The sequence below is a fragment of the Parageobacillus sp. G301 genome, assembly GCF_030268025.1.
In the GTDB taxonomy this organism is placed as follows: Bacteria; Bacillota; Bacilli; order Bacillales; family Anoxybacillaceae; genus Parageobacillus_B; species Parageobacillus_B toebii.
This window is the reverse complement of sequence record NZ_BSDB01000001.1, coordinates 747,832-805,502: the sequence shown is the minus strand read 5'-3', so window position 1 is coordinate 805,502 and position 57,671 is coordinate 747,832. Positions and strand designations below refer to the sequence as shown.

General features: G+C 38.7%; 51 protein-coding genes, 7 pseudogenes and 1 riboswitch (2 of these 59 only partly in view). Of the genes and pseudogenes, 43 read left to right on the top strand and 15 right to left on the bottom strand.

The window, feature by feature from the left end:
- Positions 1-45 carry the end of a cupin domain-containing protein gene (locus QSJ37_RS04160; RefSeq protein WP_285753958.1) on the top strand. Its footprint begins 267 nt before the window's first position, so the window shows 45 of its 312 coding nt (coding positions 268-312); the start codon falls outside the window, past its left edge; its stop codon occupies positions 43-45.
- A 293-nt stretch (positions 46-338) separates the two neighbouring features.
- On the opposite strand, the gene QSJ37_RS04155 is transcribed toward QSJ37_RS04160, so the two are convergent.
- Both QSJ37_RS04155 and QSJ37_RS04150 read right to left on the bottom strand, forming a co-directional pair.
- Entirely contained in the window at positions 339-971 is a 633-nt protein-coding gene (locus QSJ37_RS04155; RefSeq protein WP_285753956.1) for an ABC transporter substrate-binding protein, read from the bottom strand.
- A 106-nt stretch (positions 972-1,077) separates the two neighbouring features.
- Positions 1,078-1,395, bottom strand: a pseudogene (locus QSJ37_RS04150) (ABC transporter ATP-binding protein); the annotation flags it as partial.
- On the opposite strand from QSJ37_RS04150, the pseudogene QSJ37_RS04145 reads away from it, so the two are divergent.
- The 12 genes and pseudogenes from QSJ37_RS04145 to QSJ37_RS04085 form a co-directional block, all read left to right on the top strand.
- Positions 1,389-1,538 (top strand): annotated as a pseudogene (locus QSJ37_RS04145) (4a-hydroxytetrahydrobiopterin dehydratase); the annotation flags it as partial. The pseudogenes QSJ37_RS04150 and QSJ37_RS04145 sit on opposite strands and share 7 nt — an antisense overlap.
- Before the next feature lie 26 nt (positions 1,539-1,564).
- Positions 1,565-1,981 carry a YdbC family protein gene (locus QSJ37_RS18035; protein WP_483313577.1) on the top strand — a complete coding sequence of 139 codons (417 nt, stop codon included), beginning with the start codon at positions 1,565-1,567 and terminating at the stop codon, positions 1,979-1,981.
- Between the two features lie 83 nt (positions 1,982-2,064).
- Entirely contained in the window at positions 2,065-3,225 is a 1,161-nt protein-coding gene (gene trpB / locus QSJ37_RS04135; RefSeq protein ID WP_285753954.1) for a tryptophan synthase subunit beta, read from the top strand.
- Positions 3,226-3,458: 233 nt separating this feature from the next.
- Entirely contained in the window at positions 3,459-3,677 is a 219-nt protein-coding gene (locus QSJ37_RS04130; RefSeq protein WP_062755323.1) for a hypothetical protein, read from the top strand.
- Between the two features lie 153 nt (positions 3,678-3,830).
- Positions 3,831-4,706 carry an ABC transporter ATP-binding protein gene (locus QSJ37_RS04125; RefSeq protein ID WP_062755321.1) on the top strand — a complete coding sequence of 292 codons (876 nt, stop codon included), beginning with the start codon at positions 3,831-3,833 and terminating at the stop codon, positions 4,704-4,706.
- A gap of 14 nt (positions 4,707-4,720) precedes the next feature.
- Positions 4,721-5,518 carry an ABC transporter permease subunit gene (locus tag QSJ37_RS04120; protein WP_062755319.1) on the top strand — a complete coding sequence of 266 codons (798 nt, stop codon included), beginning with the start codon at positions 4,721-4,723 and terminating at the stop codon, positions 5,516-5,518.
- Complete coding sequence (locus QSJ37_RS04115) at positions 5,518-6,195, top strand: TetR/AcrR family transcriptional regulator (protein WP_309217973.1); 678 nt, start codon at positions 5,518-5,520, stop codon at positions 6,193-6,195. The genes QSJ37_RS04120 and QSJ37_RS04115 overlap by 1 nt, the downstream gene beginning before the upstream one ends.
- 188 nt (positions 6,196-6,383) lie before the next feature.
- Positions 6,384-6,489: riboswitch (SAM riboswitch) on the top strand.
- A gap of 109 nt (positions 6,490-6,598) precedes the next feature.
- The gene (locus QSJ37_RS04110) at positions 6,599-7,924 is read left to right on the top strand and encodes a Na+/H+ antiporter NhaC family protein (RefSeq protein ID WP_285753949.1); all 1,326 of its coding nucleotides are present in this window, start codon (positions 6,599-6,601) and stop codon (positions 7,922-7,924) included.
- Between the two features lie 337 nt (positions 7,925-8,261).
- Positions 8,262-9,168, top strand: a pseudogene (locus tag QSJ37_RS17925) (transposase).
- 562 nt (positions 9,169-9,730) lie between these two features.
- Positions 9,731-10,759 carry an amidohydrolase family protein gene (locus QSJ37_RS04095; protein WP_245842339.1) on the top strand — a complete coding sequence of 343 codons (1,029 nt, stop codon included), beginning with the start codon at positions 9,731-9,733 and terminating at the stop codon, positions 10,757-10,759.
- A 36-nt stretch (positions 10,760-10,795) separates the two neighbouring features.
- Positions 10,796-11,506, top strand: a complete 711-nt coding sequence (locus QSJ37_RS04090) for an iron-sulfur cluster assembly protein (protein WP_285753941.1) — start codon at positions 10,796-10,798, stop codon at positions 11,504-11,506.
- Positions 11,507-11,568: 62 nt separating this feature from the next.
- Positions 11,569-12,141 carry a DJ-1/PfpI family protein gene (locus QSJ37_RS04085; RefSeq protein WP_089097447.1) on the top strand — a complete coding sequence of 191 codons (573 nt, stop codon included), beginning with the start codon at positions 11,569-11,571 and terminating at the stop codon, positions 12,139-12,141.
- A 368-nt stretch (positions 12,142-12,509) separates the two neighbouring features.
- Here QSJ37_RS04085 and QSJ37_RS18030 read toward each other — a convergent pair.
- Positions 12,510-13,047: pseudogene (locus QSJ37_RS18030) on the bottom strand (transposase); the annotation flags it as partial.
- On the opposite strand from QSJ37_RS18030, the pseudogene QSJ37_RS04075 reads away from it, so the two are divergent.
- Positions 13,015-13,303 (top strand): annotated as a pseudogene (locus QSJ37_RS04075) (ATP-binding protein); the annotation flags it as partial. The pseudogenes QSJ37_RS18030 and QSJ37_RS04075 overlap by 33 nt on opposite strands.
- 76 nt (positions 13,304-13,379) lie before the next feature.
- Here QSJ37_RS04075 and QSJ37_RS04070 read toward each other — a convergent pair.
- Complete coding sequence (locus tag QSJ37_RS04070; RefSeq protein WP_285753935.1) at positions 13,380-14,510, bottom strand: CdaR family transcriptional regulator; 1,131 nt, start codon at positions 14,508-14,510, stop codon at positions 13,380-13,382.
- A 134-nt stretch (positions 14,511-14,644) separates the two neighbouring features.
- Between QSJ37_RS04070 and glcD the strand changes: the two genes are divergently transcribed.
- Together glcD and QSJ37_RS04060 are read left to right on the top strand one after the other, a co-directional pair.
- The gene (glcD, locus tag QSJ37_RS04065) at positions 14,645-16,057 is read left to right on the top strand and encodes a glycolate oxidase subunit GlcD (RefSeq protein WP_285753933.1); all 1,413 of its coding nucleotides are present in this window, start codon (positions 14,645-14,647) and stop codon (positions 16,055-16,057) included.
- Positions 16,057-17,373, top strand: a complete 1,317-nt coding sequence (locus QSJ37_RS04060) for a (Fe-S)-binding protein (RefSeq protein ID WP_089098297.1) — start codon at positions 16,057-16,059, stop codon at positions 17,371-17,373. The genes glcD and QSJ37_RS04060 overlap by 1 nt, the downstream gene beginning before the upstream one ends.
- Before the next feature lie 584 nt (positions 17,374-17,957).
- Here the strand turns inward: QSJ37_RS04060 and QSJ37_RS04055 are convergent.
- Together QSJ37_RS04055 and QSJ37_RS04050 are read right to left on the bottom strand one after the other, a co-directional pair.
- Complete coding sequence (locus QSJ37_RS04055) at positions 17,958-18,287, bottom strand: thioredoxin family protein (RefSeq protein WP_062755459.1); 330 nt, start codon at positions 18,285-18,287, stop codon at positions 17,958-17,960.
- Positions 18,288-18,669: 382 nt separating this feature from the next.
- Entirely contained in the window at positions 18,670-19,044 is a 375-nt protein-coding gene (locus QSJ37_RS04050; protein ID WP_285753931.1) for a YmaF family protein, read from the bottom strand.
- Between the two features lie 329 nt (positions 19,045-19,373).
- Between QSJ37_RS04050 and QSJ37_RS04045 the strand changes: the two genes are divergently transcribed.
- The 11 genes from QSJ37_RS04045 (at position 19,374) to QSJ37_RS03995 (ending at position 28,796) form a co-directional block, all read left to right on the top strand.
- Positions 19,374-21,302 (top strand): sigma-54-dependent Fis family transcriptional regulator, encoded by a 1,929-nt coding sequence (locus QSJ37_RS04045; RefSeq protein ID WP_285753929.1) that lies wholly within the window; start codon positions 19,374-19,376, stop codon positions 21,300-21,302.
- A 239-nt stretch (positions 21,303-21,541) separates the two neighbouring features.
- Positions 21,542-22,549, top strand: coding sequence for a thiamine pyrophosphate-dependent dehydrogenase E1 component subunit alpha (locus QSJ37_RS04040; protein ID WP_081189685.1), 1,008 nt, complete (start codon positions 21,542-21,544; stop codon positions 22,547-22,549).
- A gap of 25 nt (positions 22,550-22,574) precedes the next feature.
- A complete protein-coding gene (locus QSJ37_RS04035; RefSeq protein ID WP_285753927.1) occupies positions 22,575-23,594 on the top strand; it encodes an alpha-ketoacid dehydrogenase subunit beta in 1,020 nt (339 codons plus the stop codon).
- Between the two features lie 28 nt (positions 23,595-23,622).
- A complete protein-coding gene (locus QSJ37_RS04030) occupies positions 23,623-24,957 on the top strand; it encodes a dihydrolipoamide acetyltransferase family protein (RefSeq protein WP_285753925.1) in 1,335 nt (444 codons plus the stop codon).
- A gap of 237 nt (positions 24,958-25,194) precedes the next feature.
- The gene (locus tag QSJ37_RS04025) at positions 25,195-25,545 is read left to right on the top strand and encodes a transposase (protein ID WP_285753923.1); all 351 of its coding nucleotides are present in this window, start codon (positions 25,195-25,197) and stop codon (positions 25,543-25,545) included.
- A 153-nt stretch (positions 25,546-25,698) separates the two neighbouring features.
- A complete protein-coding gene (locus QSJ37_RS04020) occupies positions 25,699-26,040 on the top strand; it encodes a hypothetical protein (protein WP_285753921.1) in 342 nt (113 codons plus the stop codon).
- A 412-nt stretch (positions 26,041-26,452) separates the two neighbouring features.
- Positions 26,453-26,866: a hypothetical protein gene (locus QSJ37_RS04015; RefSeq protein WP_285753919.1), complete on the top strand. Its 414-nt coding sequence runs from the start codon at positions 26,453-26,455 to the stop codon at positions 26,864-26,866.
- A gap of 364 nt (positions 26,867-27,230) precedes the next feature.
- Entirely contained in the window at positions 27,231-27,467 is a 237-nt protein-coding gene (locus QSJ37_RS04010; RefSeq protein WP_285753917.1) for a hypothetical protein, read from the top strand.
- Between the two features lie 139 nt (positions 27,468-27,606).
- Positions 27,607-27,792, top strand: coding sequence for a hypothetical protein (locus QSJ37_RS04005; protein ID WP_285753915.1), 186 nt, complete (start codon positions 27,607-27,609; stop codon positions 27,790-27,792).
- 138 nt (positions 27,793-27,930) lie between these two features.
- Positions 27,931-28,134, top strand: coding sequence for a hypothetical protein (locus QSJ37_RS04000; protein WP_285753913.1), 204 nt, complete (start codon positions 27,931-27,933; stop codon positions 28,132-28,134).
- A gap of 191 nt (positions 28,135-28,325) precedes the next feature.
- Positions 28,326-28,796, top strand: coding sequence for an SMI1/KNR4 family protein (locus QSJ37_RS03995; protein ID WP_285753911.1), 471 nt, complete (start codon positions 28,326-28,328; stop codon positions 28,794-28,796).
- A gap of 624 nt (positions 28,797-29,420) precedes the next feature.
- Here QSJ37_RS03995 and QSJ37_RS03990 read toward each other — a convergent pair.
- The 5 genes from QSJ37_RS03990 to QSJ37_RS03970 all read right to left on the bottom strand — a co-directional run bounded on the left by QSJ37_RS03990 (position 29,421) and on the right by QSJ37_RS03970 (position 33,318).
- A complete protein-coding gene (locus QSJ37_RS03990) occupies positions 29,421-30,065 on the bottom strand; it encodes an IS3 family transposase (protein WP_285753909.1) in 645 nt (214 codons plus the stop codon).
- A gap of 109 nt (positions 30,066-30,174) precedes the next feature.
- Entirely contained in the window at positions 30,175-30,492 is a 318-nt protein-coding gene (locus QSJ37_RS03985; RefSeq protein ID WP_285753907.1) for a helix-turn-helix domain-containing protein, read from the bottom strand.
- Between the two features lie 85 nt (positions 30,493-30,577).
- A complete protein-coding gene (locus QSJ37_RS03980; protein ID WP_285753905.1) occupies positions 30,578-32,065 on the bottom strand; it encodes a PH domain-containing protein in 1,488 nt (495 codons plus the stop codon).
- The gene (locus QSJ37_RS03975; RefSeq protein ID WP_285753903.1) at positions 32,062-32,550 is read right to left on the bottom strand and encodes a PH domain-containing protein; all 489 of its coding nucleotides are present in this window, start codon (positions 32,548-32,550) and stop codon (positions 32,062-32,064) included. Before QSJ37_RS03975 ends, QSJ37_RS03980 begins: the two co-directional genes overlap by 4 nt.
- A 396-nt stretch (positions 32,551-32,946) precedes the next feature.
- Complete coding sequence (locus tag QSJ37_RS03970; RefSeq protein WP_285753901.1) at positions 32,947-33,318, bottom strand: winged helix-turn-helix transcriptional regulator; 372 nt, start codon at positions 33,316-33,318, stop codon at positions 32,947-32,949.
- Between the two features lie 192 nt (positions 33,319-33,510).
- Here QSJ37_RS03970 and QSJ37_RS03965 point away from each other — a divergent pair, with 192 nt between their 5' ends.
- The 4 genes and pseudogenes from QSJ37_RS03965 (at position 33,511) to QSJ37_RS03950 (ending at position 37,101) form a co-directional block, all read left to right on the top strand.
- Positions 33,511-34,716, top strand: a complete 1,206-nt coding sequence (locus tag QSJ37_RS03965; protein WP_285753899.1) for an MFS transporter — start codon at positions 33,511-33,513, stop codon at positions 34,714-34,716.
- A 208-nt stretch (positions 34,717-34,924) separates the two neighbouring features.
- On the top strand, positions 34,925-35,770 hold the full coding sequence (locus QSJ37_RS03960) for an aldo/keto reductase (protein ID WP_285753897.1): 846 nt from the start codon (positions 34,925-34,927) through the stop codon (positions 35,768-35,770).
- Between the two features lie 426 nt (positions 35,771-36,196).
- Positions 36,197-36,876: pseudogene (locus tag QSJ37_RS03955) on the top strand (pre-toxin TG domain-containing protein); the annotation flags it as partial.
- Between the two features lie 39 nt (positions 36,877-36,915).
- The gene (locus tag QSJ37_RS03950) at positions 36,916-37,101 is read left to right on the top strand and encodes an immunity protein YezG family protein (protein ID WP_352177027.1); all 186 of its coding nucleotides are present in this window, start codon (positions 36,916-36,918) and stop codon (positions 37,099-37,101) included.
- A 275-nt stretch (positions 37,102-37,376) separates the two neighbouring features.
- Here QSJ37_RS03950 and QSJ37_RS03945 read toward each other — a convergent pair.
- Positions 37,377-37,565, bottom strand: a pseudogene (locus QSJ37_RS03945) (hypothetical protein); the annotation flags it as partial.
- Between the two features lie 142 nt (positions 37,566-37,707).
- Between QSJ37_RS03945 and QSJ37_RS03940 the strand changes: the two are divergent.
- The gene (locus QSJ37_RS03940) at positions 37,708-38,886 is read left to right on the top strand and encodes a TIGR04053 family radical SAM/SPASM domain-containing protein (protein WP_285753895.1); all 1,179 of its coding nucleotides are present in this window, start codon (positions 37,708-37,710) and stop codon (positions 38,884-38,886) included.
- A 201-nt stretch (positions 38,887-39,087) separates the two neighbouring features.
- On the opposite strand, the gene QSJ37_RS03935 is transcribed toward QSJ37_RS03940, so the two are convergent.
- The gene (locus QSJ37_RS03935) at positions 39,088-41,133 is read right to left on the bottom strand and encodes a molybdopterin oxidoreductase family protein (protein WP_285753893.1); all 2,046 of its coding nucleotides are present in this window, start codon (positions 41,131-41,133) and stop codon (positions 39,088-39,090) included.
- Between the two features lie 265 nt (positions 41,134-41,398).
- The gene (locus tag QSJ37_RS03930; protein ID WP_285753891.1) at positions 41,399-42,784 is read right to left on the bottom strand and encodes an amino acid permease; all 1,386 of its coding nucleotides are present in this window, start codon (positions 42,782-42,784) and stop codon (positions 41,399-41,401) included.
- 563 nt (positions 42,785-43,347) lie between these two features.
- On the opposite strand from QSJ37_RS03930, the gene QSJ37_RS03925 reads away from it, so the two are divergent.
- Together QSJ37_RS03925 and QSJ37_RS03920 are read left to right on the top strand one after the other, a co-directional pair.
- Positions 43,348-43,653, top strand: coding sequence for a hypothetical protein (locus QSJ37_RS03925; protein WP_285753889.1), 306 nt, complete (start codon positions 43,348-43,350; stop codon positions 43,651-43,653).
- Between the two features lie 445 nt (positions 43,654-44,098).
- Complete coding sequence (locus QSJ37_RS03920) at positions 44,099-44,929, top strand: formate/nitrite transporter family protein (RefSeq protein WP_285753886.1); 831 nt, start codon at positions 44,099-44,101, stop codon at positions 44,927-44,929.
- Between the two features lie 432 nt (positions 44,930-45,361).
- On the opposite strand, the gene QSJ37_RS03915 is transcribed toward QSJ37_RS03920, so the two are convergent.
- Positions 45,362-46,027: a hypothetical protein gene (locus QSJ37_RS03915; protein ID WP_285753884.1), complete on the bottom strand. Its 666-nt coding sequence runs from the start codon at positions 46,025-46,027 to the stop codon at positions 45,362-45,364.
- Positions 46,028-46,531: 504 nt separating this feature from the next.
- Between QSJ37_RS03915 and QSJ37_RS03910 the strand changes: the two genes are divergently transcribed.
- The 9 genes from QSJ37_RS03910 to QSJ37_RS03870 form a co-directional block, all read left to right on the top strand.
- Positions 46,532-47,929, top strand: a complete 1,398-nt coding sequence (locus QSJ37_RS03910; protein ID WP_285753882.1) for a UDP-N-acetylmuramoyl-tripeptide--D-alanyl-D-alanine ligase — start codon at positions 46,532-46,534, stop codon at positions 47,927-47,929.
- 21 nt (positions 47,930-47,950) lie between these two features.
- The gene (locus QSJ37_RS03905; protein ID WP_285753879.1) at positions 47,951-49,348 is read left to right on the top strand and encodes a Mur ligase family protein; all 1,398 of its coding nucleotides are present in this window, start codon (positions 47,951-47,953) and stop codon (positions 49,346-49,348) included.
- A 55-nt stretch (positions 49,349-49,403) separates the two neighbouring features.
- The gene (aepX, locus tag QSJ37_RS03900; RefSeq protein WP_285753878.1) at positions 49,404-51,008 is read left to right on the top strand and encodes a phosphoenolpyruvate mutase; all 1,605 of its coding nucleotides are present in this window, start codon (positions 49,404-49,406) and stop codon (positions 51,006-51,008) included.
- Positions 50,998-52,125, top strand: a complete 1,128-nt coding sequence (gene aepY / locus QSJ37_RS03895) for a phosphonopyruvate decarboxylase (RefSeq protein ID WP_285754750.1) — start codon at positions 50,998-51,000, stop codon at positions 52,123-52,125. The genes aepX and aepY overlap by 11 nt, the downstream gene beginning before the upstream one ends.
- On the top strand, positions 52,118-53,995 hold the full coding sequence (locus QSJ37_RS03890; RefSeq protein WP_285753876.1) for a 2-aminoethylphosphonate aminotransferase: 1,878 nt from the start codon (positions 52,118-52,120) through the stop codon (positions 53,993-53,995). Before aepY ends, QSJ37_RS03890 begins: the two co-directional genes overlap by 8 nt.
- Positions 53,976-54,383 carry an NUDIX hydrolase gene (locus QSJ37_RS03885; RefSeq protein ID WP_175244223.1) on the top strand — a complete coding sequence of 136 codons (408 nt, stop codon included), beginning with the start codon at positions 53,976-53,978 and terminating at the stop codon, positions 54,381-54,383. The genes QSJ37_RS03890 and QSJ37_RS03885 overlap by 20 nt, the downstream gene beginning before the upstream one ends.
- Before the next feature lie 53 nt (positions 54,384-54,436).
- Positions 54,437-55,159: an NlpC/P60 family protein gene (locus QSJ37_RS03880; protein ID WP_285753871.1), complete on the top strand. Its 723-nt coding sequence runs from the start codon at positions 54,437-54,439 to the stop codon at positions 55,157-55,159.
- 249 nt (positions 55,160-55,408) lie between these two features.
- Positions 55,409-56,506 (top strand): YheC/YheD family protein, encoded by a 1,098-nt coding sequence (locus tag QSJ37_RS03875; RefSeq protein ID WP_285753869.1) that lies wholly within the window; start codon positions 55,409-55,411, stop codon positions 56,504-56,506.
- Positions 56,463-57,671: the 5' portion of a YheC/YheD family endospore coat-associated protein gene (locus tag QSJ37_RS03870; RefSeq protein WP_285753867.1), read on the top strand. The gene runs 168 nt beyond the window's last position; the window shows 1,209 of its 1,377 coding nt (coding positions 1-1,209); the start codon lies at positions 56,463-56,465; its stop codon lies off the right edge, out of view. The genes QSJ37_RS03875 and QSJ37_RS03870 overlap by 44 nt, the downstream gene beginning before the upstream one ends.

The following is a 57,671-nucleotide window of genomic DNA, read 5'->3' as shown; positions in this document are numbered from 1 at the left end:
GACATCATGATGTTGCCCTCCAGGTCACGATGCATGGGCGGTTGACGACGAGGCATGCGTATTCATTGAGTTCTCGGCTGGCACGAACTACTACACGGACTAACCTTCATGATAAGAATCACAGAATGCTGGCATACACGACTGGTTGCAAACTTCGCTTGATGTGCAGTTTGGTGCTTTATTGAAAAATGAGAGACAGCGATGTTGAAGCAGCCGCATTGTGATCTGAAAAGTAGACAGTATAAAATTGGTTAAGCAGGAGGAATCAGAGCCGTTTAACCCTGATTCCTTTTCTTTTCTCGCCTTTTCCAAATTTCTATGATGGGTGGATAGTCCAATTATCTATTTAATACTTTTTCCAAATGTTTAACCGTAGGTGTTAAATTGGCAAGGAAGTAAGATTCTCTTAATCTGCGGGATGGATCGCTTTGTTGTAAGTAGCCGGCTCCTCCATGATGTAACATTGAACCATGGACCGCTTTTAAAGTGAGATAAGTAACGTTTAAACGGATTCGATAGAGCAATAGATTATGTGTAGAAAACTTATGAGGAATCGCAAAGTTTTTCCCTTTTAAATCTTTTACGCTGTGAATATTATGGGAAGTCACAACGACATTTCCATCTCTGTGTCCTAACGCCACTGCTTTTAAATCAACGCCTTGTTCTTTTGCTTTCATCGCCAATTCCACAAGCACGCTTGCTCCATCAATCCGTCCTGTATTCAGTGCATCCATCAGTTCAGGCCATGAGCCGAATTTAATGAGTTCGAGATTAAAATGCCGGGACTGGCCTTTTTCTAGTTCTTTTTCTATATATAGGGGTAGGGCGTGGGTAATCGGCAAGTATCCTATTTTAATGGTCCGCTTTCCGTTTGTGTTGGAATGAGCACTATTGGAATTACAAGCGGTTAGGCTAAAAGCTACTGTCATGATGAATAAAGAAATCATAAGTTTCCTTAATTTTTTCTTCATGAAAATATGCCTCCTTTATTATTATTGCGCTGTATAACTACACTATCTAAAGATTCGGTCAATTTTGTGTGTATAAGAGTTTATGTACAACCTTGGTTAAGATTAGTTAAATATTATAATCGATGGGAGGGGTCGGACGATGAAAATGAAATTCTTCAAGAATAATCTTTCGGTAATATTGGAAGTCGCTGTGACTTCGATCTCTAGGCCTTGGGGTGTCAATTTTTAATTCTCTATGGATTCGGCCGGGATTTGCGCTCATGATCAACACCCGATCTGATAAATATACTGCTTCGTCAATATCATGGGTCACAAGAATGATGGTTGTCTTTTCTTTATCTTGAAGACGCAAGAGTTCGTCTTGTAAATAATAACGGTTAAAAGTGTCCAGTGCGGCAAACGGTTCGTCCATTAATATTACCTGAAGAAGCAAACCATCATCCGTTCATTTCCATTGATTATAAGTTAATCACGGTAAAGATTTCGTCTTGGCGAGCGAAAGGACTCACGAAGCTCGATTTCGAACTGGCGAAAAAATATGATGAGGTTTACGACAAAATGAAATGATCAACGCAGAGTAAGAGGGGAAAGCAATGCTTTTGAAATGGATTCGATGTGAAGTAGAGGAAGAGAAGAAAGCTTTGTTTTCCGCCGCGCAAGAAAAATGGCGCGATTTGAAAGGATGCCCTGGTTTTCTCGGGCAAATTGGCGGCTGGAATATTGCAAAGCCGCAAGAAGCGTGTATATTGGCGTTTTGGGAAAATCTTGATTTTTATCAATCCTTTATGAGTGATAAACATGACGAAATTTTTGAACGAAGCAGGCAAGAAGGGACGTATTACAAAACTAGTTTAATAGAAGAATTTGTTGAAAAACTTATTTCCCATGAAAAGCTAATGCCAATCGAGATACTCCATTCATCGCAGGATTTTGTATTGACTGGAATCCTAGCTTTTCTTTTCGTGTTCGTCCTGCTGGCTTGGAGGAAACAAAAAACAAATAATAGGTAAGAAAATACAGAAAATTCATTGACTTTTATGGGCAAAGAAAATATCCTAATTATAAAGTTTGAAAAGCAGAGGAGAGATGAGTGATGAGTTTAGTTCAGCAAAGAAGAGGTTATTTCGGAGAATTTGGCGGAAGCTTCGTGCCGCCAGAGTTGCAGGAAGCGCTTGATTATTTGGAGGAGCAATTTCTCAAGTACAAAGACGATCCAGCGTTTAACGATGAATTTAAGTTTTATTTAAAGGAGTATGTCGGCCGTGAAAATCCGCTTACATTTGCGGCTCGGCTCACTGAACGTTTAGGCGGGGCGAAAATCTATCTAAAGCGCGAAGATTTGAACCATACAGGTTCGCATAAAATTAATAACGTCATCGGACAGATTTTGCTTGCAAAACGAATGGGGGCGAAACGCATAATTGCCGAAACCGGGGCGGGACAACATGGTGTCGCCACCGCGACGGCTTGCGCGATGTTTGGCATTGATTGCACCATTTATATGGGCGAGGAAGATACAAGACGCCAGGCATTAAACGTGTTTCGCATGGAGCTTTTAGGCGCAAAAGTCGTTTCGGTATCAAAAGGACAGAGAAGATTAAAGGATGCCGTCGATGAAGCGTTGAATGACTTTGTTCAAAACTATAAGGATACGTTCTATTTGCTTGGTTCAGCGGTTGGACCTCATCCGTATCCAAGTATCGTTAAACATTTTCAGTCTGTTATAAGCGAAGAAAGCAAACGGCAAATTTTAGAAAAAGAAGGACGTTTGCCTGATGTCGTCATCGCTTGCGTTGGCGGTGGAAGCAACGCGATTGGCGCGTTTGCTCATTATATCGATGAACCAAGCGTGCGCCTGATTGGCGTCGAGCCGGAAAAAGCGGCGACACTTACCAAAGGTGTCCCGGCCGTGCTTCATGGGTTTAAATGCTTAGTATTGTTGGATGAAGAAGGAAATCCTCAGCCGACTTATTCGATTGCCGCCGGTCTTGACTATCCGGGAATTGGTCCTGAGCATAGCCATCTGAAAGTATCCGGACGTGCCGAATATTATACGGTGACAAATGAGGAAGTTCTTGAAGCATTCCAGCTTTTGTCGAAAACGGAAGGGATTATTCCAGCGCTTGAGAGCGCCCATGCGGTTGCTTATGCAATAAAATTGGCACCAACATTGGATAAAGATCAAATTATAATCGTTAATCTTTCAGGGCGTGGCGATAAAGACGTTGAGCAAGTGTTTCATATGTTAAAGTAAGAAATACAAACGCCGCCAAAAGCGCGGCGTTTCAACGATTTTGTCAAACGACAGAATCGTTTTTTTTATGATATATGCTGAGAAAATAATTAAGAAGAAGCCGCTTCCGTACTACTGCCAATCTAACCTAGAGATTCAACAAAATCGTTAAACTTATGAATCTGTGATTTCTGTTAACGTGTCTGGCCATCGTTTTTTAGAGACGAGCGTTTGAAGAAAACGAGGTGAGAAGAATGAAATTTTTTCTGCTTTTTGTTCTAGGAGTATTCGCTGCTCTTTTTTTCTTCGGCTTTCTGTCAAATACAACGAAAACACATAGAGAAAATAAAAGAAGAGGCAGCGAAGTGCTTCCGCCGTTTTATCATGATACTTCATCCAGCAATGATCACAACGATTACTGCGATTTCAGCGGCGATGGCGGTGGAGATAGTGGAGGGGGAGGAGGCGATTGAACGTTCATCAAATGGTATTGGTGGACCCTTGCAACACTTCGCAAGCACCATGCAACCCTTTTTTGAAATCAATTGACTTGTGAGTCAATATTTTTTATAATTGGATTGACTGGTAAGTCAATTAACACAAAGCCGCCCGAAGGAGTGGGAAGTATGAAAATTGTAGACGTCAAGAATTTGACCAAGACGTATAAAAAAAACAGGGGAATAAAAAACCTTACATTTTCCATTGAAGAAGGGGAAATTTTTGGTTTTATCGGCCCGAACGGAGCAGGCAAGAGCACAACCATTCGAACACTTTTAAATTTCATATATCCGACTAGCGGAAGTGCGACTATTTTCGGAAAGGATATCATCAAACACTCAAAAGAAATAAGACAAAACGTCGGTTATCTGCCGTCTGAAGTCCATTATTATGATGATATGAAGGTGATCGATTTATTAAAATACTCCGCTGGCTTTTACAAAAAATTTGATTCAAAGAGAATGAAAGAACTGGCAGAAAGACTTGACTTGGATCTTAATAGAAAAATTGAGGATCTTTCATTTGGAAACCGAAAAAAGGTTGGGATTGTCCAGGCGCTTTTGCATGAGCCAAAACTTCTAATTTTAGATGAACCGACAGGTGGACTCGACCCGCTAATGCAAAACACCTTTTTTGAACTTCTTGCGGAGGAAAGAGAGAAGGGGGCAACGATCATTTTCTCCTCCCATATTCTTTCTGAAGTGCAAAAAATGTGTGATCGGGTCGCTATTATTAAGGAAGGGGAGCTTATTAAAGTAGAAACGATTGAAAATCTCACAAAGAACAATTTGAAAAATATCACGATTACTTTTGACCAATCGGGACCAATCGACTTCAATCTGGAAGGAGTAGTTAAGAAAGAGGTAAACGGCAATGAAATGACACTGCTTTACAGCGGGGATATGAAGGCGCTTCTGCATAAATTAAATACTCTGCCGGTTAAGGATCTATTAATCGGAGAACCGACTCTTGAAGAAGTATTTATGCATTACTATGAAAAGTGAGGGAAGGATCGAAAATGATTTTTAAGAGAGAGTTTAAGCGAAATTTAAAATCATTGATCATTTGGAGCATCGTGCTCAGCGGGCTTATTTTATTGACGTTAAGTATTTATCCTCAGTTTGCCGAGCAGCAAAAAGAAATGACCAAACTCCTTGAGGCCTATCCGGAATCGATTAAAAAAGCGTTCGGAATGAATGAGTTAAACATGGGAGATTTGATGGGTTTTTACGGGGTAGAAATTTATATGATGACCACCCTGTTAGGAAGCATATACTCGGCAATCTTTGCATCCAATATTCTGGCCAAAGAAGAAAATGAAAAAACGATTGAATTTTTGTTGTCAAAGCCTGTCACAAGAAGCCGAATCGTAACAGAAAAACTTCTGGCCGTTTTGGTAAATATTTTGATTTTTAACGTAGTTTCAGCCGTAGCAAGCATCATTGGATTTCAATTTGCAAAAGACCCGGATGTTCCGACAGACACATTTAGTTTATTAATCGCCGCAACGATATTGCTTCATTTGACGTTCGGTGCAATTGCGTTTATGTTGTCGTCGATGATGAAAAAAACAAGAAACATCCTTTCGATCTCACTGGGGATTGTCCTAGCTGCCTACTTTATGAATGTGATGGCAGGGATATCGGAAGACTTAGAGTTCCTAAAATATATAAGCCCGTTTAAATATGTGGACGCCGCCTCCATTATTAATGATAACGAGATTGAGCCTTTGTATATCTTTATTATGGCTGCGGTTATTTTGATTAGTATCTTCGCTTCATATATGGTATATAAAAAGAAAGATATTGCAGTCTAATGAAATTAGAGGTGTTAAAATTGTATTCAGCATTTGAAAAGCAGCCTAAAGAGAAAAAAGACTTGATCATCAAAGTGGCCATCGAGGAATTTGTGAAGAATGGTTATGAAAAGACCTCTACAGATGTTATTACGAGACGGGCGGGAATTTCCAAGGGAATACTTTTTCATTATTTTAAGAGCAAGAAAAACTTATACCTTTATTTAGTGAATTATGTGAAGGACTTTCTGACGGAACTAGCAATGGAAGAAATGGAAAAAATCCAATCTGATGATTTCTTTGAAAGGATCAAAGAAATCGTCCTGTTGAAACAAAAACTAACGGTTCAGTATCTCCAAGAAACTCAGTTTATTACGGATGCCTTTACTAATCCTCCAGTGGCAGTAAAGAAGGAAATGGAAGAAATTATTAAGAAACATTACGAAGCTTATCAGGAAGATTTTTTGCTGAAGCATGTCTATATTAAAGATCTGATCCAAACGGAAAAACTTAGAGAGGATATTTCCGTGGATACCGTGATCCGCATGACCATGTTGATTGCCGAACAGCTGTCTAATAAGTATATGGCTATATACAAAAATAAGCAAATGGATGTCATGAGTGGTGTGGAGTCTTTGATAAGGGAACTGAATGAATATCTTAAGATTATTAAATATGGAATCTATAAACCAGAATAGAGTTTTTGATTTCTTTTCCCGTGGCGTTTTGCTACGGGATTTTTGCATATTATTAATGTTACACAAGTATAATTTTAAGATTTATTTAAAATTATTTAAAAATAAGACATTATCAAAGTGTATTGCACAATAGATGAATATGTTGTAATCTTTTATTTGTTTTATATAACGAAATACAACCGCTCATCTTCTTATCTAGAGAGGCGGAGGGACTGGCCCGAAGAAGTCTCGGCAGCGGACTCGTTTTCGAGTGCTGTGCCAAATCCAGCAAGCATTGTGCTTGAAAGATAAGAAGGGTTTCTTATATAGATACGTATAAGGCCTCTTCTTATGTTCAGATAAGAAGAGGCCTTTTCTCTAAGTGGAAAGCTCCTTCAAAAAAACATAAAATGAGGTGGAAAGAGTGGAGTTAAGAAAAGGCAATCTATTTGCGTTATTTCCGTTTGTGATCTTTTTAGTGTTGTTCATTGGTGCAGGCGTGGTTACAGGCGATTTTTATAAATTTCCAGTCATTGTAGCAATTTTGATTGCGGCAAGTATTTCGTTGATGATGAATCGGAAAGAGTCTTTAACGAAGAAAGTGGAAGTGTTCACAAAAGGGGCTGGAAATGCCGATGTCATGTTAATGGTCATCATTTTCTTATTAGCAGGAGCATTTTCGGAAGTAACTAAAAAAATGGGGGCTGTTGAATCAACGGTTAATTTGGCTCTTTCCGTTGTTCCGCAAAATTTATTAATAGCCGGTTTATTTGTCATTGGATGTTTTATCTCCATTTCGATGGGAACGTCCATGGGAACGATTGTAGCGTTAGCGCCGATTGGAGTCGGAATTAGTGAACAAACCGATATTTCTTTGGCATTATCTATGGCAGCTGTCATTGGCGGTGCTATGTTTGGAGATAACCTATCTTTTATCTCTGATACAACGATTGCGGCAGTTCGTACACAAAATACAAGAATGAAAGAAAAGTTTAAGGTGAACTTTTTCATTGTTTTACCAGCGGCAATCATCACCATCGTTCTTTTCTGGGCCATTACTGCTGGAGAGCAAGCGGAAATTACGAATCAATCTTTTAATTGGATGAAAATTTTACCTTACCTTGGTGTATTAATAACAGCATTAATGGGCGTTAATGTACTAGTCGTGTTAGCAGGCGGTATTTTATTAGCAGGAATCATCGGTCTTCTTGATGGAAGCTACAGTGCAATGGGCCTCATTCAAGCCATCGGTGACGGGGTCGCCGGAATGCAGGAATTGTCATTGCTTGCGATCTTAATTTCCGGTATGGTGGAAGTCATTAAACATAACGGTGGAATCGATTATTTACTTCAATTAGTAACAAGAAATGTAAAGTCAAAAAAAGGGGCACAATTCGGCATCGCGGGATTAGTGAGCTTAACAAATCTTTCAACAGCAAACAATACGATCTCCATTTTAATTGCTGGTCCACTTGCAAAAAACATTGCTGATCAATATGACATTGATCCGCGTAAATCTGCCAGCATATTGGATATTTTCTCATGCTGTTTCCAGGGGCTCATCCCATATGGTGCGCAAATGCTTGTGGCAGCAGGTGTTGCTTCCATTTCACCATTAAGTATTTTGCAGTATTCGTTCTACCCATTCTTAATTGGAGTTTGTGGCATGATCGCGATTGTGTTTGACTTTCCAAAATTAAAAACACAAAAAGAAGTAAAGGCAGACTTACAAGCGAATAAAGCGGTATAAAGGAAAGGGGCTGACTCAAAGCATCCCTTGGAGCGATGTTGAGTCAGCTTTCATTTTCACCAAATGGAGCGATTCTATTTTTTATGATCGAAAAAAGAGTATATTAGTGAATAATTTTGCAAAGTTGAAATCTTTCTTTAATAAGCTGGTTGACTTGTTCAACATTAAACATTTCTAATATAATTTATGAATATTTCACAAAAATAAATTAAGAGAAGAGAGTAATAAAAAATAGGTTCATCACCAAATTTTGTGATTTAGTGATAAAAAAGAGAAAGCATTAACGAAATCCTGGCAATAATGTCAGCGATGAAACAAACATAAGGAGGCTTCGCAAGTGCTTTCTATATCACTAGGATTGCCAGAATTCAAATTGTTAAACAAGAACTTCTTTCCTATGGTTATGCGATTCATGTGGAGAAAACAGAGACACAAGAACGTTGTCCACATTGTGGGTTTCTTACTTCCACTGTCCATGACAGACGGACACGAAAAGTACGGGATTTAGCGATTTTCCGTCAACCGGTGTACTTGTTCGTAGAGGTGAAGCGTTATCGATGCTGGAATTGTTTCCAAGTGTTTTCTGCCTCTTTCGAATCGATTCCACCAAACCAACATTACACCAATCATGTTGCGAGTACTTGTATGAACTTTGTGAAGGCTGAAAGCACCGTATCCCATATACGACATTGGAACGCATTTATTACTCCATCGCATCGAAAAAAGCAAAAGAGCGCCAAGCAGCGATGGAGGCCTCTTCTCCAGAAGGGATGGTGCTTAGCTTAGATGAAACCGCGGTAAAAAAGGGACATCAGTATGAAACCGTATTGATGGATGCCAAAGCAGGATCGGTCATGGGATTGCATGCCGACCGCCAATGTGACTCCGCCATCAACTTGTTGAATCAAAACGTCCTGTCGAAAGAAATGGTGCAAACCGTGATTCTTGACATGTGGGAACCCTATCACAAGGCGGTTCGTGCTCTGTTTCCATCTGCTTCGATTGTGATCGATAAGTACCATGTGGTTCAAAAGGTGACACAAGCCCTGGATCAAGCGAGAAGGAATTCTCCTCATTGAAAAAGGCTAGATTCCTTCTATATAAAAGGCTACTCGAATGGAGGGAACGAATCACAAGATCAAAAACATCAAACGCCGGGCATTGGCTATCGAAATCGAGAACGGTTTCGTTTGCGTGTATTTCTGGAGTGTACAGGGAACACTACAGGCAGTCAGGCTGCCTAAGCTCTCACTTCTTCCGCTATCGGTATGATAGTTGGTAGAATGGAACCTGTCAAGGAAAGCACTTGACTGTTTCCATTCTACCAACTTGGTGGTCCGTATGCGGAAGAAGGAGCCCATCGGATGAACCTGTTTCATCCAGCTAACATGTTTCTAGGATTGAGTAAATGGTGAATTACCCATTTTTTTATGTTGTTCCAACCTTCCTGTCACAATATTAGATTTGGAAAATGCGTATTGCTGAACGGCCTTTCCCTGATGGAATATCGAGAAAAGTCCATGGCATCATAATATACTCTTTTTCATTGTCTACTTGACAGGGGTATGTGCTTTAATTTTAGATTATAAAAAGTTTTGTTTCATCACCCAAAAAATTGATGGCAAAATTTGCTGTTTTTTGTTTAAGTATATATTTCAAATAGTGGATTAACCAAGTATAATTTGATTAGAATTTTCTAAATAAAATGAAAACTAAAAATATTCTTACCTACAAAAATACTTTTCTATGGACATCCGAAAAAATGATACCGCTTTCAATTGAAAATTAATCTAATGTGAGGGGGGAATGGAATTGATCAAAACATCTAATGGTGAAGAAATTTTTATTATTGATGCACACATTGCCTTATGGGATGGAAGTAAGGAGAATCAATTAAATATCCACGGAGAACAATTTATTAGTTGCTTTTATGATTATCACAAAAATCTAAGTCCGAAAGAATATTGGTGGCCTAAAGATGAGTTCGTAAAGTATTCTCCAGAAAAACTTGTGAATGATGTGTTTATTGAAGGATATGTGGATATGGCGATTTTCCAACCAGTTCTTCTAAAAGAGTTTTATAAAAATGGTTTTGGTAATTTTGATGCAAATGAGGAACTTTCAAAAAAGTACCCTAATCGTTTTATTTGCAATGGAACATTCGATCCCCGACATGGTGAACGAGGTTTAGAAAAATTAGAAGAAAATAAAGAAAAATACAACTGGCAAGGTGTCAAGTTATATACAGCTGATTGGTACGGTAATTCAAAGGGCTATAAACTATCTGATGACTGGTCAAAAAGATATCTTGAAAAATGCCAAGAGCTGGGGATAAGAAATATTCATATTCATAAGGGTCCAACGATCACTCCTTTAAATCGGGATGCATTTGACGTAGCAGATGTTGATGATGCAGCAAGTTGTTTCCCTGAACTTAACTTTATTGTAGAACACGTAGGGCTTCCAAGATTAGAAGATTTTTGTTGGATTGCTACACAAGAGAAAAATGTCTATGCAGGTTTGGCAGTTGCCATTGCTTTAATTCATACTCGACCTCGTTATTTTGCTCAAATTATTAGTGAATTGTTGTACTGGCTTGATGAAGACCGAATCATTTTTGGAAGTGATTATGCTATATGGGAACCGAAGTGGATCATTGAAAAGTTTCTTGAATTTGAACTTCCAGAAGATATACAAGAAGAAACTGGAGTTACATTTGATTTGGAAGTTAAGAAAAAGATTTTAGCAGGAAATGTAGCGAGATTGTATAACATTGATATCGAAGAGCAAAAACAAAAGTTAAAAAATTGCAAACTATCTAGACAAACAGCATAACTGATAATCCATTGAATGGGGGGTGCATCGAAGTTAATGGATGAAGAAAAGCAAGTGTATAGCATGCTTGAAAAAGTGTATGATCCTGAACTGGACCAGCCGTTAACAGAGTTGGGATTTATCGACCATGTTGTAATTAAAGACAATCATGTTGAAGTAGTCATTCGTCTTCCAACTTATTGGTGTTCTCCTAACTTTGCATACATCATGGCTGAAGATATAAGGAAATATGTGTCTGAGTTAGAATGGGTAAAAACGGTTCAAGTTCATTTACTGGATCATTGTGCATCCGATGAAATTAATCACGGAGCATCAGCAGGAAAATCATTTAGCGAAGTCTTCGGCGCTTTATCTGACGGAGACCTCGAAGAATTGCGTAAAATATTTGATATAAAAGCTTACTATGCAAGGCAAGAGAAACTTATTAAGTATCTTCTAAATAGGGGTATGACAAAGAAAGAGATCACGTCCTTATCTCTTCAAGAATTAAATGAACTGCCCCTGCCCGAAGAAGGGAAGTTGTTAAGAGAAAAGTATTTGGAGAAGAAAAAAGTATTAAATCACTCAAGTATATTGGCCATAACAACTCCAGAAGATAAACCATTGTCTGAAGAAGAGTTTTCGGATTACTTGCAAGGCGCCAAGCTGACACGGTTGAGTATGGAGTTTAATGCCCATTATTGCCGGGGATTATTAGAGACACGATATAATTTGCCTAATGCCCATGAAGGCGGTTTGGTAAAATGATTCATTATTTTAACAGTCTGCAAATAATTTAATTAATAATATAAAAGGAAAGGTGATGTAAGATGAGTAAAAATGTTCTTATTATTACTGGTGATGCTGCTGAAGCATTAGAAGTGTTTTATCCTTATTATCGTTGTATTGAAGAAAATATTAATTGTACAATTGCCTCTCCTGTTAAAAAGAAGCTTCAGACAGTTGTTCATGATTTTCTTCCTGAAATGGAGACTTTTACAGAAAAATGGGCATATAAAATCGAATCTCATGCATCAGTAGATGAGATTAATCCTGCCGACTATGATGGATTAATTATTCCAGGAGGGCGTGCGCCTGAATATATTCGTATGAATCCAAAAGTTCAGGAAATTGCTGCTCACTTTTTAAAAGAAAATAAACCTCTTGGGGTTATCTGTCATGGACAATTAGTCTTAACAACTGTAAGAGAATATATTAAAGGAAGAGAGATGACGGCTTACACTGCTTGTAGACCAGAAGTGGAAGCAGCAGGCGCTATTTATGTGGAAAAAATGCTTCATGTTGATGGAAACATTGTATCAGGGCATGCTTGGCCGGATTTACCGGGATTCATGAGAGAATTCTTTAAATTGTTGAATATAAGAGAAAAAGCTTCTGTTTAAATAATAAAAAGGCTGATGTATCCGAAATGTACCCCGAATATCAGATACTTTAAAAAGGTCCGATATTCGGGATTTTTGTTTCATTATGAAAAAAATACGTTTACAATCGAATCAAAGGTGTGAGCGGAGGAGATCAAATGAGCAAGGATTATTTTTAATGAAGTTTGTTTAATGAGGCAATTTGAGAGAATAATCAGAATGTCGAACATGTGTCCGAATGTTCGATTGCCTTATCATCTACAAGTCCAAATATTATTGTGTAAATTCCCCTTTGATAGACACCGCGGAATCGATGGCTTGACCTATTAATAGGTAAGTCCGGCAAGTCTCCCTACCGGCTACCTCACCGAACAACATTTGCCGATGTCCTCCTCATTCACTCCCGTGGCGATCAAAACAGCTCTGGAGTGCACTCGTCCATTCTCCTGGACATTTGTATAATTTGCATAAATGGTATCCACCAGTACAAACGGATATACGTGTTCATGCAAGGAATGGAAATTCCAGTCCTGGATAATCGGATCTAGCTCCTTGTACAGCTAGGAGACCATGAACTTGGAAAACGAAGTCCCGCACAACTCCTTGGTGATTTGCGTCACCTTTCGCGTAACCACCCGTTACCACCATTTCCATTCGTGTCAGTACTAGAGCTTGTTCACTCCGTTGATATCGTCTAAACAGTTCGATGGAGAACTCCCCACCTCTCATGGAATGCGCAAGGTCAACCGCTACCCGGTGGCGTCAGCACCCGTTTCGAATCGTCTTTTTGTCCTTCCGTACGCTTATAACGGCGTGCTTCAGCTATTCTTCAACTTGCGTCTTGAGAATTTGATTCGGGAATTGTTCCAACAGTTTAGATGATCCTTCACTCTGATGTTTGTGAAGCCAATCGTTCTCATTATGGATGAAATGGGATGCTTAAAACTGGCCCCGAACAGCGCACATTACTTATTTCAGGTGATCGCCCGTCGGTACGAATATGTCCTGATTATCCTAATCTCCAACAAAAGCTTTGGAGAATGGAGAAATCGTGGGAGATTCAGTTCTTGCGACGGCGATGTTAGATCGATTACTACATCATTCCATCATTTTCAACCTAAAGGAGGAAAGCTATCGATTACGGGAAAAGAGGCTCCAAGAAGAAAAACAGAAGGATCAATGAGGTCCTTCTGGGGAGTTTTAAACCGGGGATTTTGGGGAAAAAATAATCGGCCTTGATATTACACAATTATGCGGACTTAATTATTCAAAGAATTCAATAACATTAATGATATATAAAATATTACAATTCCTTCTGTTGTTTTAGGGTTAATTCCTGTTAGCTCTTTGATTTTATTTAAACGGTAGTGCAGTGTATTAATATGGATATTCATTTCCTCTGCAGTTCTTTTGATCGATTGATTATTGTTAATATAGTGTTGTAAAGTTTCGACTAGAATTTGGTCTTTTTCAATCGTATGAATCGTTCGTTTTAAAAAATCCTTTTGTATCTCTGTTGGAATATCTTCCAAGATGATTTCTAATATGAGATCCTCATAAAATACAATGCCTTTATTTTTTCGAGCTACCTTTAATGCTTTTTGTGCTTCTTTAAAAGATTTATTGATCATGTGTTTGCAAACTGTTTTTCCTACACCAATAGCTAAAGCGCTTTTGTATCTGCTTTCGAATCTTTTTTTAAAATCATTTAACTGACTGTAAAAATAATTTTGTTTATAAGAAGCATCCATCTTTTTTAATGTTAAAAAGCGCTCTTGCCCCCATCGGACAATAAAATGTTTTTCTTTCCCGAAAATAGCATAAAACAACTCTATGATTTCTTTTTGAATTCGATGAATGTCGTAATCATTTAATGTTTGTATCTCTAATTCCATGAGTGTACAAATATGAGCGTCATACACAGGAATTCCTAACATAAACCCGCGCTCTAAAAAATCTTTATCTACAGATGAAGCGTTGATCCATTCATAAAGATACGATTCTATTCCTCTTATTTCCCATTCGTTTCTTTCGGTATAATACGCTTCTTGTATAATGAGTTCTGTCATTCTTCTAATTAAGTCTGCATAAGGCTCCACTTGTTTCGGTTCGCCAGTTATTCCTATAACCCCTATTACTTTCTTATTAAACATAATGGGCATATTGATTCCTGCTTTGACGCCTTTAAGCACTCGTGCTTTGACTTGATCAATGTAAAGCTTTTGTTTGGACTTAATAACAATCATAGCTCCTTCATGAAAAGAACCAATTCTACTTTCGTCAGTAGAGGATATAATGGTCCCATTAATATCAACTAATATGATATCCTCTTTGACTACTTCCTGAACCTCTGAAATAATTTTAGAAGCTAGCTTTGGGGACAAATGCATTTCGTATCACCACCTTTTTGGTCTAAAAAACAATAAAAAAGGTATTTTTTGTATTTTAATTATATCATCATACATAGATAATATGACCTTCATTCTTTATAATAAAACGAAAATGATAAAAGTGAGGGGTTTTAATGATTACTCCTGATGTGAAGAATCGATTAATAAATATTGTGGGGGAAGAAAATTTTGAAGATTCTGAAGTAGAAAGGTTAGTATATTCATATGATGCTACTCCTAATTTTCAATCGATTCCGGACGCGGTAATTTCACCTAGAAATACAGAAGAAGTATCTAAAATACTTCAATTGTGTAATGAATATAAAATACCAATTGTTCCGCGAGGCTCGGGTACTAACTTAAGCGCTGGTACTTGTCCTGTTGAAGGGGGAATTGTTCTTCTATTTAAACATATGAACAAAATTTTAGAGATCGATGAGGAAAACTTAACCGTCACTTGTCAACCAGGAGTCATCACACTTGATTTAATCAAAGCGGTGGAACAAAAAGGCTTGTTTTACCCTCCAGACCCAAGCTCAATGAAAATATCAACAATTGGAGGTAATATAAGCGAAAATTCTGGTGGGTTAAGAGGACTTAAATATGGAGTAACTCGTGATTATGTATTGGCTTTAGAGGTAGTTCTTCCTAATGGAGAAATTGTTCGAACAGGAGGAAAACTAGCTAAAGATGTAGCAGGGTATGATTTAACGCGATTATTTGTAGGTTCTGAAGGCACTTTAGGAGTGATTACAGAAGCAACATTGAAGCTTATCCCACTACCTGAGTCAAAAAAGACAATGCTCGCTTTATTTCAAAATTTAGAAGCTGCTGCGCGTTCCGTATCGAAAATTATTGCGAATAAAGTAATCCCGGCAACCTTAGAGTTTTTAGATCAGCCTACGTTAAAAGTAGTGGAGGAATATTCACAAATCGGTCTCCCAACAGATGTGCAAGCTGTATTACTTATTGAACAAGATGGAACCCCTGAAAATGTGAATAAAGATATGAAGATCATAGAAGAAATATGCAGAAGTGAAAATGCTGTATCTGTACAAATTGCCCAGTCTGAAGAAGAAGCCGAAGCTTTACGAACAGCGAGACGTACCGCTTTGTCCGCTTTAGCCAGACTGGCACCAACAACCATTTTAGAAGATGCTACTGTTCCAAGATCAGAAATTGCAAAAATGGTCAAAGCCATTAATGAAATAGCCAAAAAATATAATGTAAAAATATGCACGTTTGGTCATGCGGGAGACGGAAACCTTCATCCTACATGTACGACAGATATTCGTAATAAAGATGAGATGGAACGAGTGGAAAAAGCTTTTGCTGAAATATTTGAAAAGGCCATTGAACTTGGAGGAACAATTACTGGAGAACATGGAGTAGGAGCCATGAAAGCGCCTTATTTAGAATGGAAATTAGGAAAATCTGGAATCAGTGTGATGAAATCGATAAAAGATGCATTAGATCCCAACAATATTATGAATCCTGGGAAATTATTCGCAAAAGATACACGAAAACGTGTGGTGATATCAAAATGATGACGGAATCAGAAAAACAAAATATTCAAAAAGCATTCAAGGAACGTATGGACGAAGATGAGCTATTAAATTGTATGAAATGCGGTTTTTGTTTACCATCTTGTCCAACATACATTGTATCTGGGTATAAAGAAAGCCAATCACCAAGAGGAAGAATTTCTTTAATGAAGGCAGTATATGATGGGGTCATTCAACCAGATGATGAATTTGAGAAGTCTTTAAACTTATGTTTAGGATGTCGTGCGTGTGAGATAGTATGTCCATCAGGTGTGAATTATGGACATTTATTAGAAGAAGCAAGAGACATAATAAACCAAAATAAAAAACATTCTTTACCTGTGCGAGCAGTTCGAAATGCGGTTTTTAAACAACTATTTCTTAAGAAAAGTAATTTAATAAACATAACTAGCTTAGTTGGATTTTATCAAAGATCTGGACTTCAAAAAGTGGCACGTAAAATAGGATTCATGAAACTATTTCATGATCATCTCAGGGAGATGGAAAAAATATTGCCTGATGTTCCTAAGAGAAAAACATTGAAACAGCGATCTGAATATATACCGCCGAAAGTGACGAAAAAAGCAACTGTTGCTTTCTTTTCCGGATGTTTAATGGATACGTTGTTTCTCGAAACTAATAACGCCACGATTCAATTATTACAAAAAGCTGGGTGTGAAATAGTTATTCCCAAAACACAAGCATGTTGCGGTGCTTTACATGGTCATAGTGGAGAAAAAGAACTAGCGAAAGAACTAGCGAAACAAAATATTGAAGCATTTGAAAAAAGCAATGTCGAATTTATTATTACAAACGCAGGTGGATGCGGTGCTTTCTTGATTGAATATGACCATTTATTAAAAGATGATCCACAATGGTCAGAGCGTGCTAAAAAATTTGTTGCAAAAATAAAAGACATTACTGCAATTTTATTTGAGCTTAATTTTCACAAAAAATATCGTCTTTCTCTCCCTGATCAAATCGTAACATATCAAGATTCTTGTCATTTAAGAAACGTCATGAAAACTTCGAAAGCTCCCAGAGAATTACTTCGTTCAATTAAAGGAGTAACATTCATAGAAATGGAAAATGCTGATAGTTGTTGCGGATCTGCAGGTATATATAACATTGTCGAACCGAAAACATCCATGAAAATTTTAGATCATAAAATGGAAAAAATGAAGGAAACAAAAGCAACGACAGTAGTAACAGCAAATCCAGGGTGTTTAATGCAAATGAAGCTTGGAATTGAAAGAGAAGGACTAAAAGATGTAAAAGCTGTTCATATTGTTGATCTATTGTTAGAAGCAACGAAATAACAAACAATAAGTAATATGTTTTATATAATTTGAAATTTGAAGTTTTGTTGTTGAAATTGTTCCAATTTTTAATACCAAGCCGTAGTCTTTGGTCCGGGAGGATTATGTGTAATGGTGAAGTCATTTCAGGTGTTTTTCTTAATTGAAAACTTCCTTTATTAGAGTTTCAAATTAAACATCAAAAAAGAAAAGCAACGAAATGTTTCGAGCGTGTATTCCGTTATTTCAAGCACCGCCAAGATATCATTACAGTTGGCAGAACATAAAGCTTTAACGATGAATGAAATGGCCAAGCGTTTCCGTTTATTCCAGACCTCATTCTAATTATTGGAAGATTTTGCTTGAGGAGTTAGCTAGTAAAGGTCAAGCGCTGCTATTTGTTTTCGTTTGATTATGCAGTCCGGCTGCTTAAGCAGCCTCATTCTCTTCGTAGAACGAGAATACCTTTTATGACTTCAAGCCGATCGATGATTCGATCGGCTTATCATATATCGAAGACTCAACGCATGAATACATTCGTTAGCGTTTCCGCTTGTGAGATGATCGAACCACAGCCAAAATGGTGGCTTCACCACGTAAACAAGTCATGATTGCTCCGCTAAAAAATAAATCTTTTTCACTTTCTCTTTAAACTGTTCAACATGAACAAATCTTGCCTCTCGTAAAACTTCTTTTCCATCGACATATAAAATCAAAACAGGTGCGGTAAATATGGAAAGGTGTCCTGCTATGTTTGGGACATCATCGGCGTTGACAAAGGCCATCTGAATTTTTGGAAATTCCGCCATGACTTTTTTCACTTTTGGCAGCAACGCATGACAAACACCGCAATTTGTTTTCGAGATGTATAAAAATGCTAAATGATGGTTGCTTACGAACTGCTCGATTTCTTCTATGGAAAATAGTTCATTCATTGCATTCAAAGTTCATTTCGTCTCCTTCCATGCTGATTTCCAACAACATTATACTACAGTAAGCTGCAAGAATTCTTATTTCTGATATACTGCAGTCATCTGCTCTGATATTGTTGAAAAGGAGGAGAGCGGCTGTTTGGTTTTTGCTATTCGATTGAACATGCATTTAACCAGTGAAAGAGCATGGGTTAGAGTAGCCTCGTAGATATGGATTTCATCGCTGTTTATTGCACGCGCCATTATGGGTAAATTTTGAGTTTTTGCTTTGCAACACTTTGATTATAGAAGAATTGTAGAATCAGAGATACAGGTGCTCACTGGCGATGCCATATACACGTTATCTTGAGGCAAGTGCTGATTGTGTGGTTCACATCGAGTTTATTCATCCGCTTGTTCTTCCTCTGTATCGGTGCGAGTGAGGAATTCGTCCGCTGATTGTTGTAACGCCGGAGAATTCGTGATAATGTCCCCCGCCTGGAAGTGGAATAGCCGGTCCGGTAACGCCTCTTATCTCATGCCTATGCCCATCATCGAAGGATGTAAATGTAAAATAACGGTGTGTATGTGGAACACCGCTTGGCGCGGGTTCTGTCACGCCAACATATTGATGTCTATGGCCCGCGTCATAAGAAGTAACCCCGGAGAATTGGTGGACATGCACAGGTCTGCCATCCCAAGTAGTAATATACAGGTTATGGGAGTGATGTGTGTCCGAATCATCGGAATGAACTAAATATCCGCTAACAGGTATCTCCATCGTTTTTCCCCTTCATTCATTTTCCGTATATCATATGATGATGGTCGTCTAGATGTTATGGGGGAGTATTGTCTGCCAAACAAAAGAAGAAAGCATAGAAAATGAATTTAAATCTATCAAAACTGATTGTCCAACTCAATCCGTTTTTTTGGCATCATACCAATTTTCAATGCTACAATATAGAAAAACAGCCGGAATGGACTAGGTCGCATGCTTTAAACACCGACAACATCCTAAGTCTATAGTCGCTTCATTCTGATGGTGAAAAATAGCAAACTAGTTCACGGATAAACCACCAACCCCTTGATATGTGGCGGAGGTGTTTTGGCGTGAATAGTCGGCGGGAGGATGTCAAAGAAATGTGGAAGCGCTTTATTTTTGAAAATGAACTAGATGAAAAGCTTTCCCCCATTGTCAAAGACTCATGGATTCGATCAAAAAAATGGAAGGTAGATCCTTTTCAGCCATATGGCCATATAAAAAAAATCGAAATAGAACGGTATAGAAATCTTATTGATTGGTCCATGCCATTAATGGAAGGACTCTATTCCATCGTAAAGGGATCCGGATTTTTAGTCATCCTTTGCAACGAAGAAGGACAGCTATTAAAATCAATTGGTGATCCCGATACACTAGAAATGGCTGCTAAAATCGGCTTTGTCGAGGGAGCTGATTGGAGCGAACAAACCATGGGCACCAATGCAATTGGAACATCCATTGTTATCGATCAGCCTGTACAAATATTTGCTGAGGAACATTATTCGCAAATATGTCAATCATGGACTTGTTCCGCAGCCCCGATTCATGATTCCAAAGGCAACATTATCGGAGTATTAAATGTCTCCGGCCCATATGAAAAGGTGCATCCTCATACGTTGGGCATGGTGGTTTCAGCAGTCAAAGCTATTGAGTATCAGTTGAAATTAAATGAAAATACGGAAAAAAATATCATGATGCAAAGGTTTCTTGAAGCGACAACCAATAATATGAAAGAGGGTATCTTAATTATTGATACAGAAGGAAAAATTATAAAAGCCAATGATCAGCTGAAGAAACTTCTTTGTCTCGATCAATCGCATCTAGAAGGGAAAAAGATCAACGAAATTTTTACAAATAAATCTATTGTTTCGAATAAGCCTGTCTATCTGCAAAACAAGGAACTCCATTTAAAAGTGAAGCCATCAGGAAATATCCATCATGTAATGATCGATAAAATCCCCATTTATAAAGACAAACGTTGGATTGGTTCGATGATCATGCTGAAAGAAATCGAAAAAGTGCGCCAATTTGTCAATTGTTTATCCGGAAATCAGGCAAAAATAACGTTTGATGATATTATCGGACAGCATCCGCATTTCATTCAAAAACTAAATGAAGCCAAACTTGCCGCAGCAACCGATTCCAACGTTTTAATATTAGGGGAAAGCGGAACGGGAAAAGAAATGTTCGCACAAGCCATCCATAACGCGAGCAAGAGAAAAAACAAACCGTTTATTGCCATCAATTGCGGCGGAATTCCTCGCGATCTTCTCGGCAGTGAACTGTTCGGCTATGTGGAAGGGGCTTTTACGGGAGCCAAAAAAGGAGGAAGCGCTGGAAAATTTGAACTTGCTGACGGCGGCACGCTCTTTTTAGATGAAATTGGTGAAATGTCTCTGGAAATGCAGGTCCTTCTTTTACGAGTCATCCAGGAAAAAGAAGTGATGCGGATCGGCGGCCATAAAGTGATACCAGTGGATGTCCGAATTATTGCAGCCACAAATAAAAATCTCCGCGAGGAAGTCCAAAAGGGAAGTTTCAGGGAAGATTTGTTCTTTCGTCTCAATGTCATGCCGATCACTCTGCCTCCTTTGCGGGAAAGAAAAGAAGATATACCGCTTCTTGTCCATCACTTTGTCGGTAAACTTTGCAAAAAATTAAACAAGCCGTTTCCAGAAATCAGACCAGACTTTTTAGAAGCTCTCATTCAGTACGACTGGCCAGGGAATATTCGGGAATTGCAAAATATACTAGAAAGAACGTTAAACCGAAATACAAAACCAATTTTATCTGCAAAAGATTTACCAGAAGAAGTGTTTCAAATGTTTCCAGGGCAAAAAAGGGAGGAGATGTCGTTACATAGGGATGAGATCAAAAAACAATCTATTATCCAGGCATTACGTTTATGTAACGGGAATATCACGAAAGCAGCCAAACATTTAGGGATTTCCAGAAGCACTTTTTATCGGCAAATGAAAAAATTTAATATTTCCTATTAAGTAAATAATTGTTTCATTTTGTATCAAATTGTATCAGCATGTCGCAACAAAGTGTTCCAAAATGGGACACTTTATTTTTTTACTAAAAAACTATTAGCAGAATCTACATCTCATAGAAAACTTCTAGATTTTTTTGATAGAACGATGAAACTGATCAATTTTATAGATTTTCTTCCTCTCATCCGCCTATGTTGGCACGTTTTTTGCACCTTAATATAGATGAAAACGTTTTATTTTTAATGAAGGAGGAGAGCAAGTTGACGACGATTTCTTTGGATCATCTTACTTGGATGTACGAAACAATGTACAAAATTCGTTATTACGAGGATAAAATGGCAGAAGCTTATGCCGAAGGAAAGAACCCTGTCTTTAATATCGGTGCAGGGCCTGTACCGGGCGAAATGCATCTGGCAACGGGACAAGAACCGGCTGCTGTCGGTATATGTGTTCATCTAAAGAAAGAAGATACGGTAACGTCTCCGCACCGTCCGCACCATCACGCGATCGCCAAAGGAGTAGATTTAAATAGAATGACCGCTGAAATCTTTGGCAAAGTGACCGGACTCGGAAAAGGCAAAGGCGGCCATATGCACTTATTTGATCCGGATGTCAAATTTTCCTGCGGGGGAATTGTCGGAGCGGGCATTCCGCATGCACTTGGGGCAGCGCTTGCCGCAAAGAAAAAAGGAACGGATTGGGTAGCGGTTGCTTTTATTGGGGAAGGAGCGGCCAATCAAGGGGCTTTCCATGAATCTTTAAATATGGCGGCACTATGGAATTTGCCTCTTATTGTCGTGATTGAAAACAATCAATACGGAATTTCGGTCCCTAAATCCGCATCTACATCGGTTCCATCCAATGATATAAGAGCTGTCGCTTATGGAATTAAAGGATATTATGTGAAAGATAATGATCCGTTCGAAATGTACCATGTTTCAAAAGAAGCAGTGGAACGAGCGAGAAAGGGAGAAGGGCCGTCGATTATTGAAATTGAAACTTACCGTTATTTAGGGCATTTCCAAGGAGATCCGGAAGTTTACAGAGATAAAAATGAAGTTACTTTACTAAGAGAAAAAGACCCAATTGTTCGCATGCGCCAAATTTTAATTAAAGAATACGGAATAGAAGAACAACAGCTGATCGAATTGGAAAATAAGGCGAAGCAAGAAGTCGAAGCTGCTTATCAATTCGCGCGCGAAAGCGATTATCCTGAACCGGAAGATGCTTTAAAAGATCTGTTTGTCTAAATCACTATAGAAAGGGGTCATCAAAATGCAAAAAACAAAGCAACGCTTATTAACAGGAAATAAAGCGATTGCAGAAGCGATTAGATTAGAAATGGAAAGAGATCCAAATGTGTTTGTCATGGGAGAGGATGTCGGTGTATATGGAGGCATATTCGGGGCAACAGAAGGATTATTTCAACAGTTCGGTCCTGAAAGGGTGATCGATACACCGATTTCTGAAACGGCATTTATCGGTGCTGCCATTGGAGCCGCTGCAGAAGGAATGCGGCCGATTGTTGAATTAATGTTCGTTGATTTCTTCGGCGTCTGTATGGACCAAATTTATAACCATATGGCAAAAATCCCGTACATGTCAGGAGGCCGGGTTAAGCTGCCAATGGTGTTGATGACAGCCGTTGGTGGAGGATACAGCGACGCTGCCCAGCATTCGCAAACATTATATGCCACTTTTGCGCACCTTCCGGGAATGAAAGTGGTAGCGCCATCCACTCCGTATGATTTAAAAGGAATGATGATTTCCGCCATCCGGGATGATAATCCAGTTGTCTTTATGTTCCATAAGACATTGCAAGGACTAGGATGGATGGATCAATTGGATGCATCCGTCGGCCATGTTCCGGAAGAAGCGTACACCGTGCCAATCGGCAAGGCAAAAGTAGTAAGAGAAGGGACAGACATTACGATTGTAGGCATCCAAATGACAACCCATCACGCTTTAGAAGCTGCGAAAAGGCTAGAACAACATGGCATTCAGGCGGAAGTCATTGATTTGCGCTCTCTCGTTCCTTTAGACCGTGAAACGATCCTTCAGTCGATTAAAAAGACGCATCGTTTGCTGGTAGTTGATGAAGATTACTTATCATACGGCATGACGGCAGAAATTGCCGCAATCGCTGCCGAAGAAGGTTTATATGATTTGGATGCACCGGTCAGAAGATTGGCCGTTCCAGACGTGCCAATTCCATACAGTCGTCCGCTTGAACAATTTGTCTTGCCAAATGCAGACAAAATTTTTAACGAAGCAATGAAACTAGTAAATGAATAAAATCGATTTTCCAATACAGGAGGTAGCCATGTTAATCGAAGTAAAATTACCTCGACTATCCGATACTCATGATGAAAGTTTGATCACCTTCTGGCACGTTTTAGAAGGTGATTCCGTAGAAAAAAACGATACGCTCGTTGAAGTTCAGACAGAAAAAGCTGTTTCGGAAATTGAAGCTCCGGAGTCAGGCGTTGTAAAAGAAATCCGGAAAAAAAGAGGCGAGACTGCGGCCGTTGGGGAAGTATTGGCCGTCATTGAAACAGCATCTTCCACAGAGGAACAACCAAAAGTGGCGCAAGAGGTTCCGGTGGAGAGAAAAGCTACTCCGCGTGTAAAAAAATTAGCCAAAGAACTTGGGGTCGATTGGCGCCTTGTCACTCCGACCGGACCTAACGGCAAAGTCACGGAAGAAGACATCCGAAACGCGGCAAAGCAAAGCGAAGATGAAAAACAACCAAACCGGTTTGTAAAAGCGGCACCATCTGTACGCAAATTTGCGAGAGAACACAATGTGAACCTTGATGAAGTGACACCAACTGGACCAAATGGAAGAATACTAAAAAGCGATGTCGAGGCTGTCATTGCCAAACGAAAATTAGAACAAACAGAAGCGGAGAAAGAAGCGGCAGCCGGCAAGGAAACAACGCAAAAAGAGACGATCACGCAAAGTCAACGAAGAATCCCGCTTACTGGCATTCGAAAAGTGATTGCAAACGCCATGGTTCATTCAAAATCGGTGATTCCGCATGTGACTCATTTTGATGAGGCCAATGTAACCAATCTTGTGGCTCATCGCCAAAGAGTAAAACCATTTGCAGATGAAGAGGGAATTAAACTTACCTATTTAGCATACGTGGTCAAAGCGTTAACAGCTGTGTTAAAAAAATATCCGATGTTAAATGCTTCATTGGACGATGAACGAGAAGAAATTATCTTAAAAGATGAATATCATATCGGCTTTGCCGCCGACACCGACCGCGGCCTTGTCGTTCCGGTGATTAAACACGCAGATCAAAAGCCATTGTTCCAAATCGCCAAAGAAATTCAAGAGCTAGCGAAAAAAGCAAGAGACGGTTCCATCAAAGCGGATGAAATGACAGGATCCACATGTACGATATCGAACATCGGATCAGCGGATGGTTCCTGGTTCACGCCGATTATTAATCATCCAGAATCATGTATTTTAGGCATCGGCAGAGTGGAGAAAAAACCTGTCGTCATCAATGATTCCATTGAAATCGCCTCGATGATGGCTTTATCACTCAGCTACGACCATCGGTTAATCGATGGCGTTTTAGCGCAAAAAGCTTTAAACGAACTGAAAAAATATTTAAGCGAACCAGATTTGTTATTTGTAATATAAAAATCTTGGCAAACAGAATGGTTTCAAGTAAAAATAGGCCCTGGGGAATTCCCCAGGGTTTTTGTTTGCTTTTCACCTTTTGAGAAGTTCAAAAGGAATTGAGAGTGCAAGACAATTATTAGCAAGAGATATAATGGAGTTAAGAAGAGTATATCCAGACATTCCTAATTCTCAACTTCGAAAATTAATTGAATTAAATAAACAATTGTATCCAGAGATGGGAAGGAGATGAGATATATGAATAAAGAAGAGTTTGTTAAACTTTTACATCAGTCAATTATAAAAGAAAATCGTAATTTTTATCGAGATATATTCAATAATACTGATATTAATGAAGTTACAGACCCCTATTGGAAAGAAGCATTGATGTTTTATTCAGAACTATCAGATAAAAATAAAGAAATATTATTTAAAATAATCGAACAAGTAGAAGTGGATGCTATATCTAATATTTTAGGGATGTTAGATGGGGTAGTATCAATAGGAGGGGAGGATATTGAGTTTAAAGTGACAATTAACGATAATAATGAACCAATTAATGGAGATTTACAAGACCTATTTTTAGAGTATGATGAAGAGAATAGGTAATAAGTTTAGAGATACGATTTTTGTATTTGCTAAAATACCATTTAAAAGTAATTTGTGAATTTGTGTTTTTGGCAAGTAGGAAATCATTATAATTAAAGAAAATTAATTATAAAAGAAATATAAGATAAAATAACACATTTTTGGGAGGATATTATGACTTTTGAAGAACTAGCAAAAAATAAACCAACAGTAGAATGGAAACAAAGAATGGATGAAGATGATGACCTTTTTACCAACGAAAATATCAATGCAACTAATGAGGTTCTTGATTCTTACATCAACAACTTAAAAAAACTTGGAGATAAGCCGACGGAGGAAAACATACTTGAATGTGTTAAAGAAGTGGTAATTAGATTAAATGAAGTAAATGACAAATATGATTATTTTATTGAAACAATGGAGAGAGAAGAACTATGTGAGTTTATTACTGAAGCTGCGCGTATAGCTGGCTTAGAATCCGAAGAAGACATAACTGAAGAATGGAGAGAATGGTAAAAGAAACCATATTACCTATTTCATAAAAGGGTGCAAGAGTCGAAGATCCAGCTGCCATAATTGGCGGCTTTTTCAATTAGTATTATTCGATTTAAATCGCCTATGTTTAGGTATCATTCCAGATTTATTAGATAAACCAATTATTCGTGATTGTTATGCTATTTGTAAAGGAAACTCATCTACACATTGTGGATATTTCCAAGTTAATTTAAAATATCTTCTTCAACTCCCATAAGAACAAAATTTCTCCTATAATCTGTGGTGCCGTGAAGTGCGGAAGGTGGCTAACGGATGCGATGCTTGAAATAAGGGGCATCGCCTTTGTTATTTAACTAACGGACAGCAATTTTGAAGAAGGAAATTATAATGGTTTAGTAAATTAACTTATTGTAGATAGAAGGTGATTAATGTTATGAAATATTCACACAAGGATTTTTCACCAAATTTGTTATCAAAGATTAAAGAAATGGAACAAGCTCTAAAAGAACATATTGAATTATTATTGGAAAAGTATAAACCTGTATTCGCAGAACAAAATTTGGATTTTGATATAGAACTTGTTATAGAAGGAGAAAATCATTTTGTTCCGGGGTACAATTCCTCTGTTGTTATGGGAATATCAAAAAAAGATGAACTACTTGATTTATATGTGCTTCCAATTTGGAAGTGTGAACGAACATTTCTTGGTTTGCCTACTTCCAGGAATATACCTGGCTGTAGGGTTGTAGGAGAATTAATTGATGAATCAATAGAAAAAGTTTTAGAGGAATTGAAGGAATATATTGAAGAAATATGGAAAGATGATGTACGTGACCATACTCTTTAACTAATGGATATGTCAGGTAAATTTAAAAGGGAAATATGGTGTTATAGAATGTTGGCCCTTTGTAGCAAAAATAACTGTTAATGAAGAGATGGTAATATGGAAAGATTTTGAACAGCCTCATAGGGGACCTGAATTTGCGGGAGGTTACTAGAATTACAATCAATTAGGCCCTTTTGTATTTGACCGAAAACAGTACGAAGAAGCTTTGAAGAAAAAATAAGCTTTTTCACTAACGGGTGCAAGGGTGAAATAAGGGAGTTGTTTGCGACAGCTCCTTTTTCTTGTTGAGTTAACGGGACCAGGATAGTTGAGGAAGAAGTGATAAAATGGAAGTTAACCATTATTTGATTGAGGTGTTATAGGAATGGATTATTCATTTGAAGATTTAGAAAATGATTTAGAAATCGGTCATGAAATACATTTTGTATATAAAGGACAAAAATATTCGATAAGTTGTAGCCATGATGGGTGGCATTTATCAGAGTTTTATAAGGATTATCAAACGTTTCGAACACATAAGGAACTGCTTGAGAATGGGACTATTAACGGAAAGTATCTAAAGGAAATATGGAATGATGTTGAGGTTACAGAAATCTTTTGATACTTTATTAATCTAACACGTGCGTTACTGCAAAAAGAACAGCTACGTTTTTTTATTCAACTAAAGAAGTAGGTTAATTGAACAAGAGGAGTGATAAACTGGCTAAGAAGTGAAGATATTGATCACTAAGGAGGTCGCTGTGATTTTAGCAAATTTATTATCAACCGAACAAGATATCAAAAAGTTAATAAGTAGTAAAAAGCTGACTGTATATGTTCGTTCTTTTTATCAAAACTCAGAGAATGAAACCTCACATGTTGTGTTAATTAACGAAAAACAAGAACCATTTTCAGTTATGAATGAACCATATGACCATCCATTTTAGGGTGAAATTGATCGAATCTCTATATGTTATGACGAGAACTATCGTGAAGAATTATTAGAATACAACTCTGAAGAAAAGAACGATTGGCGATATAGAGATGTTAATTATATTAGATTTACTGAAATTCATCATCCAAGATTGAGTGTTTATCGCGAGGAATATGAAGCATTTTCTGCTAAGGAAAAATGTAAAGAACAAATCCAAACAGATTTTGCTTTATTGCTTGAAAGTGAAAATAAGAATGTATTGATATACTGTTCGGAATTAGGTGCAACTCTTTATGTTATTGATGATGTGGAAAAAGTAAAGGAAGTTTTAGCCGGTGCCCAAAAAATAATTTAATGGTAGCCGGTGTTTTTCAACTAGCGGGGCAGATTACTGCACGAATCCAACTTATTTTGTACGTTAAAAAATGAGAACTTACGATATAATCATAGTTACAAACTAATTTACGGAGGTGTTTATTTATTAAGCAAGAGTTTTATAAAGGCAAAGATTTCTGGAAAGAAAATGGAGAGTACAGTGGGCAAATTATGTATCCAATAAGCGACGAGATAATCAAGAAAGCAGAGGATTTTTTAGGTGTAAAGTTGCCCTTGTCTTATATTGAGTTGATAAAGCAAAAGAACGGCGGCGAACTAAACTATCCATACTTTATGTTACCTGATGGACAAAAGGAAAGAATATCTTATATAGAGGGGATATGCCTTGACCCAGACGATGGGAGAAGTATTATGTCATCAAAGGAGTTATTGAAAGAAGCTCAACTTCCACAAGAATTTTTTGTATTATGGGATGATTTTCATCATTGGTTGGTATTAGATTATCGTAGTACCAAAAGTAATCCACCAATCCTTTATATTAGGGAGAATTACTCAACAGAAGAGATAACTTGGGAATTTATTGAAATAGCCTCCTCTTTTGATGACTTCTTAAATAAACTATTCCGTTTACCTCCGTTAGCCCCTAAAAAATTAAAACCGAGTTATGGACGAAAAAAATAGTTGTTTTATTCAACTAAAGGGGGGTAAATTCAAAAAGGAGTAGAGTTGTTCAACTACGGAGCAGGTTAGTTTAAGAAGAGGCATGGCACAAGAAAAGAAGGGATTAAATTTCTAATGAAAAGTTGGTTGAAATACATTGTTGTATTTTTATGGGCGGTTCTTTGGGGTTATCTAGACAATCTCTTTGAAATACCTAAAAACATTTACTATTTCCTCATATATGTTCCTGTAGGTCTTGGAGGTTTATTTTTAATTCTTTATCTTTTTGAACAAAGTGATGAAAATAAAAAATGATTCTTATTCAGCTAACGGGATTCGTTAGTTGGTTATTTGGAGGAGTGTATGAACAGAATTGAGTTTGTTGTTAAGAATAACGATGATGTAGAATTTGTGGATATATTCATAGATGGTGTAAATCTAGTGGAAATTTTAAAGGAACACGAGTCCCTTTGGACATATCCCTGTCAAGTAGACAGTGTTTAAAAAAACCCTCTCATCAGCTTCATCCATCATAGTTGATTGGGCTTTGTCAGTGTCAAGGAAATCACTTGACACTGACAGCCCATCAACTAATTGGTAGACAAGCTGATGAAGGAGCTATTCTAGTCATCCGTGATTCCTGTGTTATGCACATACCTTCTTTCTGTATTGTACAGGGCTAAGATATGTGAGTTTCTTTTGAATGCGCCTATTATTATAAAACTCGATATATTTATGAACAGCTGCTTCTAGGTCATCCATGGAGTGAAATTCCTCAAGATATATACATTCTGTTTTTAGATGGCTAAAAAAGTTTTCTATACAAGCATTGTCTAAACAGTTTGCTTTTCTGGACATACTTGGAATGATACCATGTTGTTGAAGAGCTGCGTGGTACTCATGGGATGTGTACTGGACACCTTGGTCGCTGTGTAAAATGGTTCCATTCACATCCCGTTTTTTTATTGCTTCGTCTAAGGTATCAAGAACCAGTTGAACATCATTTCTTTTACTGATTCGATACGAAATAATTTCTCTGTTAAAGAGATCGTATATAACGGATAAGTATAGACGCTGGTTGTTTAAAAGGAGATAGGTAATATCTGTCACCCATTTCTCATTTGGTTTCCTCGCTGTAAATTGTCTATTTAATACGTTCGGTACCGTAATTCTTTCCGAACCTTTTCTATATACTTGCTTTTTTCTACGAATTTTCGCCTGAAGATTCAAATTCATGATGTGCTGATTTCTTAAATCTCCCACTGTGCTGCATTTCTTCGTTTCAGCCACTTATAATAACCGCTTCTGGAAACACAGGCTATCTTACATAACAAAGAAATAGGATAGGAACGACTAAGATCATGGATGATGGAATAGAAGACGGTTTTGTCTTTGGTTTTCACCTCCTTTTCAAAGCAATAAACTTTTTTAAAAATTCATTTTCTGCTTTGAGTTTTCGATTTTCTTCTTCTACGGTTAGTGATTTCTTTCTAGTCCGTCCCCGTTTAGAGGAAATGGTTTTTCCTCTACGTTCTTTTAATCCTTCTTCTCCATACTGTTGATAGTTCTTTACCCAAATACGTACCCTTTTAGGATCTTTTATTCCCATTCTCTTGGCCACTTTTCGATAGCCTAATTGTTCATTCAAATACATCATGACTGTACGTAATTTAAATTCAAAACTATAGCTTTTGTATTTTGTATTTGATTTATCCAAAAAAATCCCTCCTGTATAGCAGTGTGTCCTTTTTCTACACTGTCTACACAAGAGGGATAGTATCAATATGTTGCTGGCATGTTCTTTATTTGCTATTAACTTCAACGTAAGAAGGAATCGGACAAGCATCTTGCTTTAAAGAACCGTACTGCGAATGTGGATCAATCTCCACATCTTTTGTGCGCGCTTCAAACCAAGATGTGATCAACGGCTGTAGAGAAGAATCGATATCTAATAACGTTGTTACGTGAACCGGGTGTGCACGATTTGTTAGTTTTACACTCATGACATCAAAAATTCGCTGTAGCAAAGAACGCTCAAATTGCAATTCAAGCAACTTTGCCCGTTTCGTTACGAGTGTTTCTACTGTAAAGACACCTGAGCGAAGCTGTACATGCGCATCTTCTAACCTAAACGCTGTATTACGGTATTCTCGAATACGATTGATATAAGTAAACACCAACACAATCGCACCAAAAACAAAGAAAATGGGTTTCCAAAATCCAATGGCAGCAACGAGGCTTGCAAAAATTGGTGGTCGAAGCCAAATCAACTTTTTTGCCTTAGGGGATGCATAATGTGTCATGCTACGCAGTTGAAATTCTGGCAGCATGATTGCTATTAATTCATGTGCTTTTTCCGTTGGTAAGTACGGGAAAAATTCATTAATGTTTTGGTCCTCACCTGGCAAAATTTCCCCTGCTGAAATAAGCTTAATTGTTGTCACACCGAGCAACTTTTGATAGCCGTTTTGTTTGTAAATGACCGCTTGTACTTTGTCTTTGCGAATGGAAAAGCTTTGCTTAGAAAGCCAGCCTTTTTGTACATAAATGCGTTCATTGTCCATTGAAATGGTATATTGATAGTAGCTATTAAACGTTTTAAAGACGCCGATACCGACAGCTGCTAATACGGCAAGTAAGACTAGCAAGATGAGCAGCCATCCTGAAAGATGAGACATAACCTTATCTACATTAATGTATTTCTCTGGATGTACATCTGACCATATATTTAAGCCAATAGGAATGATGGCTAAAAAACTGAAGGACAATAGGGAAGCTTTCAAAATATCACGAATGGTAGTGGTGAAAAGAATTTGACGTTCAGATTCATTGATAGCTTCCTCAGCATGCTGCTCTTGATTCCTATTTCGTAAAACATAATCCTCTATCTTGATGCAATCCACTTTGTTTACAAATTCCAATGTCACATCGCTAGTCGCTTCACCTGTTTCCATTGTGATCGATTGTACGCCAAATAATCGTTGCAAAACATTTGCCTTCGTTTGCACATTCTCAAATTTTTCACGCGGTATAAATTGCTCTGATTTAGAGAATAGGCCCTTATGTATATGAATGCCATCTTCGGCAAATACAACTTTAGTAAATAATGTCTCATAGATGCGAAACAGGAAACTGAATCCGAAAACCGCAATCGCACCCCATTGCACAATATTCATGAACATAGAATTACTGCCCGCATTTAGGAATAAAATGAACAGTATAAACAGATTGCTTTTGATAAGGTCTAGCAGGTCATAAAATATTTTTAGCTTGGAATAGCGAAACGTCATACTTCATCAAGCTCCTTTAAACGGGCAAGCTTCGAAATATCATCGCGGAGCTTTATAGCAACTTCTTCCTCAATATGTGGAATGGTAACGCCACCTTGCATAGTTTTGATTTCAATTGAGCGGACACCATATTTTCGCATAATGATGCCTTGAGTAAATTCAATTGATTGTATTTTCGTCATCGGCACTACAACTTCCACTTTTGTCCAAATCCCGCTTTTAATGTATAAAAAATCATCCGTTAGCCCGTATCGAAACGTTTTATAGTATATCGGTGAACTTACAAAATACGTCCACGGAATACCAATTATAGTAATGACAAGCAGGGCGATCCAAACATACCGTAGCCAACTCCACCAGTTAAAATAATCTGTGCAAAAATAAAGTCCAGTTATAACAACAAGGGCAATGAGTGATGTAATAAGTTCGTTTAAATTTCGTACTTTCATCGCTCTAGGTGAGATTTGTTGATACTGTACTTCCATACTGTTCTCTCCTTTATGTTGGAAAACTATCCATTCAATTTCATTTACGGTAAATGATAAAAAAAGTTTCGTTTGAATAAACTGCGATTGAAATTTTTGTAAAACAGCTATTTCGAAAAATGAGAGATCTTTGAAGGAAAAAATAAGGAAATGTTTTTGGTGCTATGAGATGCATTTTTGCTCTTTACATAGCCCACAGGATATAAGTATGAGATGAAAAACAAGATTCAACAATCGGGAGATTTTTTGAAGAAAGATTGAATGATATATGACTTTTTTAGGTAAATTCATTAAAAAATTCAAGGCTCTCGTTTTTTCTAAACGTGAGCCTTGAGTCATTCTTCTGTATTTGCATTTTTTTACTTATTAATTCCAATCGCATTTATTCAATGTACGTTATTTCAGATTATCATTTAAAACGCTCTCTTCTAACACAGCAAATTTATCACCGTATACCTTGGTAATATGTTTTTCTCCCCATGCACATAAAGAGTCTAAGATATCTTTTAAACTCCACCCATATTCACTAAGTTCATATTCCACTTTTGGAGGAACTTGGTTATAAACAATACGATTAATGATTCCATCCTCTTCTAACTCACGTAATTGTTGAGTCAACATTTTTTGTGTAATGCCGGGCATAAGACGTTTTAGCTCACTTGTACGTTTTTTACCGTGTGTTAGATGGCAAAGAATCACGCATTTCCATTTTCCGCCTATCACTTCTAGTGTTGCTTCAACGGGAATATTGTACTTCTTTTTTTGCATATTTCTTCCTCCTAATCGATAGGTACTAAAAAGTATCTATAGCACTTTTAAGTATCTATATTACTTAAAAGTACGTACTTTCCTAAGTGACTTATATATATCATAATAACATTTGCCGGCCGGTTTTAACCATCCTCTTTTATTTATATAGTTTGTTTGCAGAGATTGAAACAATGATTAGGAGGCGAAAAAATGACTTTAGATAAAAAACGAAGTACATTGGCATTGCTGGCATTAGCAGTGAGTGCATTTGCCATTGGGACAACAGAATTTATTAGTGTAGGACTATTACCACTTATATCTCAAGATTTGCAGGTTTCTGTTTCAACGGCGGGGTTAACCGTTTCCTTATATGCTTTAGGGGTAACCTTTGGAGCACCTATCCTGACATCTGTGACATCTAATATGTCACGTAAATCTTTATTACTTTGGATTATGATTATTTTTATTATTGGTAATAGCATTGCTGCTAGTGCAACTAGTATTGGTGTTTTGCTAGTTGCTCGTGTGCTTTCGGCCTTTTCACATGGGGTGTTTATGTCAATTGGATCCACTATCGCAGCAAGTTTGGTACCAGAAAATCGCAGAGCTAGTGCTATTTCCATTATGTTCACAGGTCTCACCGTAGCAACTATTACGGGTGTACCTTTTGGCACATTCATTGGGCAGCAATTCGGCTGGAGGCTTGCTTTTATATTTATTGTTGTTGTCGGTATTATTGCTTTCATCGCTAACAGTATTCTTGTTCCATCGAATTTACGAAAAGGTACTCGTACTACATTTGGCGATCAGTTCAAACTTTTGACAAATGGTCGTTTATTACTTTTATTTATTATTACGGCTTTAGGATATGGAGGTACATTCGTTGTCTTTACGTATTTATCTCCACTTCTTCAAGATATCACTGGATTTCATGAGAAGACAGTTGCTGTTATTCTGCTTATCTATGGAGTTGCCATTGCGATTGGTAACGTGATGGGTGGAAAGTTGTCTAATCAAAATCCGATTGGTGCATTATTTTATATGTTTATTGTGCAAGCCATTGTGCTCTGTATCTTAACATTCACGGCTCCATTTAAAGTAGCTGCATTAATTACGATCATCTTAATGGGATTGTTAGCTTTTATGAACGTGCCGGGACTGCAAGTATATGTAGTAATGCTGGCTGAGCGTTTTGTACCGAGTGCAGTAGATGTGGCTTCTGCGATTAATATTGCAGCATTTAACGCTGGAATCGCAATTGGATCCTACCTGGGTGGTGTAATCACCGATTCGATTGGACTTATTCATACACCGTGGATAGGAGCATTAATGGTTCTAGGAGCTGTTATCTTAACAGATTGGAGTCGAGCCCTAGAGCGAAAAGATCAAAAAAAGTGTAGCGTAGAATTTAGATAAAGAAGGATAGAAATTCGAAAAACCCGACCTTTCAACATACGTTTACAGAATGCAATGGCTATCAACTATGCTTGCTTTCTTTGTTGGTAAAATTTAATCGCTAAACCAAAATTATAAAATGTTGTTTGAAGGGAGGTGGCGGATACTTACATAGACAGCAATACAGTTCGAATTTAATTTCAATTCATAACAATTAGGAGGTCCATTTATGGTCGCAAAAAATTTACAAGATACAACCACCTTGCATAACGGTGTAAAAATGCCCTGGCTTGGTATCGGGGTGTTCAAAGTAGAAGAAGGTCCCGAGTTAGTTAATGCTGTAAAAACAGCCATTAAACATGGTTATCGCAGTATTGATACAGCAGCTATTTATGGAAATGAAGTGGGGGTCGGACAAGGTATCCGTGAAGGGATGAAAGAAGCTGGTATTTCCAGAGAAGATCTATTTGTGACATCGAAAGTTTGGAATACCGATTTAGGATACGAATCTACAATCGCAGCCTATGAAACGAGCTTAAATAAACTTGGTTTAGAGTATCTAGATTTATACCTCATTCACTGGCCTGTAGAAGGTAAGTATAAAGACGCATGGAGAGCATTAGAGACTCTTTATAAAGAAGGACGAGTAAAAGCTATTGGAGTAAGTAATTTTCAAATCCATCATCTTGAAGACTTGATGAAAGAAGCAGAAATTAAACCAATGGTGAACCAAGTGGAATACCATCCACGTTTAACCCAAAAAGAACTTCAGTCGTTTTGTCAGAAACATGGGATTCAGCTAGAAGCTTGGTCTCCATTAATGCAAGGTCAATTACTAAATAATGAGGTTTTACAAGAGATCGCAAATAAGTATAACAAATCTGTTGCTCAAGTCATTTTACGTTGGGACTTGCAAAACGGCGTTGTAACCATTCCAAAAACGACAAAAGAACATCGCATTGTTGAAAACGCATCGGTATTTGATTTTGAGTTAACGGAAGAAGATATGGAGCGGATTGATGGCCTGAATCAGAATCATCGAGTCGGTCCAGACCCAGATAATTTTGACTTTTAATAGAAAGCAGACGGGTATGGATATATTCCAACATCTATATCTTTTTTTATAAAAAAGAAAGATGAGGCTTGGTATTATCCCCTACAGGTAGAAAGTAAAAAAGAGAACATTTGATATGATGTTCTTAGGAGTCTATCTGGGAGGGGATTTTTTATGGCTAAAGGGCAGTTCATAATCAGCTAACTCAGGAACCTATTTCGATTCTCTTTCGATCTAATATTTCTCATGTCGAATTAATCCAATAAGATATTCAAGAATTTCCTTACGGTTGTTAGTAGAATCCATCTTATTACGCCCTCCAGTATTTTTAATGTGCTTAGAAAGCTTGTCACATCAACCTTTAGAGATTTTTGTTGGTGTCATAAGTGGTGCCGAATTTGGTGTTTAAAATGGTGCCATTCGATAAATTCTGTATAACCTAACTAATTAGTGATGGAGATTACCGGCGTCGGTTCTGATGCCATCCATGAGCTCAAAGATGAGCTGATTCATTGGCTCGCCCGTTATGAAGAAAAGCTAAATGAAGCGAAGGAATTGCTGTATCGAACAGCCGCGGCGATGCACCAGGCAGACCAAACGCTTGCCGACAACATGATAGAATTTGGCTTAGAGCTTCTTGGCTGGTATGACTTGCAGCGATTGTTTGGAGAATACGATCCGATCACCGGAGAACGGATTTCGGCAGGAGACCGCTGGCTGGCGGGAGGAATGTTATTGTTGTCCGTCTTTCCTCCAGCCAAAGGAGCAGGCGTTGCCGGCAAAGCGGGGATCAAAGGAGCGAAAGCGGCGGGAGCAGCAGCGGATGTTTCGAAATTGGTCTCGCAAACGAAACATGTTCTCCGTTATGATAAAATCATGCCTGCCCTTCAAGCGGCGTATCTCCAAGTGGTAAAAGCGCCGATTACCCAAACGATCCGTGTTCGTTCAAAAGGCAATGGGAGAGCCTTCTCGAAAATGTTGGCTTTGTCCTGCAGGGACCGCAGCCAGCCTTGGCAGGAATCGGTCCGGCCCGCGGTGAATGGATGAGCAGAGTCGAGAGGAAAGCAAAAGAAACGATGATGAACATAATTGGAAAAACTGGGGATGAGGTGATTGGTAAGAGTAAGTGGCAATACAAAGAATTCCAAAATAAACATGGAGGTTAAATATTTTATCAAAAAATCGCATATACAATTATTGAAACAATACTAGAGGAATGGTCAAAGGTTTTTGTGTATGGTGAAATCACAGAGGATGTTTGGACGGCGTTCTTTTTTTATTATCCGGCTAATGGAAGTACTCCAATTTATAGCCACGATATTCCAAAGTCGGGTGTTGGAAAACTCATTTGAGCAATTTTTATTGTTAGTGCATGCCTGAAATTTGCCGAAAGAGAAATAGGAGCAATTTACAAGATATTTACCCTATCTTCGCGATAAATAAAGAAAATGTTAGATTGTTGCTGGGATGGTCGCAATGTGCAGATAATCCCTGAAAATAAAATAAGTAGGTATCAACGCAATGAAAAACTTGAAAAAGAAACTCCTGGGCTACAAAGATAAACGAAAATCACGAATATGAGTTGTATACCATATTCATCTTATCTGCAATCAACAAAGAAGGTTTCCTAAAAGTGATTGCTTTTGGGACACCTTCTTTTATTTAATAGCTCATCCTCCTCACCGACTTCTTCAATAAGAGCGAATCTTCTTCGATACTGCCACGGCAATCCTAAGAAGTAGAAGTTGCCTCTCCTTTGGTGAAGGGGTTATCCTCTATGGTCTAAACCATTCGGAATTTGAATCCATCTATAATCCAGTTGCCCATTTTCCTTGCCAACAATGGCAAACATGGGAATGTACAAATATTGTAACAAACTTTTCATGCGAAAAAAGCGAACAAGATTATAATGAACTTGTAAAAACATTATGGCAAGAAAATAAAGTTTGGTGATGAAAATGCATGGAAATGGATATCCACATCAAATCGGGAATTCCTACAGGCAAGGGAAGGAGGATATAGATTATAATGAAAACCCGTTTATCGTCATTTGGGAAGTAACAAGAGCATGTCAGCTTAAATGCGTTCACTGCCGCGCCGATGCGCAGCCTGTTCCGGATCCAAGGGAATTAACCCATGAAGAAGGCATCAAGCTGATCGATGAGATTTACGAAATGAATAATCCGATGCTTGTTTTCACCGGCGGCGATTGCATGATGCGGGAAGACCTTTTTGAACTGGCGGATTATGCCATTAAAAAAGGGATGCGCGTCTCCATCACACCAAGCGCCACCCCGAATGTGACGAAAGAAAAAATGGAGAAGGCTAAACAAGTGGGACTTTCGCGCTGGGCTTTTAGTCTTGACGGGCCAACACCGGAAATTCACGACCGTTTCCGCGGAACACCTGGCTCATTTGAACTTACAATCGAAAAAATAAAATATTTAAACGAATTGAACATGCCGCTGCAAATTAACACGGTAATTTCAAGTTACAATTATGACCATCTAGAAGAAATGGCAAAATTGGTCGCTGATTTGAAAGCGGTCATGTGGTACATCTTTCTGCTTGTTCCAACCGGAAGAGGGCAGATCAATGACTGCATTACCCCCGCTGAGCACGAAAAAGTGTTTCGTTGGCTATATGAACTAAGCAAAACAGCGCCATATGATATTAAAACAACCGCGGCACAGCATTATAGACGTGTAGTTCTTCAGCAAAAAATGCGCGAACATAAAATTAAATACGGTGAAATTCGTTATGAGGATACGATTACAACCGATACAGCCTCAATGATCGATGGTTTGAAGCGTGCTCCTAAAGGCGTTAACGATGGAAATGGATTTGTATTCGTTTCTCACATTGGCGATGTCATGCCAAGCGGCCTGCTTCCGATTGTATGCGGAAACGTTCGCGAAACCCCGCTTTCGAAAATTTATCGAGAGTCAAAGGTATTTAAAGACTTGCGCCAGCCTGACAAGTACAAAGGAAAATGCGGTGTTTGCGAATTTCGTTATATTTGTGGCGGTTCCCGCTCCAGAGCGTACGCAGTTACAGGAGATTATATGGAAAGCGAACCATTCTGTGTGTATATCCCGCTGGCAATGAGGAAGAAGGAAAATGCGCCGCTGAGCTAACCATTTTTTCGGTCATTTTCAGGGCGCTCTTTTCTAATGTGTTGCTTGTTCAGAAAAGATCGTGCTCTTATAAAGGCAATTTTTCGTATTTTCCCCATAGAAAAATCCCCTCCATAGTAGACAGATGAATGGGCTTTCTTTTTTCTGTCTACTATAAGGGGATCATATCAAATACTCTGGCTCTTTTATTTTCCTTTTTCTTCAATCCAAAACTTTCTCCACATTCACCCTCCCCGAAAAGAAAGTCGCTCCATTGCCCATATCGGCAACTCGGTCAGGAGTAAGAGAATTTACCAGATGTTTCGTACCTGGGGCATCGGCCCAGAGACCTTGAGTGACAACGACACCTGGAAGTACGTCTTCTCCAATAGAAACCTTCAATACACATTCTCCTCGATTGTTCCACACTCGGACTTGATCCCCATCCTTGATCCCCTTCGATAAAGCATCTTTGATATTCATATGCAAACGTGGTTCTTTTTCAAAAGAAATGTGTTTTTCATTATTAGAAAAGGTTGTGTTTAAAAAATTATGGTTAGGACCAGGCACAAACAAAAATGGAAAGTCTCCATCGTTAACAAGTGGCGTATAGGTTGGCAAAGGAGGGTAGCCATCTTGTTCCATCTTCCTTGAATAAAGTTCAATTTTTCCGCTAGGTGTTGGCAGTTTTCCTGGCAACAATGGTTTTACATTTGCTTTTACATACTGCTTTTTAACCAATGTTTCATAATCGATTCCTTCAAGGTAAGGATTGTTTGGGTTATCTAGAGCTTGCGAAATCATTTCAGCTTCTGTCTCATATAAACATGGATCCTCGAAACCCATTTTTTTCGCAAGCAATTGGAACACTTCGACATTTGATTTGGACTCTCCATATCGTTCAATAACTGGCTGCTGAATTTGAACATAATGGTGCCAGTATGATGTATAAAGATCCGTATTTTCGAATGAAGATGTTGCAGGAAGTACAATATCTGCGTATTTTGCTGTTTCTGTCAAAAATAAGTCATGCACGACGACAAAGAGATCTTCCCTTGCCAGACCTTTTCTTACTTTATTGCTATTCGGTGCAACAACCGCAGGGTTTGTCCCGTACACAAATAATGATTTTATCGGTGGGTCTAATTCCAATAATGCTTGGCCGAGCAGATTCATGTTTATGATTCGTGTATTTTTATTTTGCAACAAATCCGGGCGTTGCAAGCTCCTTGTATTAAGGGCCAAATAACCACTATTTGATTTGATGGCACCGCCGCCTTTTACAAGCCATTGTCCTGTCAGGGCAGGAAGACAAGCAATGGTACGAATACACATGCCCCCATTGTCATGATGCTGAAGACCATTGCCGATTCGAATAAAGGAAGGTGTGATTTGGCCATACATTCTGGCCAGTTTATAAATATCTTCAACGGGAACACCTGTTATTCCAGAAACAGTGATGGGATCGTACTGGACAACATGCTCACGCAACTCTTCATGTCCGACTGTATACTTCTTCAAGAAATCGTTGTCTACCATGTTTTCGGCAAATAAAATATGCATCATGCCCAGTGCAAGAGCAGCATCGGTACCCGGCAATATTGGAATGAACCAATCTGCGAATTGGCCGGTTTGATTTTTATGTACATCAATGACAATAATCTTTGCTCCATTCTTTCTAGCTTTTTGCGCAAGCACAACTTGATGCATGTTTGTGCTTACAGCATTGATTCCCCAGAAGATGATTAATTTTGAATGAATAGTATCTTCAGGGTCTATTCCAAAGCCGCCTCCCATTGTATATTTAAGGCCTTCCGAGCCAGCTGACGAACAAATTGACCGATCTAGCAGGGAGGCGCCCAATCGATGAAAAAACCGCCGGTCCATTCCTTCAGCGCTGAGCCTTCCCATGTTGCCATAAAAGCTATACGGAAGAATGCTTTCAGGCCCATCTGTTTCAATCAGCTCTTTCCATTTGGAAGTAATTGTCTCAATCGCTTCGTCCCAGCTTATCCGTTCAAATTTCCCTTCTCCTTTAGCTCCCGTACGTTTCATTGGATATTTTAAGCGCTTTGGATCGTAGATTCGTTCAGTCATATTCCGTACTTTATTGCATATATTTCCCTTTGTCACAGGATGATTCGGATCTCCCTGTATTTTTACAATTTTTCCATCTTGTTTATGTACCAGTAACCCACATTGATCAGGGCAATCCAGAGGACAAACCGATGGAAATACACCTGTTGGCTGCTTTACAAATGAATGCATATATAGGCTCCTTTCATAATCTGGTTATATCATAATACTATTTTGTTAATTTAAAAACTCTTGTCTCCATAAAGACAAACACCTCCATCAATCGAATGAAGTTATACTTCGATTCAGGAGGTGTTTTTTCCTTGTCCCATTTTACTAAGGCTTACTATTCAATCTGAGTTTTTTAATGCTAATAACAAGATATTGCCATAAATAATAACTAGGAATGGCTGTGTTTTTTAGAAATACAACCCACAAGACCTATAATGTCCAAATTTTAGAGATTTTGCACCAGACTCTTTTTTCCTTTATATTCACTGTTTTTTTCTCTTCCGTTTCTGTTCAAAAAAGAAAATGTGGCAAGCAGTACTAATATGATAAGGCAAACGGTAGAACCGATGATATTATCTTTATTAAATAGAAAAGAGATGAAAATGATCAATAAAGATGTGGTTGCCAAAATAGTTGTGTATGGGAACCATTTTACTTGGAAGAACGGTTTCTCTTTATAATGGGAGCGGAGCTTTAGTTGTGCCAAGCAAATGCTCATCCATACTAAAAGAACCGTAAAACCAGGTATCGTCATTAAATAGCTGATGACTTGATCTGGAGTCATATAGGCGAAAAATACCCCAATCAATATACATATGGTGACGATAAAAATACCGTTTATCGGTATTCCTTGTTTGGAAATCTTTAATAACCTTTTTGGAGCTTCACCGTTTTGAGCCATGGAATATAACATTCTCGAAGTTGCATAGATCCCCGTGTTTGCTGCTGATAAAACGGCTGTTAAAAGAACAAAATTCATGATATGTGCTGCTCCAGGCAGCCCTGTGATGCTCAATACTTGAACAAATGGACTGTCTTCCCCCGAAACTTTGTTCCATGGCATTAAACCACATATAATAAGAATAGGAAGAATATAAAAAAGAATGACTCTCCATACGGTTCCCTTGATTACTTTTGGCAATACCTTCTCTGCGTCTTTTGTTTCTGTAACAGTAACACCAATCAATTCTGCCCCGCCATATGAAAAGATGACGACTAAAAAGGCGCTCAGCATTCCTTCGATTCCATGTGGAAAGAACCCACCGTGTTCCGTATAGTTAGACAAAGGATTGTCAATAGCACTTGGAATGATTCCTACTAAAATACAAAAACCTAAAATAATAAAAGCGGTTAATGCGATAATTTTGATTCCTGCGAACCAAAACTCAATCTCCCCATAGTACTTTACATGAAACAAGTTAATTCCGACGATCAAGACGGTACAAAGGAAACTTAAAAGCCATAAAGGTATGGATGGAAACCAATATTTTAGGAAGCTTCCCGCCGCTAAAATTTCGACAATGGTGACAATCGTCCAGTTGATCCAATAAAGCCATCCTACGATAAAGGATGTATGAAATCCAAACGCTTTATATACAAGATGCTGAACGTTTAAGTTGGGGTAGACAATGGCCATCTCCGCCAATGCCGCCATCACAATAAATAATAATAAACCTCCTAATAAGTAAGCAAAAACGACACTTGGCCCCGCTATATTTAACGTATCTGAACTTCCTTTAAAAATACCCGTTCCAATCATGCCTGCTAGAGCAATAAACTGAACATGTCTAGGCAATAAACCTTTCTTTAAATCTTGATGATTTTTTTCCATGTTTGTCCTGCCTTTCTGTCGCGATATTTTATTTACAAACAATGATAGAGTTCTAAAACTGAAATAAACATGCTAGAAAGAAAAGGTAAAATAATGACCAAAGATTGTTAAGACAAAGGTTGTTTTTTCATTTTAATATATTCCTTTTCGAAACTTTTTCACTTAAACGCTTCTACGCTTCTATGCTTTTATGCTTTTGTGCAGTTAAGTATAAAATATATGTTTTTAAAATATAATAATGTCCTTTTGTTTGTCAAGAGTATGTCCCAAACTCATTGTTATACAATTAATCTTATATATTTGTAGAAGGCTTTTTCTATATATGGTTTTACACTGATATGTAATGTTGGTCGACCGTTTCTGGCTACAAAATGCGAGGGGGCAAACGGTATGCGGTGAAAGATGAAGAAGTGTAATTCCTTTTATAAGATGTGGAAGATTGGAATTTGGCGGGAAAGAGATGGATTGCAAGAAAGTGCCGCTTTTAAGACTATTTGCAAGGAAGCGAATTCGTGCGGGAAATAGCGGCAATTTGATAAAAAATGATTTTTTAGGAAATACTGATGAAAACAAAAACTGGAGGAAAAACAGGCATGCCATGGATCGAAGGGCGCATTATTTCCGGTGAATATGACAATGAAATGAACGTTTTTACCATCCAAAAGTTCAAACAGTTTTTTGTTGAATCTGTCCTCCAACCACATCAGCTGCAGCATCTGTCAGACTATCTGAAAAATCATCAAAATGAGGAAGAAGGACAGCTACTCATTCTTTACGATCAAATGCCTGTGAAATTGTCACAAGAAGAAATAAAGCAGTTCATAGCGGATTTAGATGAAATTCAGTCTCGCTGTAAAGGTTTTTCATAAAAAATGCACAAAAATACATCCAAACTACAGATATTTTGGCAGGATATCTGGATGAACGAAATCAATCCCTTGCTAACGGAATTAAAATCGATTGATTGAAATAGTTAAAAACCCCATCGGAACCATTCGATGGGGCTTTCTACCACACGAAGACACTCCTCTTTTTCGAAACTTTGTACATGCTTGAAAAATGAATTTATTAATACGTGTTAGAGAAGCAAGATCATGCTTGGAAAAGAACTACTAATATCTTAGTTATATTAAAACAACTATTATTGAATTTGCAACGATTATTTTTTTAGTAAACGGTTACAAATGGAATTGTTGACATTTATTTTAACATTTCCATCGATATGTTGAAAAATAGGTGGGAAGGGCGTATGTTATATATCGTAAAGAATGTGAAAAAAATCACAAAATAGAATGAAAGAGAAGTGTCGGAGAGATGGAAGCAGTTCAAAAATGTAAAGAGTTGGCTGTAAAAAAACGAACAATTCTCGATCGTTCCCTTGTTCAATATGTGATGCGGGCTGCTTTGGCAGGGGTGTACATCGGATTTGCACTTGTTCTTTGTTTTCGTGTAGGTGAATTTTTCCGTGAAGCGAATTCTCCTGCTACTTATTTAGTAAGCGGTATTTTTTTCGGAATCGCCTTAGTATTAATTATGTACGGTGGCGCAGAACTATTTACTGGTAATACGATGTATTTTACAATCAGTACTTTGCACAAAGAAACGACAATCAAAGATACGTTGCGGAATTGGCTTGCATGTTATAGCGGTAATTTATTAGGTGCTGTATTTTTCGCTTTTCTTATTTCGCAATCCGGTGTTTTTGATCATATTCCGCGAGGCCATTTATTATTTCTTATGGCGGCGAAAAAAATGCACGCAACAACGATGCAGCTCTTTTTTAAAGGAATTCTCTGTAACTGGCTTGTTTGTTTAGCGATTTTTATTCCCATGCAAATGAAAGAGGATATGGCAAAAGTATTTTCGATGATTCTTATTGTTTTTATCTTTTTTGCTTCTGGATACGAACACTCCATTGCCAATTTCGTCCTCTTTTCAATTGCATTAGCAGTCCCGCATCCAGCGACGATCGACTTAGCAGGAGTGGTGCATAACATTATTCCTGTTACACTAGGCAATATTGTCGGCGGTGCCCTGTTTATGGGAGCGTTGTATACATATTTGACATCTCAAAAAGAAGGTCACGTTTCAGCAAAACGGTCAGTTGGATACTTGTTTCATAAAGAGAAAATTTTGAATAAATGATGAAATGCCAGCCCACACTCAAACTATTTTGTTCAAATTGATGAATGACGATTGAAAATATGAAAAAAGAAAATTTCTAATCTTCTGGAATTGACTTCGTAAAAAACGGTTTCAACATCCATGAAAATGGAAAAATTGAATTGTCCATCGGTATTCATAATGGGAAACTTGAAAAACTGATGTTGCTTACTATTCCGTCGAAAAGGCTTCCGATGGGTTCATCCGAGTAGGGGGGAAGGAGTCCTTCTTCTTCGTCGAAGCTTCTTTGATGAATTTAGTAAAAACTCCCACCTTCAAACGGAGTGTAGGTGGGAGAGGTTCATGAATAACCTTAAATCAGATAGGGTGTTCTCAAAATCAGGGGGGAATCCGGTAAAGGAGGGGCAGTTTCGCTAGGCATTACACGTTTAATAACAAAATTGGAAATCATGTTCACCGTTTGGAAGTGTGTTTTTTAGTCACTGCATATGGTTTCCAAGACGGGCGGATTTGTTGGCGTACATTTGCATTTTGGCGTACATTTGCGTTTATGAATGGATTATGCGTTTTGCAACATGTTCGGCGTACGGAGCATACTTTCAAGTTATCAATGCCCGTTTGGTTACTATTACCAGTTATTCTGATTCTTGTAATTCTATTGGAGCCCACGTTAACGCCTAAAGGGTCCCAATTATCAAAAAGAGGAGGAACAAAATTGGCTGGACCTACTACACTTGCAATCAAATTGTTATTTGCATCAAATGCTTCTAGAGTAACATTTACAGCGGAAGCATAAAAGAAGCTAACAGAAGCGACTGCGGGCTGAAACGTAATCTCACGAGTGGTACCACCTATCCAAAATGCTATTGTATCAGGAGAAGGCCAATTTCCAACATTCCCTCCCTCTAGAAAAAGCCAACCGGGAAACGATGCCAATGTTACACACAAAGGGATTGGCGGAATTGGAGTTAAATTTTCTCCACCTTCAAACGTAGTAAGACCACATCTATTGTTACAACTACACCCCCCATTGTCACAAATGACTTCTACAGGGGTGTTCGGAGGATTTTGCTTCACGGTGACTAGGGAAGAATCCCCTCCTGTAAGAGTAAATTCCATAAAATAACCCTCCTTTTTGATGCTTTCCATTTAGCCAAGCTACTATATATTAAACGTTTTTTTACTGAGAGGTGCCTTTTTATCAATAATTAGGCTCGAAAACCTGGGGATGGACATGAGGTTCAATTTGAACAATGAATATGCATGGTCTTACGAAACAGAAGTCTTATTCCGATTTTTAGGTTATATTCTCGTTTTTTCTTGGCAAGTAATCTACGATGGTGGTCTACTGGCAGATACAGTAGACCATTTTTTATTTAGTTTTAAATAAGCGTACTTAGGTCCCAAAAATCAAATGTTCAGAACATTTCGGCAGATGTTGTGCTTCATTCATTTTCAGATGGGAAATGGCACAAACCTTTCTCATCTGATTGCCGTATCATATCTTAAAATCTGTTTAATGCCGGGTCGTATAAATAGGCTCCCGCCCAATATACAGTAACCACATCACAATCACATGTATACAATATTACACACAGAAAATGGAGAAGAGAGGAGACATATATGAAATGGCTTTATCTAAACGAGCTTGTTGCTCATATTGGTGGGGCATTGGTGCAAGGAGAGGGAAATCCTCTCATTAAAAATGTGGTCACGAAACGCTACAAGGTAGATAATCATACACTGCTCATTGATTTATATACAAAAAGAAAAATCCGCTCCAAGCTGTTTCAAAAATATAAGCCTATTGTCGTTGTAACGGAAAAACCACAAGACTTTAACCATCTTGGCGATGACGTGATTGTCATAAAAGTAGAAGATGTAGATGAGGCTTATTGGAAGTTTATTGATTATTACCGCAGCCTTTTTGATATCCCCATTATAGGGGTGACAGGAACCTGCGGTAAAACGACAACAAAAGAAATGATTAAACACATTCTTGAAAAACATTATAAAGTCCAATCCACTTATAAGAGTTTCAACGGTGGTCATCGCAATCACCGTTATCTTCTTGGGATTGATGAGACAACAGGAGCAGCCGTGATTGAAATGGGAGTAGACTCCCCTGGGGATATCATTTTTTATATAAAATATTTTCGTCCTCAGATAAGGATTTTGTTAAACATTGACGTATATCATCTGGTGGGATGTAAAACTCCGGAACGTTATCTCGAGGCAAAAGCGGAAATCCTGCATGATTTGGATCCGGTGAACGGCACCCTCATCTTAAATGCGGATGACGAGAACATCAAAAAAATTGATGTGAGTAAATTTCGAAACATCATTCTCTATTTCGGCTTCAGCGACGGATGCGACTTTCAAGCAACGGATGTCTCCTATGACCGAGGAGGTATGAAGTTTAATCTCCGTCATCAAAATCAAACTTATCCAGTCTTTGTGCCAGGGTATGGCAAACATAACGTGTATAATGCTCTTGCCGCCATCGCAGCGACGTGGAGTGCAGGGATGGATATAAAGGAAGCATGCGAGCGATTGGCGTCGTTCAACCAAGTGATTGAACATTTGGAGTTTCGTTCCGGGCTGGGTGGTTGCACCGTCATTGACGATACGTGGAATGTAACTCCTCTTTCGATGGCAAACGCTCTTCAAGTAATGAAAGAAGTTGCCGGTTCCAAAACCAAAATTGCTCTTTTAGGATATATGCCCCAGTTAGGGGATGGAGATTATGCACAGCAAGAGTATGCCAAGATGGGAGAGAAAGTAATCAAAACACAAGTGGATTTTCTTATTGTGGTGGGTGATGAAGCGAAGGAAATCGGAAGGAAAGCCTTAGAGCTCGGAATGGATCCAAGTAAAGTTTATTTTTCTAACAGCGGAACGGAAATCTATGAGATCCTTCACCCCCTTTTAAATGAGGAAGCGATCGTGCTTCTCAAGATCCCTCACCGTGTCATGGTTCAGGACTCATTTAAAGAACTGAAGGCAAAAATCATCGTTTAATGAATGGAGGGGAGGATGCGCATGAAAAGTTTATATCTCCAAGAAATTCTTGCGGAGATAGGTGGTACTGTCATACAAGGATCCGGCAATCCCTTGATACAAGATGTCACCTATCGACCCAAAAAAATTAAAGACCAGACGATGCTGTTTTACCGTTACAACGATATGAAAATTGACAAGAAATTGTTTCAAAAGTATAAATCTGTCGTTGTTGTTACAGATAATCCTGATTATTTCCAAAATATAGGCAAGGATGTCATTATTATTAAAGTACCAAATATAGAGGAAGCCTATTGGAAGTTTGTTAACTATTATCGTCATCTTTTTCAGATACCGGTTATCGGCATCACTGGTACCTGTGGCAAGACAACGACCAAAGAAATGGTAAAACATATATTAAGAAAATATTATAAAGTCCACTCCACCTTTCTCAGCAATAATCAAAGATCCCTTAATTTAAAGTATTTGCTCGGTATTGATGATGAAACGCAAGCAGCTGTCTTTGAAATGCCTGTTGCTTCCCCAGGTTATTTGGCCAACACCATCCAATATTTCCAACCCCCAATCAGAGTCTTGTTAAACATTGATGTCTACCATTTAAAGGATTGCAAAACACCGGAAGCCTATATGAAGGCAAAAGCCGAAATCATAAACGGATTAGATCCGAAGACAGGGATTATCATCTTAAACGCTGATGACAGCAACATAAAAAAGGTTCTCGATGTAAGCGGATTTCAACGGGTCATCTATTTTGGCTTCAGTGACGAATGCCATTTTCAAGCAAAAGATGTCCGCTACGTGGATGGAGGAACGCAGTTCACTCTAAAGCACCAAGATCAAACTTACCAAGTTTTTGTACCGGGTTACGGCAAGCCTAATGTATACAACGCCCTTGCTTCTATCGCAGCCGCATCCAGCGCAGGCATGAGTGTACAGGAATGTTGCGAACGACTGGCATCGTTTGAACAGATGAAAGAACATCTGCAATTCCGCCAAGGAGCGGGTGGATGCACCATCATTGACGATACATGGAATGCGGCTCCTCTTTCCATGGCATCCGCACTTGAAGTGCTTCAAGAAACCTCCGGATCGAAAACGAAGATTGCACTTTTGGGATATATGCCTCAGCTTGGGGAAAGCGAATTTGCAAGGCAACAATACGCGAGGATAGGCGAAAAAGTAGTAGAAACAAAGGTTGACCACTTGTTTGTCGTAGGGGATGAAGCCCGGGAAATCGGAAGAAAAGCAATCGAGCTTGGAATGGATCCAAGCAACGTTCATTTTTGCAGCAGTGGAACGGAAATCTATCAAATCCTTAAGCCTTTTTTAAACCAGAACTCTGTCGTGCTTCTCAAGATTCCTCACCGCGTCATGGTTCAGGACTCCTTCCAAAAGTTAAAACAGGCAATAATGCCTTAACTCAAATTTCATGGGATATCAAAAAATGAAATTTTATAAATGAAAGGGATCAGCGATGAAAAAGACAACTCAGTTAAGAAATCTAATCAATTCCAATTCGTTGGAATTTATCATGGAAGCTCACAATGGATTGTCGGCGAAAATTGTGGAAGAGACTGGATTTAAAGGAATTTGGGCCAGTGGACTGTCCATCTCCGCTTCAATGGGAGTAAGAGATAACAACGAAGCATCATGGACACAGGTGCTGGAAACTTTAGAGTTTATGAGCGATGCAACGTCCATACCGATTTTGCTGGACGGTGATACCGGCTACGGAAACTTCAATAATGCCAGACGTCTTGTGAAAAAATTGGAATCCAGACAAATTGCCGGTGTTTGTATAGAAGACAAATTATTTCCTAAAACCAATTCTTTTATCAGCGGAGAAGCACAGCCGCTTGCGGATATCGAAGAGTTTTGCGGAAAAATCAAAGCAATGAAGGATAGCCAGACTGACGATGACTTTGTTGTCGTTGCGAGAGTGGAAGCATTTATCGCAGGCTGGGGGCTCAGAGAGGCGCTTCGTCGCGCTGAGGCTTATCGTCAGGCGGGAGCAGACGCTATTTTGATACACAGCAAGAGAAGCGATGCTACTGAGATAGAAGCATTTATGAAAGAATGGGGAGATAGACTCCCAGTCGTGATTGTACCGACAAAGTATTATTCCGTTCCAACGCAGAAATTTAGAGAATTGGGTGTTAGTCTCGTGATTTGGGCCAATCATAATCTAAGGGCAGCGATTAAGGCGATGCAGAAAACGAGTCAGCAAATTTATCAAGAACAAAGCCTTTTGAATATAGAGCCTCACGTTGTTTCCGTGAACGAAGTGTTCAGGCTTCAGGGAGTAGATGAATTGAAGCAAGCCGAAAAAAGATATCTTCCGGCTTCCGGAAAGAAAGTGAACGCCATTATATTGGCGGCGAGCAGAGGCGATATGGATGAGCTTACGGCAGAGATTCCAAAGACGCTGCTCGAGGTCGGAGGGAAGTCGCTGCTTGCGACGCAAATTGATGAATTTAATAAGGTTGGCATCAAAGATATTTGCGTGGTCAGAGGCTTTGCCAAAGATAAGGTTGCTGCCGCGAATTTTTCGGTGATTGACAATGATTTGTTTGCGGAAACGAAAGAGCTTTACTCCTTATATCTGGCGAAGGACAAAATTAAAGAGAATACTGTGATCAGCTATGGAGATATTATTTTCAAAAACTACATCCTCAACGATCTTCTGAACGATATGAACGATATTACCCTCATTGTAGACGCTGATGTAGAAACCATCAGTAATGATAAAGATTTCGTATCCACCAACATACCTTACTCTAAGAAACTTTACTCCAGCACTGTCCAGTTTATCAAAATGTCAGGGGACTTGAAAGAAGAAGAAATCCATGGTGAATTCATCGGCCTCTGGAAGGTGACAAAAAACGGTTCCAAAATTGTAAAAAAAGCTTTAGAAGAACTATCGAAAAGAGAAGACTTCAAACAGCTGACAATGGCAGACCTTTTTAATCACATTAGTTCGTCTCACCCTATTGCGGTGAAATATATCAAAGGTTCATGGCTGGATATCGATACCATTCGCGACTTACAAAAGGCAGGTGATTTATTTGATCAACACTAAAATGTTCGGCGAAGAATTAAAAAAGATGGGATTTCAATTCTTCAGCGGAGTACCGTGTTCTTTTCTAAAGAACTTAATCAATTATGCGATTAATGATTGTGACTACGTTGCGGCAACCAATGAAGGTGAAGCGGTAGCGATTGCCGCGGGAGCTTATCTGGCAGGCGAGAAGCCGGTCGTTCTCATGCAAAATTCAGGGTTAACCAATGCCGTATCGCCATTGGTTTCCCTGAATTATCCTTTCCGGATTCCTGTGCTTGGATTTGTAAGCCTAAGAGGCGAGCCAGGCATTCCCGATGAACCGCAACATGAGTTGATGGGACGTATCACAACGCAAATGCTGGATCTTATGGAGATTAAATGGGAATATTTATCCACTGACTTCGAGCAAGCAAAAAATCAACTCGCACGGGCTCATTCATATATCGAAAGAGACCAAACCTTTTTCTTTGTCGTGAAAAAAAATACGTTTGAGAAAGAGCCGTTAAAGGATCAAAAACAACTATCTAACTTAAACGTGTTAAAGGTCGGGAAAACGAAAGATGATCAGCTTCCAACCCGAATCGAAACATTAAAGTTGATCAACTCACTAAAGAGTGACAAAACCATTCAGTTGGCTACAACCGGCAAAACAGGACGGGAGCTCTACGAGATTGAAGATGCTCCGAATAATCTGTACATGGTGGGCTCTATGGGCTGTGTCAGTTCTCTGGGGCTCGGACTTGCGCTGGCAAAAAAAGATAAAGATATCGTCGTTATTGAAGGGGACGGGGCTTTGCTTATGCGCATGGGAAGCCTGGCTACAAATGGATACTACGCTCCAAAAAATATGCTGCATATTCTATTGGATAATAACACGCATGATTCGACAGGCGGCCAAAGCACTGTATCACACAATGTCAATTTCGTGGATATAGCGGCAGCTTGCGGCTACTCGAAATCGATTTACGTTCATAACCTTGAGGAATTGGAATCGTGTATCAAAGATTGGAAGAGAGAGAAAAGTCTTACGTTTTTATATATGAAAATAGCCAAAGGATCCAAAGAAGGTCTCGGACGGCCGAAAATGAAGCCATATGAAGTGAAAGAAAGATTGAAGGTGTTTCTTCATGATTAAAACCGCAGTCATTTTAGCGGCGGGAATGGGAACCAGACTGGGAGAAAGAACGAAAAATCAGCCTAAAGGCTTCTTAATGCTTGATGAAAAACCAATTGTAGAACAGTCTATTTGCAAATTGCTTGAGATGGGAATCGAAAAGATCGTGATTGGAACAGGCTATTTGGCGGAAGCTTATGAGCGTTTGACCATGCAATACCCACAAATTACATGTGTACGCAATGACGAATATGAGAAAACAGGCAGCATGTATACCCTTTACAATTTGAAGGATCATATTTCTGATGACTTTCTTCTTCTGGAGAGCGACTTAATTTATGAAAAAAAAGCGTTAGATATATTAATCAAAAATAAAAAATCGGACGTTATTTTGGCGAGTGAGTTGACAGGTTCGGATGACGCAGTATTTATCGAGGCCGATGAATATCGTTTTTTGCGAAATATGGCAAAAAAAGGAAATAAACTCAACCATATCTATGCGGAGTTAGTAGGCATTACGAAAATCTCCTATCCTACCTTTCAAGCCATGTGCAACTTTGCGAAAGCGAGCTTTGATGATGACCTTAAACTCGATTATGAACACGCTCTTGTCGGCATTTCCAATCAAGTGAATCTATACGTTCACAAGTTGAATAATCTTGCTTGGTGCGAAATTGATAACGAACACCATTTGCTTCGCGCGGAACGTTATATCTATCCCATGATTAAAGCGAAAGAAAAGAATGTTCCGCCGGTAAAAAGAAACATCTTGCTCAATCCGGGGCCTGCGACAACGACGGATACCGTTAAATACGCGCAAGTAGTCCCTGACATCTGTCCGAGAGAAGAAGAATTCGGCAATGTCATGCAATTTATTTCGGATGAGCTCACAAGATTTGTTGCAGACCCCGAGCATTATACCACCGTTTTGTTCGGGGGATCCGGCACCGCAGCCGTTGAAGCAATATTGAGCTCGGTTGTTGGCGAGCAGGCTGTGTTTATCGTCAATAATGGCGCGTACGGCAAGAGGATGTGCCAGATTGCGAAAGCCTATGGGTTAAATTATATCGAATATCGAAGCAGGCCAGACGAACCTTTGGACCTTGCCGCGATGGAAGCGATGATTCAAAACTCTGCACGTAAAATTTCCCATTTGGCCGTCGTTCATAATGAAACAACGACAGGTCTCTTGAATGATATTGAATCCATTGGAAGACTATGCAAAAAATATCAAATTCAAATGATTGTCGACGCTATGAGCTCCTTTGCGGCGATCCCGATTGATATGGAAGCCATGAATATTAGTTATCTTGCCGCGTCTTCCAATAAAAATCTTCAAGGAATGGCCGGTGTTGCATTTGTAGTTGCGAAAAAGGATCATTTAGAAATGACTAAACACCTTCCTCCGCGAAATTTTTATCTTCATCTTTATTCACAGTATAAATATTTTTTAGAAACGAAGCAGATGCGGTTCACCCCTCCGGTGCAGATACTTTACGCACTAAAGCAGGCGATCATTGAGACGCGTCTGGAAGGAATTGAGAAGAGGTATGAGAGATATACAAAATCATGGGAAGTTCTGATCAATGGCATTACTCGATTGGGTTTAACCCATCTCGTCAAGAAAGAGCATCATTCCCGGATCATCACAGCCATTATGGAACCTAATACTCCTAGCTACGATTTTCAGGAGATGCATCATTATTTTTATCGCCACGGATATACCATTTATCCTGGCAAGCTCGACGGACAGAATACCTTCAGGGTGGCAAATATCGGGGATATTACCTATAAGGACATGGAATTATTTGTGAATTTACTTGAACAGTATCTAATAAGCATAGGTTACTGCACGGAAAGGAAGGAGATTAATGGCGATTCCAAAACATAGATTAGCAGCTTCCGTAGCTGTTGTTAATAGTGAGAACAAAATTCTTTTAGTTAAGAACTGGAAAAGAGGATGGGAATTCCCTGGCGGTTATGTAGAAAACGGTGAATCCATCAAGGCGGCAGCCATCAGGGAAGTCAAGGAAGAGGCAGGAATTGAAGTCCGCTTGACCAAATTTTGCGGAATTATTCAAGATGTCGAAAACAGCAGATGCACGGTACTTTTTCTCGGGACGCCGGTAAGCGGTGAATTAGCGGGAGGAGACGATGCTTTAGATGCGGGTTATTTTACCATCGATGAGGCTTTGCGGAAGGTGAGATGGAAAACTTATAAAGAAAGAATTTTGAAATGTTTGAATGAAGAAGAACATCCTTTTTTCATCGAATCCTAATTTAAAGGAGATGAATGTTTTCATGGAATCCTAATTTAAGGGAGGATGAATGAATGTCTGCTTCCTATATATCTTTGACAACAGAAGAAGCGGTCGCTAAATACAAAAAGAACTATGATGAGTACGTCAAAAAGGAATTAGTGAGAGTGGCTCAGTATAGAGAAGCATATAAACATATCAAGGAAAGCCTGGCCGATCAAATCGTAGAACGCGCGATATGGTATATGGAGCATGGCTATACGGTATATGGCCATGGCTATAACTCATACCATTCCGACGGAGTTGTCGATTGTTCGGGGTTTACGAAATTAGTCTATGGCGATTTTGGTTTTGAATTAACTGGCGTCGCTAAAAAATATGACAATATCGGTACAAGAGTGGAAGGCGTCTATACGAAAATCGTCGATGGGTATTGGAGCCTCGAAGGGTTAGAAAACCTTCGTCCCGGAGATATACTCACTTGGTGGAAACAGCGGCCCGACGGTACTTTTTACATCGGCCATGTTGGGATTTACATGGGGCAACTCGACGGAAACCCAGCGGTAATCTGCACAGCAAGTGGAGCTCCTACAGCCATTGGGATTATCACCGGCTTTAAACGCTGGTATGGACTGCATTTCTATAATGCTCAACGAATTCTGCCGGAAGGATCATGGACGCCGGGAAAAGTGATTCCAGGCCATGAAGACAGAGGACCGGTTATTCCAGAGCGGTATGTACTCCCGCCGCAAAAGCCTATTGTTATGCCTAACATCCAGAATTCCCAGGAGCAATAAACCTTTTTGCTCTCCTTAAACATGTGGTGTCAATAGGGGGGTTAAGCTTTTTTAAATAGTTCCTTTTACTTCTTCCATCGAGTCTGCTTCTGTTCGCGCTTTTCTGCTCTTTCGTCTTGAATGAGCTTGACCTAAATGCTTTTTATTTATGCCAAATGATTTATTTGGACTTATACACCAATAAATGACGCAGTCATAAGATAGAGTATTGAAAGCTGTTATCTGATCGGAAGTAAAGAGGTGAAACTAGTGCAAACAGAAACCGTTGACTTTGGTTTTATATATAATGCAAAAAAACAGCAGCACATTTTTCCAAAAATGATTGACCATTTCAGCAAATTATCAGAAGAATACAACATAAGAACCGTCTTGTTTACATTACAAAATCTGGATTTGGAGGAGCAGGCCATTAGCGGCACGATCATAGAAGGAGATCGGGTAAGTCAAGGATTTTGCGAATTACCCCCTCTTATTTATAATTTTGCTCTTCATTCGGCCGAAGATAAAATTGGGAAAATGAGGCACTTAAGGAAAATGGAAAATATCATGGTCATCAATCCTGTTAATCGTTTTGTTCAGGGCATCATTTTCGAAATGTTAGCCTCTTTAACAGGCTCTGAACAATTTCTCTTGCCCTCAGTAACATTAAATGCCGCAACTTTAACGGAGTATCTTCACAAGTACGATACGCTATTTCTTCTGCCGGAAAAAACGTTCCATCCACCAAAAGCTGTCGTTATCAAAAAAACTCAGAACGACAACTACATGATTTGTATCGGCCAAAACGGACAGATATGCGAAAAGAACGATATTGTTAACTATATCCAAAAAATGACGAACAACAAAAAACATATTCTAATGAAGGGAATCGAATGCTTTCAGTGGGAGAACGGCCCCTTAGAAGCCAGAATCTATCTTCAAAAGGACGCAAATGGAGGATGGTCCGTTACAACCATAGCGGCCAAGAACGGCATATTTTCAAGAAATGCATTCTGTTCTTCTAAAATAAGTGATATACTCTGCGATCCTTATCATAACAAAAATGTTGAGGAAACATTAGCCGATGTTTCTTTACGAATAGGAGAATTTTTAGATTTTTACATTCCCTTCATGGGGAGTTGTACACTTGATTATATATTTGATGAGAATGGTTGTCCCTATCTCATTTACGTTGCTGGTTTTGAACAAGATCCATACTTGTATCGTCACATGGATTCGGAAGCACAATCGAACCTTCTGAATAATGCTTTTCATTATCTGTTATTTCTAATGTATAACCATGTAACGGAAAGGGGGCAACGAAATGAAGTGGATCAAAGTGGAGAGAGAGGACACGGGGGGGATTGAAGATTCAGGAAATACGATATATGTTTCAAAAAATCTGGCAGACAAATTGAAAACTCAAACCAAACTGATATTTGGCCAAAACGAAATCCCCATCACAGTCCAAGCTTCATCCTCCATTGATGAATGTACGGGAGATCATTTTGATGATCCTGCTCTGATCCGGCTTTCCCAAAATGTGTTTGACCAGCTTTTGATTCAGAAATCTGCCACATATCAAATACGCTATACCGACACAACCATTTATATCGGTCCAGTTATTGGTTTTCTGCTTGGCGACCAGCATTATTATTATCACCATCGCAGATTGAAGGAATTAACGGATGCTATGGGGGTTTATGAAAAAGTAGGGGGGCTTTTCATCGCGTTCAGGCACTGCTCCATGAGCTGGCGAGAAAAGTGTATTTATGGCCTATACTTCAACTACGAGAACAAAAAGTGGGTATATGGCAAATTGCCTCTGCCGTCAGTCGTTTATCGAAGAGGATTTAATTCCAGGAATAATTTCGTTAACGAATGCAGCGACGTTTCCAGTTGGGAAGTATTTAATGCTGTAAGGTTTGATAAATGGCAGTTGTATACTCAGTTAAAGAAAAATGATCGGCTGAACCCATATTTGCCAGAAACGGCATTATTAAGTGTTGACAGCTTATCAGCGTTTCTTCATAAATATTCAAAAGTCATTCTGAAACCGAATAAGCTTTCTAGAGGCAGAGGGATATCGATTATCACATCCAAGCCTGACGGGACCCTCGAAGTTCATGATTATCGACAGTTTACCAATTTTACGATTCCCGCATCACAATTGGAGGATTATTTGCACGAAGGAAAATATTTGAAACGCGATTATATCATTCAGCCTTTTTTGGATTTAGCGCGAATCGACGGTAGTCCTTGGGATATAAGAGTAGTGATGCAAAAAAACAGATGGAAGCAGTGGGTTTGTAATGGAATAGAGTGCAGACTTGCAGGGACGGGGAAGATGATTACGAACATTTCCAATGGAGGCAGAGCGCTTGAGTTGAGTGAAGCGTTAACATTAGCCTTTGGTACCGAAGTGGATCCCACACAAGTGAGAAAAGATATTCACTCCATTTCGATAGAGTTTTGCAAAATGATGGATCAAACAGGATTCCATTTTGCTGAATTTGGATTGGATCTTGCTCTT

Excerpts from the sequence above, each read along its gene's own strand:
- QSJ37_RS03940 (WP_285753895.1), top strand. The coding sequence starts at position 37,708 with ATGCATGGAAATGGATATCCACATCAAATCGGGAATTCCTACAGGCAA.
- QSJ37_RS03910 (WP_285753882.1), top strand. The coding sequence starts at position 46,532 with ATGAAATGGCTTTATCTAAACGAGCTTGTTGCTCATATTGGTGGGGCA.
- QSJ37_RS04070 (WP_285753935.1), bottom strand. The coding sequence starts at position 14,510 with ATGCATTTGTCCCCAAAGCTAGCTTCTAAAATTATTTCAGAGGTTCAG.
- QSJ37_RS03890 (WP_285753876.1), top strand. The coding sequence starts at position 52,118 with ATGATTAAAACCGCAGTCATTTTAGCGGCGGGAATGGGAACCAGACTG.
- QSJ37_RS04130 (WP_062755323.1), top strand. The coding sequence starts at position 3,459 with ATGAAATTTTTTCTGCTTTTTGTTCTAGGAGTATTCGCTGCTCTTTTT.
- QSJ37_RS04030 (WP_285753925.1), top strand. The coding sequence starts at position 23,623 with ATGTTAATCGAAGTAAAATTACCTCGACTATCCGATACTCATGATGAA.
- QSJ37_RS03885 (WP_175244223.1), top strand. The coding sequence starts at position 53,976 with ATGGCGATTCCAAAACATAGATTAGCAGCTTCCGTAGCTGTTGTTAAT.
- QSJ37_RS04010 (WP_285753917.1), top strand. The coding sequence starts at position 27,231 with ATGGATTATTCATTTGAAGATTTAGAAAATGATTTAGAAATCGGTCAT.
- glcD (WP_285753933.1), top strand. The coding sequence starts at position 14,645 with ATGATTACTCCTGATGTGAAGAATCGATTAATAAATATTGTGGGGGAA.
- QSJ37_RS03905 (WP_285753879.1), top strand. The coding sequence starts at position 47,951 with ATGAAAAGTTTATATCTCCAAGAAATTCTTGCGGAGATAGGTGGTACT.
- QSJ37_RS04120 (WP_062755319.1), top strand. The coding sequence starts at position 4,721 with ATGATTTTTAAGAGAGAGTTTAAGCGAAATTTAAAATCATTGATCATT.
- QSJ37_RS04025 (WP_285753923.1), top strand. The coding sequence starts at position 25,195 with ATGAATAAAGAAGAGTTTGTTAAACTTTTACATCAGTCAATTATAAAA.
- QSJ37_RS03930 (WP_285753891.1), bottom strand. The coding sequence starts at position 42,784 with ATGGAAAAAAATCATCAAGATTTAAAGAAAGGTTTATTGCCTAGACAT.
- QSJ37_RS03995 (WP_285753911.1), top strand. The coding sequence starts at position 28,326 with ATGTATCCAATAAGCGACGAGATAATCAAGAAAGCAGAGGATTTTTTA.
- QSJ37_RS04095 (WP_245842339.1), top strand. The coding sequence starts at position 9,731 with ATGGAATTGATCAAAACATCTAATGGTGAAGAAATTTTTATTATTGAT.
- QSJ37_RS04055 (WP_062755459.1), bottom strand. The coding sequence starts at position 18,287 with ATGAATGAACTATTTTCCATAGAAGAAATCGAGCAGTTCGTAAGCAAC.
- QSJ37_RS03975 (WP_285753903.1), bottom strand. The coding sequence starts at position 32,550 with ATGGAAGTACAGTATCAACAAATCTCACCTAGAGCGATGAAAGTACGA.
- QSJ37_RS04125 (WP_062755321.1), top strand. The coding sequence starts at position 3,831 with ATGAAAATTGTAGACGTCAAGAATTTGACCAAGACGTATAAAAAAAAC.
- QSJ37_RS18035 (WP_483313577.1), top strand. The coding sequence starts at position 1,565 with ATGCTTTTGAAATGGATTCGATGTGAAGTAGAGGAAGAGAAGAAAGCT.
- QSJ37_RS03920 (WP_285753886.1), top strand. The coding sequence starts at position 44,099 with ATGGAAGCAGTTCAAAAATGTAAAGAGTTGGCTGTAAAAAAACGAACA.
- QSJ37_RS04155 (WP_285753956.1), bottom strand. The coding sequence starts at position 971 with ATGAAGAAAAAATTAAGGAAACTTATGATTTCTTTATTCATCATGACA.
- QSJ37_RS03925 (WP_285753889.1), top strand. The coding sequence starts at position 43,348 with ATGAAAACAAAAACTGGAGGAAAAACAGGCATGCCATGGATCGAAGGG.
- aepX (WP_285753878.1), top strand. The coding sequence starts at position 49,404 with ATGAAAAAGACAACTCAGTTAAGAAATCTAATCAATTCCAATTCGTTG.
- QSJ37_RS03935 (WP_285753893.1), bottom strand. The coding sequence starts at position 41,133 with ATGCATTCATTTGTAAAGCAGCCAACAGGTGTATTTCCATCGGTTTGT.
- QSJ37_RS04085 (WP_089097447.1), top strand. The coding sequence starts at position 11,569 with ATGAGTAAAAATGTTCTTATTATTACTGGTGATGCTGCTGAAGCATTA.
- QSJ37_RS04090 (WP_285753941.1), top strand. The coding sequence starts at position 10,796 with ATGGATGAAGAAAAGCAAGTGTATAGCATGCTTGAAAAAGTGTATGAT.
- QSJ37_RS03970 (WP_285753901.1), bottom strand. The coding sequence starts at position 33,318 with ATGCAAAAAAAGAAGTACAATATTCCCGTTGAAGCAACACTAGAAGTG.
- QSJ37_RS04020 (WP_285753921.1), top strand. The coding sequence starts at position 25,699 with ATGACTTTTGAAGAACTAGCAAAAAATAAACCAACAGTAGAATGGAAA.
- QSJ37_RS03960 (WP_285753897.1), top strand. The coding sequence starts at position 34,925 with ATGGTCGCAAAAAATTTACAAGATACAACCACCTTGCATAACGGTGTA.
- QSJ37_RS04040 (WP_081189685.1), top strand. The coding sequence starts at position 21,542 with ATGAAGGAGGAGAGCAAGTTGACGACGATTTCTTTGGATCATCTTACT.
- QSJ37_RS04115 (WP_309217973.1), top strand. The coding sequence starts at position 5,518 with ATGAAATTAGAGGTGTTAAAATTGTATTCAGCATTTGAAAAGCAGCCT.
- QSJ37_RS04060 (WP_089098297.1), top strand. The coding sequence starts at position 16,057 with ATGACGGAATCAGAAAAACAAAATATTCAAAAAGCATTCAAGGAACGT.
- QSJ37_RS04035 (WP_285753927.1), top strand. The coding sequence starts at position 22,575 with ATGCAAAAAACAAAGCAACGCTTATTAACAGGAAATAAAGCGATTGCA.
- QSJ37_RS03965 (WP_285753899.1), top strand. The coding sequence starts at position 33,511 with ATGACTTTAGATAAAAAACGAAGTACATTGGCATTGCTGGCATTAGCA.
- QSJ37_RS03880 (WP_285753871.1), top strand. The coding sequence starts at position 54,437 with ATGTCTGCTTCCTATATATCTTTGACAACAGAAGAAGCGGTCGCTAAA.
- QSJ37_RS04015 (WP_285753919.1), top strand. The coding sequence starts at position 26,453 with ATGAAATATTCACACAAGGATTTTTCACCAAATTTGTTATCAAAGATT.
- QSJ37_RS03980 (WP_285753905.1), bottom strand. The coding sequence starts at position 32,065 with ATGACGTTTCGCTATTCCAAGCTAAAAATATTTTATGACCTGCTAGAC.
- trpB (WP_285753954.1), top strand. The coding sequence starts at position 2,065 with ATGAGTTTAGTTCAGCAAAGAAGAGGTTATTTCGGAGAATTTGGCGGA.
- QSJ37_RS04050 (WP_285753931.1), bottom strand. The coding sequence starts at position 19,044 with ATGGAGATACCTGTTAGCGGATATTTAGTTCATTCCGATGATTCGGAC.
- QSJ37_RS03915 (WP_285753884.1), bottom strand. The coding sequence starts at position 46,027 with ATGGAATTTACTCTTACAGGAGGGGATTCTTCCCTAGTCACCGTGAAG.